The organism is Acidovorax sp. LjRoot194, from assembly GCF_964253015.1.
Lineage (GTDB): Bacteria > Pseudomonadota > Gammaproteobacteria > Burkholderiales > Burkholderiaceae_C > Acidovorax.
On the sequence record NZ_CAXUQB020000001.1, the window covers coordinates 3980275 to 4037945 of the forward strand.

At 66.8% G+C, this 57671-nt stretch carries 48 protein-coding genes and 5 tRNA genes (1 of these 53 running past the window's edge); 20 read left to right on the plus strand and 33 right to left on the minus strand.

Annotation, left to right across the window (positions count from 1 at the left end; genetic code table 11):
• The 4 genes from ACSQ3N_RS18020 to murI all read left to right on the plus strand — a co-directional run.
• Positions 1–1128, plus strand: partial view of a putative bifunctional diguanylate cyclase/phosphodiesterase gene (locus ACSQ3N_RS18020; RefSeq protein WP_056169740.1) — the 3' portion only. Its footprint begins 1035 nt before the window's first position; only the last 1128 of its 2163 coding nucleotides appear in the window; the start codon falls outside the window, past its left edge; it ends in the stop codon at positions 1126–1128.
• Between the two features lie 181 nt (positions 1129–1309).
• Positions 1310–1744, plus strand: coding sequence for a hypothetical protein (locus ACSQ3N_RS18025; protein WP_056169742.1), 435 nt, complete (start codon positions 1310–1312; stop codon positions 1742–1744).
• A 241-nt stretch (positions 1745–1985) separates the two neighbouring features.
• Positions 1986–3551, plus strand: a complete 1566-nt coding sequence (locus ACSQ3N_RS18030; protein WP_056169745.1) for a fumarate hydratase — start codon at positions 1986–1988, stop codon at positions 3549–3551.
• Between the two features lie 321 nt (positions 3552–3872).
• A complete protein-coding gene (gene murI / locus ACSQ3N_RS18035) occupies positions 3873–4814 on the plus strand; it encodes a glutamate racemase (protein ID WP_436147013.1) in 942 nt (313 codons plus the stop codon).
• 148 nt (positions 4815–4962) lie between these two features.
• Here murI and ACSQ3N_RS18040 read toward each other — a convergent pair whose 3' ends face one another.
• From ACSQ3N_RS18040 to ACSQ3N_RS18100, 13 genes are all read right to left on the minus strand, one after another.
• Positions 4963–5490: a M48 metallopeptidase family protein gene (locus tag ACSQ3N_RS18040; RefSeq protein ID WP_436147014.1), complete on the minus strand. Its 528-nt coding sequence runs from the start codon at positions 5488–5490 to the stop codon at positions 4963–4965.
• A 166-nt stretch (positions 5491–5656) separates the two neighbouring features.
• Positions 5657–6298, minus strand: a complete 642-nt coding sequence (locus tag ACSQ3N_RS18045; protein ID WP_056169751.1) for a DUF6806 family protein — start codon at positions 6296–6298, stop codon at positions 5657–5659.
• A gap of 224 nt (positions 6299–6522) precedes the next feature.
• Positions 6523–6615: transfer RNA gene (locus tag ACSQ3N_RS18050), tRNA-Leu, on the minus strand.
• Between the two features lie 150 nt (positions 6616–6765).
• Positions 6766–6841: transfer RNA gene (locus tag ACSQ3N_RS18055), tRNA-Gly, on the minus strand.
• A 186-nt stretch (positions 6842–7027) separates the two neighbouring features.
• Positions 7028–7101 (minus strand) — tRNA-Cys (locus tag ACSQ3N_RS18060).
• Between the two features lie 58 nt (positions 7102–7159).
• Positions 7160–7235, minus strand: a tRNA-Gly gene (locus ACSQ3N_RS18065).
• A gap of 85 nt (positions 7236–7320) precedes the next feature.
• Positions 7321–9753, minus strand: a complete 2433-nt coding sequence (gene lon / locus ACSQ3N_RS18070; protein WP_056169755.1) for an endopeptidase La — start codon at positions 9751–9753, stop codon at positions 7321–7323.
• Positions 9754–10063: 310 nt separating this feature from the next.
• On the minus strand, positions 10064–11329 hold the full coding sequence (gene clpX / locus ACSQ3N_RS18075) for an ATP-dependent Clp protease ATP-binding subunit ClpX (protein ID WP_056169758.1): 1266 nt from the start codon (positions 11327–11329) through the stop codon (positions 10064–10066).
• Positions 11330–11430: 101 nt separating this feature from the next.
• The gene (gene clpP / locus ACSQ3N_RS18080; protein WP_056169761.1) at positions 11431–12039 is read right to left on the minus strand and encodes an ATP-dependent Clp endopeptidase proteolytic subunit ClpP; all 609 of its coding nucleotides are present in this window, start codon (positions 12037–12039) and stop codon (positions 11431–11433) included.
• 132 nt (positions 12040–12171) lie between these two features.
• Positions 12172–13485, minus strand: a complete 1314-nt coding sequence (gene tig / locus ACSQ3N_RS18085) for a trigger factor (protein WP_056169764.1) — start codon at positions 13483–13485, stop codon at positions 12172–12174.
• Positions 13486–13560: 75 nt separating this feature from the next.
• Positions 13561–13647 (minus strand) — tRNA-Leu (locus ACSQ3N_RS18090).
• Positions 13648–13741: 94 nt separating this feature from the next.
• On the minus strand, positions 13742–16924 hold the full coding sequence (locus ACSQ3N_RS18095) for an efflux RND transporter permease subunit (protein ID WP_056169766.1): 3183 nt from the start codon (positions 16922–16924) through the stop codon (positions 13742–13744).
• Between the two features lie 11 nt (positions 16925–16935).
• Positions 16936–18165, minus strand: coding sequence for an efflux RND transporter periplasmic adaptor subunit (locus ACSQ3N_RS18100; protein WP_056170648.1), 1230 nt, complete (start codon positions 18163–18165; stop codon positions 16936–16938).
• Between the two features lie 174 nt (positions 18166–18339).
• On the opposite strand from ACSQ3N_RS18100, the gene hpnC reads away from it, so the two are divergent.
• A complete protein-coding gene (hpnC, locus tag ACSQ3N_RS18105; protein ID WP_369817167.1) occupies positions 18340–19266 on the plus strand; it encodes a squalene synthase HpnC in 927 nt (308 codons plus the stop codon).
• Between the two features lie 34 nt (positions 19267–19300).
• Here the strand turns inward: hpnC and ACSQ3N_RS18110 are convergent, their stop codons facing one another.
• Positions 19301–20278: a LysR substrate-binding domain-containing protein gene (locus tag ACSQ3N_RS18110; RefSeq protein ID WP_235507412.1), complete on the minus strand. Its 978-nt coding sequence runs from the start codon at positions 20276–20278 to the stop codon at positions 19301–19303.
• A gap of 263 nt (positions 20279–20541) precedes the next feature.
• Between ACSQ3N_RS18110 and ACSQ3N_RS18115 the strand changes: the two genes are divergently transcribed.
• The 10 genes from ACSQ3N_RS18115 to ACSQ3N_RS18160 all read left to right on the plus strand — a co-directional run bounded on the left by ACSQ3N_RS18115 (position 20542) and on the right by ACSQ3N_RS18160 (position 31795).
• Complete coding sequence (locus tag ACSQ3N_RS18115) at positions 20542–20943, plus strand: RidA family protein (RefSeq protein WP_156372116.1); 402 nt, start codon at positions 20542–20544, stop codon at positions 20941–20943.
• Positions 20944–21375: 432 nt separating this feature from the next.
• Positions 21376–22794, plus strand: coding sequence for an L-serine ammonia-lyase (locus tag ACSQ3N_RS18120; protein ID WP_436147015.1), 1419 nt, complete (start codon positions 21376–21378; stop codon positions 22792–22794).
• A gap of 147 nt (positions 22795–22941) precedes the next feature.
• Positions 22942–23844 (plus strand): amino acid ABC transporter substrate-binding protein, encoded by a 903-nt coding sequence (locus ACSQ3N_RS18125; RefSeq protein ID WP_235507413.1) that lies wholly within the window; start codon positions 22942–22944, stop codon positions 23842–23844.
• A 269-nt stretch (positions 23845–24113) separates the two neighbouring features.
• Positions 24114–24953, plus strand: a complete 840-nt coding sequence (gene hpnD / locus ACSQ3N_RS18130; RefSeq protein ID WP_056169778.1) for a presqualene diphosphate synthase HpnD — start codon at positions 24114–24116, stop codon at positions 24951–24953.
• Positions 24954–24990: 37 nt separating this feature from the next.
• Positions 24991–26307 carry a hydroxysqualene dehydroxylase HpnE gene (gene hpnE, locus ACSQ3N_RS18135; RefSeq protein ID WP_056169781.1) on the plus strand — a complete coding sequence of 439 codons (1317 nt, stop codon included), beginning with the start codon at positions 24991–24993 and terminating at the stop codon, positions 26305–26307.
• Between the two features lie 107 nt (positions 26308–26414).
• Entirely contained in the window at positions 26415–27428 is a 1014-nt protein-coding gene (locus ACSQ3N_RS18140) for a Bug family tripartite tricarboxylate transporter substrate binding protein (RefSeq protein WP_056169784.1), read from the plus strand.
• A 155-nt stretch (positions 27429–27583) separates the two neighbouring features.
• The gene (locus ACSQ3N_RS18145) at positions 27584–28264 is read left to right on the plus strand and encodes a response regulator (RefSeq protein ID WP_056169787.1); all 681 of its coding nucleotides are present in this window, start codon (positions 27584–27586) and stop codon (positions 28262–28264) included.
• A 138-nt stretch (positions 28265–28402) separates the two neighbouring features.
• Positions 28403–29827, plus strand: coding sequence for a sensor histidine kinase (locus ACSQ3N_RS18150; protein ID WP_056169791.1), 1425 nt, complete (start codon positions 28403–28405; stop codon positions 29825–29827).
• Positions 29824–30936: a tripartite tricarboxylate transporter substrate-binding protein gene (locus ACSQ3N_RS18155; RefSeq protein WP_235507414.1), complete on the plus strand. Its 1113-nt coding sequence runs from the start codon at positions 29824–29826 to the stop codon at positions 30934–30936. The genes ACSQ3N_RS18150 and ACSQ3N_RS18155 overlap by 4 nt, the downstream gene beginning before the upstream one ends.
• A gap of 157 nt (positions 30937–31093) precedes the next feature.
• A complete protein-coding gene (locus ACSQ3N_RS18160) occupies positions 31094–31795 on the plus strand; it encodes a DUF899 family protein (protein ID WP_056169794.1) in 702 nt (233 codons plus the stop codon).
• A gap of 486 nt (positions 31796–32281) precedes the next feature.
• On the opposite strand, the gene ACSQ3N_RS18165 is transcribed toward ACSQ3N_RS18160, so the two are convergent.
• From ACSQ3N_RS18165 to ACSQ3N_RS18215, 11 genes are all read right to left on the minus strand, one after another.
• A complete protein-coding gene (locus ACSQ3N_RS18165) occupies positions 32282–32494 on the minus strand; it encodes a DUF2788 domain-containing protein (protein ID WP_056169798.1) in 213 nt (70 codons plus the stop codon).
• Positions 32491–33348, minus strand: a complete 858-nt coding sequence (locus ACSQ3N_RS18170; RefSeq protein WP_056170662.1) for a DUF2189 domain-containing protein — start codon at positions 33346–33348, stop codon at positions 32491–32493. The genes ACSQ3N_RS18165 and ACSQ3N_RS18170 overlap by 4 nt, the downstream gene beginning before the upstream one ends.
• A gap of 129 nt (positions 33349–33477) precedes the next feature.
• The gene (locus ACSQ3N_RS18175; protein WP_156372117.1) at positions 33478–34182 is read right to left on the minus strand and encodes an HAD-IA family hydrolase; all 705 of its coding nucleotides are present in this window, start codon (positions 34180–34182) and stop codon (positions 33478–33480) included.
• A gap of 389 nt (positions 34183–34571) precedes the next feature.
• A complete protein-coding gene (locus ACSQ3N_RS18180) occupies positions 34572–35636 on the minus strand; it encodes a LacI family DNA-binding transcriptional regulator (RefSeq protein ID WP_436147016.1) in 1065 nt (354 codons plus the stop codon).
• Entirely contained in the window at positions 35633–36652 is a 1020-nt protein-coding gene (locus tag ACSQ3N_RS18185) for a 2-hydroxyacid dehydrogenase (RefSeq protein ID WP_235507415.1), read from the minus strand. The genes ACSQ3N_RS18180 and ACSQ3N_RS18185 overlap by 4 nt, the downstream gene beginning before the upstream one ends.
• Positions 36649–37620 (minus strand): sugar kinase, encoded by a 972-nt coding sequence (locus tag ACSQ3N_RS18190; RefSeq protein WP_056169807.1) that lies wholly within the window; start codon positions 37618–37620, stop codon positions 36649–36651. The genes ACSQ3N_RS18185 and ACSQ3N_RS18190 overlap by 4 nt, the downstream gene beginning before the upstream one ends.
• Positions 37617–38372, minus strand: coding sequence for a sugar phosphate isomerase/epimerase family protein (locus ACSQ3N_RS18195; protein ID WP_056169810.1), 756 nt, complete (start codon positions 38370–38372; stop codon positions 37617–37619). Before ACSQ3N_RS18195 ends, ACSQ3N_RS18190 begins: the two co-directional genes overlap by 4 nt.
• A gap of 92 nt (positions 38373–38464) precedes the next feature.
• Positions 38465–39250, minus strand: coding sequence for an amino acid ABC transporter ATP-binding protein (locus tag ACSQ3N_RS18200; protein WP_056169813.1), 786 nt, complete (start codon positions 39248–39250; stop codon positions 38465–38467).
• Positions 39251–39298: 48 nt separating this feature from the next.
• Entirely contained in the window at positions 39299–40105 is an 807-nt protein-coding gene (locus ACSQ3N_RS18205; protein ID WP_056169816.1) for a transporter substrate-binding domain-containing protein, read from the minus strand.
• 84 nt (positions 40106–40189) lie between these two features.
• A complete protein-coding gene (locus tag ACSQ3N_RS18210; RefSeq protein ID WP_436147017.1) occupies positions 40190–40843 on the minus strand; it encodes an amino acid ABC transporter permease in 654 nt (217 codons plus the stop codon).
• 9 nt (positions 40844–40852) lie between these two features.
• A complete protein-coding gene (locus ACSQ3N_RS18215; protein ID WP_436147018.1) occupies positions 40853–41524 on the minus strand; it encodes an amino acid ABC transporter permease in 672 nt (223 codons plus the stop codon).
• Positions 41525–41673: 149 nt separating this feature from the next.
• Between ACSQ3N_RS18215 and hemH the strand changes: the two genes are divergently transcribed.
• From hemH to ACSQ3N_RS18230, 3 genes are all read left to right on the plus strand, one after another.
• Positions 41674–42789 (plus strand): ferrochelatase, encoded by a 1116-nt coding sequence (hemH, locus tag ACSQ3N_RS18220; protein WP_056169823.1) that lies wholly within the window; start codon positions 41674–41676, stop codon positions 42787–42789.
• A gap of 179 nt (positions 42790–42968) precedes the next feature.
• Entirely contained in the window at positions 42969–45578 is a 2610-nt protein-coding gene (locus ACSQ3N_RS18225) for a Lon protease family protein (protein ID WP_436147019.1), read from the plus strand.
• A 52-nt stretch (positions 45579–45630) separates the two neighbouring features.
• Positions 45631–47472 (plus strand): putative bifunctional diguanylate cyclase/phosphodiesterase, encoded by a 1842-nt coding sequence (locus ACSQ3N_RS18230; RefSeq protein WP_436147020.1) that lies wholly within the window; start codon positions 45631–45633, stop codon positions 47470–47472.
• Positions 47473–47530: 58 nt separating this feature from the next.
• Here the strand turns inward: ACSQ3N_RS18230 and ACSQ3N_RS18235 are convergent, their stop codons facing one another.
• Together ACSQ3N_RS18235 and ACSQ3N_RS18240 are read right to left on the minus strand one after the other, a co-directional pair.
• On the minus strand, positions 47531–48016 hold the full coding sequence (locus ACSQ3N_RS18235) for a cupin domain-containing protein (protein WP_436147021.1): 486 nt from the start codon (positions 48014–48016) through the stop codon (positions 47531–47533).
• Between the two features lie 119 nt (positions 48017–48135).
• Positions 48136–48966, minus strand: coding sequence for an AraC family transcriptional regulator (locus ACSQ3N_RS18240; RefSeq protein WP_436147022.1), 831 nt, complete (start codon positions 48964–48966; stop codon positions 48136–48138).
• Between the two features lie 350 nt (positions 48967–49316).
• Here ACSQ3N_RS18240 and ACSQ3N_RS18245 point away from each other — a divergent pair, with 350 nt between their 5' ends.
• Both ACSQ3N_RS18245 and ACSQ3N_RS18250 read left to right on the plus strand, forming a co-directional pair.
• Positions 49317–49817, plus strand: coding sequence for a GreA/GreB family elongation factor (locus ACSQ3N_RS18245; protein ID WP_436147023.1), 501 nt, complete (start codon positions 49317–49319; stop codon positions 49815–49817).
• Positions 49818–50171: 354 nt separating this feature from the next.
• Positions 50172–50936, plus strand: a complete 765-nt coding sequence (locus tag ACSQ3N_RS18250; RefSeq protein WP_436147024.1) for a hypothetical protein — start codon at positions 50172–50174, stop codon at positions 50934–50936.
• Positions 50937–51065: 129 nt separating this feature from the next.
• Here the strand turns inward: ACSQ3N_RS18250 and ACSQ3N_RS18255 are convergent, their stop codons facing one another.
• From ACSQ3N_RS18255 to ACSQ3N_RS18280, 6 genes are all read right to left on the minus strand, one after another.
• Entirely contained in the window at positions 51066–51893 is an 828-nt protein-coding gene (locus tag ACSQ3N_RS18255; RefSeq protein WP_436147025.1) for an HNH endonuclease, read from the minus strand.
• Positions 51894–51992: 99 nt separating this feature from the next.
• Positions 51993–52430, minus strand: a complete 438-nt coding sequence (locus tag ACSQ3N_RS18260) for a transcriptional regulator (protein WP_436147026.1) — start codon at positions 52428–52430, stop codon at positions 51993–51995.
• Positions 52430–54517, minus strand: coding sequence for a GNAT family N-acetyltransferase (locus tag ACSQ3N_RS18265; protein WP_436147027.1), 2088 nt, complete (start codon positions 54515–54517; stop codon positions 52430–52432). Before ACSQ3N_RS18265 ends, ACSQ3N_RS18260 begins: the two co-directional genes overlap by 1 nt.
• 325 nt (positions 54518–54842) lie before the next feature.
• Complete coding sequence (locus ACSQ3N_RS18270) at positions 54843–55541, minus strand: SDR family NAD(P)-dependent oxidoreductase (RefSeq protein WP_436147028.1); 699 nt, start codon at positions 55539–55541, stop codon at positions 54843–54845.
• On the minus strand, positions 55538–55852 hold the full coding sequence (locus ACSQ3N_RS18275; protein WP_436147029.1) for a hypothetical protein: 315 nt from the start codon (positions 55850–55852) through the stop codon (positions 55538–55540). The genes ACSQ3N_RS18270 and ACSQ3N_RS18275 overlap by 4 nt, the downstream gene beginning before the upstream one ends.
• Before the next feature lie 50 nt (positions 55853–55902).
• Complete coding sequence (locus tag ACSQ3N_RS18280; RefSeq protein WP_436147030.1) at positions 55903–57453, minus strand: cryptochrome/photolyase family protein; 1551 nt, start codon at positions 57451–57453, stop codon at positions 55903–55905.
• Between the last annotated feature and the right edge of the window lie 218 nt (positions 57454–57671).

Consider the following 57671-nt stretch of genomic DNA (forward strand, 5'->3'; position numbering starts at 1 on the left):
CAGGCGCGCGAGTCCGATACCGTGGCCCGTGTGGGCGGCGACGAATTTTTGATCCTGCTCGAAGACGTGACCGACGTGGCCGCCTGCGTGACCATGGCCAACCGGGTGCTCGCGGCCCTGTCGGAGCCGTTCGAGGTCTCGGGCAAGAAGGTGCAGATCGCGTGCTCCATCGGCATCGTGGTGCATCCCGACCATGGCGAGCGCGGCAAGCTGGTCGCCAATGCCGACGCAGCCATGTACGCGGCCAAGCGTGCCGGGGGCGGCTGCTATGCGCTGTTCGAGCCGCACATGGGCTCGGACGCATCCGAACAATTGGAGCTGCAAAACGACCTGCGCCAGGCCATCGACCGCGGCCAGCTGGCCCTGCACTACCAGCCCAAAATCGACGGCACGCGTGGCCAGATCAGTGGGGTGGAAGCCCTGCTGCGCTGGAACCACCCCAAGCACGGCATGGTGAGCCCGCTGGTCTTCATCGCGCTGGCAGAGCGCTTCGGGCTGATCGGGCGGCTGGGCAACTGGGTGATCAACGAAGCCTGCCGCCAGACAGCCGAGTGGGCCGACAGCGGCCTGCGCATGCGGGTGGCCATCAACCTGTCGGTGCACCAGCTGCGCGAGGCCGGGCTGGCCGAGCGCATCGAGCAGGCCCTGCTGCGCCACGGGCTCGATGCCTCGCAGCTGCTGTGCGAGATCACCGAATCGGTGGCCATGGAGGACATCAAGGCCACGCAGCGCACCTTCGAGGGGCTGGCGCGCATCGGGGTGTTCCTGTCCATCGACGACTTCGGCACCGGGTATTCGAGCCTGAACTACCTGCGCCAGCTGCCGGCGCAGCAGCTCAAGATCGACCGGAGCTTCGTGAACGACCTGGAAAGCAGCGAAGACGCCCGCGCCGTGGTGGCTGCGGTGGTGAGCCTGGCGCATGCCCTGGGCCTGCGCGTTGTGGCCGAGGGGGTGGAGACCAGCGGCCAGCGCGACATTCTGCTGGGCATGGGCTGCGATGAACTGCAGGGCTTCTTCTACGCCCGCCCCATGCCGGCCAACATGCTGCTGGCATGGTCGCAGGGCGACAAGCCCGCAGGCAGCGCGGACTTCACGCCGTCCGTCATCGGGTCGCTGCCGGATCTCTGACCTGGCCCCTGCACTCTGATCTGCAGGGGGCTCCGGCGAAGATGGACGACGCCCATGTCAGCGCCGCCTGACATGGCGCAGCGCGTGGCGCGCAGACGATGGAGTGATTGCGGTTCTCCCGCCCCGCAGCGTGGCCCCTCCGGCCCGTAGCGCCTCATCCATCCATCGATCGGAGCACACCATGGCCACCAGCAGCCTTCTCGGCATCGACAGCGACAACCTTCCGCCCGCCCACAGCGCGACCGGCATCGACAGTCTGGGCCCCAGCGATGCGTCCGACTCGGGCAGCGACAGCGCAGGTGCCTACAGCGCCGACTCCGACAGCGACACCGACCGCTTCGGCACCGGTGAGCGCAGCAGCGTGAACCCCGGCACGGAGCCCACGGCCCGCGACATCCTGCCCGACCATGTGGAAACCATGGCCACCGGCGGCCCCGGCGAAGACGACGCAGATCCCGATGACGGCATGGTCGGCGACGACGAGGGCCAGGACGTGGACACCGAGCGCAGCAACCGCGAGGCCGATGCCCCCTTGAGCGCGGACGACTTGCCCGGCGGCAACGACACCGATGACGCGGTCGAGGCCGACGAGGACGAGGCGAACGGCACTGCATAAAGGCCCGTCCAACCCGGTGGCAAGGGCCACCGGTGGGCACCTGGGAGGGCCACTAAGGCCGAACACAGGTGCCGGCCTTTGGCCTCGCCTGGGACGCCTCGGGTGGGGGTCTGTCAAAATACGGTCCGCCTGCCTTCGGCAGTGCGGTCTGCGGCCCAGCGCTGGTTGCCAGGCGGCGCATGCGGGGGGTGGGAGAGGGACGCATCAGCGTCCTCCATAAAAGACTCCCCCACGAACCGCCATGACCACCTCCATCCGCCAGGACGATCTCATCGAATCTGTAGCTGCCGCGCTGCAGTACATCAGCTACTACCACCCTACCGACTACATCGCCCACCTGGCCCGCGCCTACGAGCGTGAGCAAAGCCCCGCGGCCAAGGACGCGATCGCACAGATCCTCACCAACAGCAAGATGAGCGCCACCGGCCAGCGCCCCATCTGCCAGGACACCGGCATCGTCAACGTGTTCCTGAAGGTGGGCATGGACGTGCGCTGGGAAGGCTTCACGGGCAGCCTGGATGACGCCATCAACGAAGGCGTGCGCCGCGGCTACAACCACCCCGACAACACGCTGCGCGCCAGCGTGGTGGCCGACCCGCAGTTCGACCGCAAGAACACCAAAGACAACACGCCCGCGGTGATCTTCACCGAGATCGTGCCCGGCAACACCGTGGACATTACCGTGGCGGCCAAAGGCGGCGGCTCGGAGAACAAGTCCAAGATGTACATGCTCAACCCCAGCGACAGCGTGGTGGACTGGGTGCTCAAGACCGTGCCCACCATGGGCGCCGGCTGGTGCCCGCCTGGCATGCTGGGCATCGGCATCGGCGGCACGGCAGAAAAGGCCGTGCTGATGGCCAAGGAAAGCCTGATGGACGACCTGGACATGTACGAGCTGCAAGCCAAGGCCGAAGCCGCCAAGACCGGCGGCCCCGCGCTCGACAAGGTCGAGGCGCTGCGCCTGGAGCTGTTCGAGAAAGTCAACGCGCTGGGCATTGGCGCCCAGGGCCTGGGCGGCCTGACCACCGTGCTGGACGTCAAGATCAAGATGTACCCCACGCACGCGGCCAGCAAGCCGATCGCGATGATCCCCAACTGCGCTGCCACGCGCCATGCGCACTTCGTGATGGACGGCTCGGGCCCCGTGTACCTCACGCCACCCAGCCTGGACCTGTGGCCCAACGTGAACTGGACGCCCGACTACAACAAGAGCAAGAAGGTTAACCTGGACACGCTGACCAAGCAAGAAGTGGCCAGCTGGAAGCCCGGCGACACCCTGCTGCTGAGCGGCAAGATGCTGACCGGCCGCGATGCCGCGCACAAGCGCATCCAGGACATGCTGGCCAAGGGCGAGAAGCTGCCCGTGGACTTCACCGACCGCGTCATCTACTACGTGGGCCCCGTGGACCCGGTGAAGGACGAGGCCGTGGGCCCTGCCGGCCCCACCACCGCCACGCGCATGGACAAGTTCACCGACATGATGCTGGAGCAGACCGGGCTGATCGCCATGATCGGCAAGGCCGAGCGCGGCCCGGTGGCCATCGAGTCCATCAAGAACCACAAAAGCGCCTACCTCATGGCCGTGGGCGGCGCCGCCTACCTGGTCAGCAAGGCCATCAAGACCGCCAAGGTCGTGGGCTTCGAGGACCTGGGCATGGAAGCCATCTACGAGTTCGACGTGGTGGACATGCCCGTGACCGTGGCCGTGGACTCCGGCGGCACCAGCGCCCACATCACCGGCCCGGCCGAATGGCAAAAGCGCATCGCCACCGGCGAGTTCAAGGGCATCGAAGTGGCTGGCGCCTGACGAATTGCCTGGCAGAGCCAGCGCGTTGCGCAACCTCGCAAAGACCGCCTTCGGGCGGTTTTCTGTTGATGGGGTGTGAAAAGGCAAGTGAGCCTCCGTGAGGTCCTTGCCGCAGAACGCACGGCCTACGCGGTCTGGTCGGCGTAGGCGGCGTGGTGCAAGGCGCGCGAGCCGATCCATATTCCAGCCTCAACCCGACTTCCCCATTGCCATGCCCTGGGTTCGCCAAGTGCCCGCCGCTAGGCCGCCATGGGCCTCGCGCTGCGTACCCACAGCTTCCTTTCTACAATCCAGGTCTTTGTCCAATCCATGGGCCGCTCAATGCCGCTGACTTCTTCTCCTATTGGTGTGTTCGACAGCGGCGTGGGTGGGCTGAGCGTGCTGCGTGCCCTGCGGGCCGCCCTGCCCAACGAGCGCTTCGTGTACCTGGCCGACAGTGCCAACGCGCCCTACGGAGAGCGTGGCGATGCCTACGTGAGCGCACGCACGCACGCCATCACCCGGTACCTGCGCGAGCAGCACCACATCAAGGCGCTGGTGGTGGCCTGCAACACCGCCACGGCGGCTGCCATTCATGAAGTGCGCAGCAGCTACCCCGATCTGCCGTTGGTGGGGCTGGAGCCGGCCATCAAGCCTGCGCTGGCGGTCACTCAAACAGGCAGGGTGGGCGTCATCGGCACCCGGGGCACGCTGACCAGCAGCAAGTTCGGCAAGCTGCTGGCGTCGCTGGACGGCCAAGCCCAATTTGTGGTGCAGCCGTGCGACGGTTTGGCCCATGCCATCGAGCGCAGCGTCGACCTGCCCGAGCCCGCCCCGGGCAGTGCGGTCGGCGCCACCGAGACCGGCGCGCTGTGCGAGCGCTACATCCACGCGATGGGCGAGTTCGGCACTGCACCCGGGCAGATAGACACGCTGGTGCTGGGCTGCACGCACTACATCTTCGTGGCGCACGAACTGCGGGCGCTGGTGGGGCCCGGCGTGCAATTCATCGAGACGGGAGAACCCGTGGCGCGGCAGACGCGGCGGCTGCTGGAGTCCGCGGGCCTGCTGCGCAACGCCCGCGCTGGCGCCCTGGCGCATGCGGCTGAGTATCCGGATGGTGGGGCTGCTGCTGATGCCGAAAATGAGGGCCCAGACGAAGCCCTGTCGGACGTGCCGAATACGCGCCTGCTGACGACCGGGTCCGTGGCCATGCTGCAAGCCGGGGCGCAACGCTGGCTGGGGCTGCCTGCGGATTGCTGTTCTACTGTTTCAGTACCCTGAGGCTTCAAGCCCGGCCCCGGGCGGCGGATCGCAGGTCGCACCGCCATCCGACTTCAGGCTTTTTAAGTACCTACCGCACGGTGGACGGTCGCTAGCAGCTATTAATTTTGTAGCAATGCGTTGGGCATAGCTTGCAGGCGCCCGTCGCTCACGCAGTCTCTGCCGCGCCCCACAGGCGTTCGCCCGACTGCTCCACGTGCGTGAGGTACAGCCGCAGGTCGAACTCGTACTGGTGGTAGTTCGGCTCCATGTGCGCACACAGCTGGTAGAAGGCCTTGCCGTGGTCCTTCTCGCGCAGGTGGGCCAGCTCGTGGACCACGATCATGCGCAGGAACTCGTCCGGCGCCTGCTTGAACATCGCCGCGATGCGGATCTCGTGCTTGGCCGCCAGCTTGTTGCCCTGCACGCGGGACACCGCCGTGTGCAGGCCCAGGGCGTGGCGCACCACGTGGATCTTGTTGTCGAACAGCACCTTGTTGATGGTGCCCGCGTTGCGCAGATAGCGCGCCTTGAGCTCCTGGGTGTAGTCGTACAGTCCCTTGTCGCTGCGCACCGCATGGGGCCGCGGGTACTTGCCCAGCAGCACGGCGCCCAGCCGGCCCTGCACCAGCAGCGCCCGGGCCTGGTCCTGCAGGGATTCGGGGTAACAGCGCAGGTAAGGAAGGTCGGTGGTCATCGGAAACAAGGCCTCGGGCGGTTCAGAGCCATCAGGCGTCATCGCCGACGGTGGCCCCGGTACTCCATCGAATCATCGCAAGGGGCGTCATGCGGCCCCAGAAAGCACAATGGCGCTGCCTTTCGCAACGCCATCGCTCGGTTGCCCGCGTTGTTCGACGGGCAGATCAGTGCAAATGCCGCGGACGACGGCCACCGCCGCCATGGCCGCCGCTGCCGCCCGCACCGCCATTGCCAGGGCCCCGCGGGGGCTTGCCGATCTCCAGCGAATTAACGAGCGCATCGAAACGCTGGCTGAAGAGCTTGTCGATCTCGGCCACCACGCCGCCGAGCTCGGCGCCATCGAAGTGGCGCTCCATCATGTTCACGACATCCTGCACCAGCAGGTCACGTTGCACCTGCATGATGGCGGCAGGCGTGGGCCCCACGAACAGCATCACGAAGTCGTCGCGCGACTCGGCGCCCTCGCCTTCCTCTTCCTCGTCGAAGTCAGCGTCGTAGAACGTGACTTCGATGGCTGCACCCAGCTCGGCCAGCTCATTGAGGTTCATGCACATTTCGTCCAGCGACTGGCGAAAGTCTTCGTCGCCGCGCACCGTCCAGCAGACCTGCAGCAAATGCTCCTGCGCGTCGAACCGGATGCCCGGCTCTTCTTCATAAGCGCTGGCTGCACCGTCGGCCAGCGAACGGGCTCCGGCGTACTTCCACAAGGGCTTGAGCGCCTCCTGCAGTTGCTCGAAATTGGTATCGGCACGCAACTGGACCTGCCCGTGGACATGGATCTCGAAGGGAACGTTGTAACTTGACATGGGATGGGCCTAGAAACGGCAGTGGGATGCGCGAGCCGATGCGGCTGTCGGGGTGCAGGCGAGGCGGCGCGATACAGAGCGGCCGCACCCGCTACAACGGACGCAACCGCTGGCGCTGTGTGCTTCACGGATGAAGGCGTAGGAAACAGGCGAAGTGAGCATCCATGCGGCCTATGAGAGGTGAGCAAGCAAGCGGTCCATTGCCATTTTCAGGTTCATCGTCGTGGTGCCCCGAGCCGGGGTCGAACCGGCACGCCCCTTTTCAGGAAAGCGGCGGATTTTAAGTCCGCAGTGTCTACCAATTTCACCATCGGGGCGCCGGTTGCCCAACGCACACCTGCGTTGCAGCGTAACCCGGGCGACGCATGCGCGCAATGCCCTGTTTCTTGGAGTTGCGGGTCTGTAGCAACATGCCAGGACCTGCACCGACCAAGAAAAAAGGGAAGCCGAAGCTTCCCTTTGGAATATGGAGCGGGAAAAGAGTCTCGAACTCTCGACCTCAACCTTGGCAAGGTTGCGCTCTACCAACTGAGCTATTCCCGCATTTGCTGTGATTCTTGACGCTTCCGTCAGTGCGAATCAGCAAGCCTCAAATTATATCGCCATTTTTCAGCACTGCAAATTTGCAAGCCGAAAAATTTACCAATTTCTTCACCCTGACAGGCCCTGCCAGAAGCAAGGACCACTTCCGGGCTTGGGCAGTCAGAAAACTGCAGAGCCCGGAATATCTGGAGGCGCGGTCCGGAGTCGAACCGGACTAACCGGATTTGCAATCCGGGGCATAACCGCTTTGCTACCGCGCCAGGAATTCACATTCCTCTGACAAAAAAGGGAAGCAAAAGCTTCCCTTTTTGTGGAAATTGGAGCGGGAAAAGAGTCTCGAACTCTCGACCTCAACCTTGGCAAGGTTGCGCTCTACCAACTGAGCTATTCCCGCATTTACCGAAGCCTAACATTCTACAACGTTTGCTGCGATGGAGTGAATTGTAGCGCATTTTTTGGGGCTCTCCAAAAAATTTGCATCAATGTTTGAGGCCATCTCCCGACGGCGCCGGAGCACGGGCTTTTTCGGCCGCAGCCGCAGCCACTTCGGCCACCTCTTCATCCGTCAGCGGCTCGGGCTTGCGCTCCAAGGCCACTTCCAGCACCTTGTCAATCCAGCGCACCGGCACGATCTCGAGGCCGCTTTTCACGTTGTCCGGAATCTCCTGAAGATCCTTCACGTTTTCTTCGGGGATCAGCACGGTCTTGATACCGCCGCGCAGTGCGGCCAGCAGCTTTTCCTTGAGGCCACCGATGGCGGTGACTTCACCGCGCAGCGTGATCTCGCCGGTCATCGCCACATCGCCACGCACCGGGATGCCGGTGAGTGCAGAGACGAACGCTGTGGTCATCGCAGCACCCGCGCTCGGGCCGTCCTTGGGCGTGGCGCCGTCAGGCACGTGGATGTGGATGTCGCGCTTCTCGAACATGTCGTCCTTGATGCCGAGCAGGCGGGACCGGCTGCGCACCACCGTGCGAGCGGCCTCCACCGACTCCTTCATCACGTCGCCCAGCGAGCCCGTGCGGGTGATCACGCCCTTGCCGGGCATGGTGGCGGCTTCGATGGTCAGCAGATCGCCGCCCACTTCAGTCCATGCCAGGCCCACGACCTGACCCACCTGGTTTTGCAGCTCGGCACGGCCATAGGTGTACTTGCGCACACCCAGGAAGTCGGGCAGGTTGTCAGCAGTCACCACCACCTGGGGTTCCAGCTTCTTGAGCTGCAGTCCCTTGACGACCTTGCGGCAGATCTTGGACAGCTCGCGCTCCAGCGACCGCACACCGGCTTCGCGGGTGTAGTAGCGCACCATGTCGCGCACGGCGGGCTCGGTGATCAGCAGCTCTTCGTCCTTCACGCCATTGTTCTTGAGCTGCTTGGGCAGCAGGTACTTCATGGCGATGTTGGTCTTCTCGTCCTCGGTGTAACCCGACAGGCGGATCACTTCCATGCGGTCGAGCAGGGCCGGCGGGATGTTCATCGAGTTCGACGTGGCGACGAACATCACGTCGGACAGGTCGAAGTCAACCTCGACGTAGTGGTCGCCGAAGGTGTGGTTCTGCTCGGGGTCCAGCACCTCCAGCAGCGCGCTCGACGGGTCGCCCCGGAAGTCCGTGCCCAGCTTGTCGATCTCGTCCAGCAGGAACAGCGGGTTGCGCGTGCCCACCTTCGACAGGCTCTGCAGCACCTTGCCCGGCAGTGCGCCGATGTAGGTGCGGCGGTGCCCGCGGATCTCGGCCTCGTCACGCATGCCGCCCAGGGCCATGCGCACGTACTTGCGGCCGGTGGCCTTGGCGATCGACTGGCCCAGCGAGGTCTTGCCCACGCCAGGAGGGCCCACCAGGCAGAGGATGGGCGCCTTCACCTTGTCCACGCGCTGCTGCACTGCAAGATATTCAAGGATGCGGTCCTTGACCTTGTCGAGGCCGTAATGGTCTTCGTTCAGCACGTCTTCGGCGTTGACCAGGTCGTGCTTGATCTTGGTCTTCTTGGCCCACGGCAAAGCCGTGAGCACTTCGATGTAGTTGCGCACCACCGTCGCTTCGGCAGACATGGGCGACATGAGCTTGAGCTTTTTGAGTTCGCCATCGGCCTTCTTGCGCGCCTCGGCAGACATCTTGGCGAGCTTGATCTTTTTCTCGATCTCCTCGATGTCGGCGCCTTCGTCGCCCTCGCCCAGTTCCTTCTGGATGGCCTTGACCTGCTCGTTCAGGTAAAAGTCGCGCTGGTTCTTCTCCATCTGGCGCTTCACGCGGCCGCGGATCTTCTTGTCGACGTTGAGGATGTCGACTTCGCGATCGAGCTGTTCGAACAGGTTTTCCAGGCGCGCCTTCACGTCGGCCAAATCCAGCACCACCTGCTTGTTCTCGAGCTTGAGCGGCAGATGGGCGGCAATCGTGTCGGCCAGGCGGCCCGGGTCGTCGATGCTGGAGATGGAGGTGAGGATCTCGGGCGGGATCTTCTTGTTCAGTTTGACGTACTGGTCGAACTGCTGCATCACCGCGCGGCGCAGGGCCTCGATCTCGCTCGGCTTGTTGGCATCGGGCGTGGCCTCGACCGGCGTCACCGTGGCAGTGAAGTGGGTCTCGCCGTCTTCGATGGATGTCACCACCGCGCGCTGCTGGCCTTCGACCAGCACCTTGACGGTGCCATCGGGCAGCTTGAGCATCTGCAGGATGGTGGAGACGCAGCCCACATCGAACATGTCCGAGACCGAAGGCTCGTCCTTGGCGGCGGCCTTCTGGGCCACCAGCATGATGCGGCGATCGGCCTCCATGGCCATCTCAAGCGCCTTGATGCTCTTGGGACGGCCCACGAACAGCGGGATCACCATGTGGGGGAACACCACCACGTCGCGCAGTGGCAACAGCGGCAGATCGAGCGGGGTGGCAGGTAGGGGGGTATGTCCGGACATGGAAATCCTCAGTTAACTCAGTGGAATATGGTCCACCCGTGGGGATTTTCAACCCCTTCTGCCATCCGTACCGGAAGAAGGGTTGAAGGGCAGCGCCAGCGGCCGCCCTGTGCAGTGCATGCCTTCAATGGCGTGCACCGCGGAGACATCTCACATGCAGGCCGCCCAGCGTCATTCAAAACGCTTAAGACGCGTGAACCTGTCGCGTCGCAGGCCAGCAGCGGCCGCCGCGATAGGGCCGCCCTGCCGCGCTGGCGGTGTTCCCTGGTGGGGAACGCCGCTGAGCGACTCAGGGCGGGCGCCATGTCTTTCAGGCCTTCTTGGCCGCCTCGCGGTACACGAGCAGCGGCGGCTTGTTTTCTTCGATGGTGGACTCGTCCACCACCACCTTTTCGACGTTGCTCGTATTGGGCAGGTCGAACATCGTGCCGATCAGCGACTGCTCCAGGATCGAGCGCAGACCACGGGCACCGGTCTTGCGGGCCAGTGCCTTGCGGGCGATGGCCTTGAGCGCCGCAGGACGGATCTCCAGGTCCACGCCTTCCATGGACAAGAGCTTGCTGTACTGCTTGACCAGCGCGTTCTTGGGCTCGGTCAGGATCTCGACCAGCGCGTCCTCGCTGAGCTCGGCCAGCGCCGTCACCACGGGCATGCGGCCCACCAATTCGGGGATCAGGCCGAACTTGATCAAGTCCTCGGGCTCGATCTCGGTGAACACTTCGGTCAGCGAGCGCTGCTTCTTGCTCTTGACCGATGCGCCAAAGCCGATGCCCGATGCCTCGGTGCGGTTCTCGATGACCTTCTCCAGGCCCGCGAAAGCGCCGCCGCAAATGAACAGGATGTTGGTCGTGTCGATCTGCAGGAAGTCCTGGTTCGGATGCTTGCGCCCACCCTGGGGCGGCACGCTGGCCATGGTGCCTTCGATGAGTTTGAGCAGCGCCTGCTGCACGCCCTCGCCCGACACGTCGCGGGTGATGCTGGGGTTGTCCGACTTGCGCGAGATCTTGTCGATTTCGTCGATGTAGACGATGCCGCGCTGCGCGCGCTCGACTTCGTAGTTGCAGCTTTGCAGCAGCTTCTGGACGATGTTCTCCACGTCCTCGCCCACATAGCCGGCTTCGGTCAGGGTGGTGGCGTCGGCCATCACGAAAGGCACGTCCAGCATGCGCGCCAGCGTCTGGGCCAGCAGCGTCTTGCCCGAGCCCGTGGGCCCGATCAGCAGGATGTTGCTCTTGGACAGCTCCACATCGTCTTTGTGGGCCTTGTCCTTGTGGCGCAGGCGCTTGTAGTGGTTGTACACCGCCACTGCCAGCGTGCGCTTGGCGACGTCCTGGCCGATCACGTAGTTGTCCAGGTTGGTCTTGATCTCCACCGGCGTGGGCAGATCGCTGCGGCCTTCACGCGCCACGTCACCGGCCGGCAGCTCATCGCGAATGATTTCGTTGCACAGGTCAATGCACTCGTCGCAGATAAAGACGGACGGACCGGCGATCAGCTTCTTCACTTCATGCTGGCTTTTGCCGCAGAAAGAGCAGTAGAGGGTTTTTTCGCTGGAAGAGCCTTTTTTCTCGGCCATGGGGGCAATGCCTTGTTACGTACGGAAAGTTGTCGGGATGATAACCAAATAAAAAACGGCGTCTTCCCCGGGGGAAAACGCCGCCGCGCCGCCTGGGCGAATCAGGAACGCTTGTTGATCACCTGGTCGACCAGGCCGTATTCCTTGGACTCCTCGGCCGACAGGAAGTAGTCGCGCTCGGTGTCGCGCTGGATCTTTTCCAGCGGCTGGCCGGTGCGCTCGGCCAGGATCTTGTTGAGCTGCTCGCGGGTCTTCAGGATCTCGCGCGCATGGATCTCGATCTCGGTCGCCTGGCCCTGCATGCCGCCCAGGGGCTGGTGGATCATGACCTTGGAGTTGGGCAGCGCGAAACGCTTGCCCTTGGCGCCTGCGGCCAGCAGGAACGCGCCCATGCTGGCGGCCATGCCGGTGCACAGCGTCGACACGTCGGGCTTGATGAAGTTCATGGTGTCGTAGATCGCCATGCCCGCGCTCACCGAGCCACCGGGGGAGTTGATGTAGAACGACACGTCCTTGTCGGGGTTCTCGCTTTCGAGGAACAGCAGCTGCGCCACGACGAGGTTGGCGGTCTGGTCATTGACCGGGCCCACCAGGAAGATCACGCGCTCCTTGAGCAGGCGCGAGTAGATGTCGTAGGACCGTTCGCCACGGCCCGACTGCTCGATGACCATCGGGACCATGCCCAGGCCTTGTAATTCCAATGCGCTCATTTTTTCTCCAGTCAAGCAGGTACTGTACCCAGAAATGAATTGGGGCTTGTGCCCGAAAGCACAAGCCCCTGGTGTGTCGCCCACCACCGGAAACTCCGACAAGGAGACACCGGCGGGGTGTGGCACAGGCTATCAGCCTTGTTGAGCCATCAGTTCGTCGAAGGATACGGCCTTTTCCACCACCTTGGCCTTGCCCAGCACGAAATCGGTCACGTTGTTTTCGATGACAACGGCTTCGACTTCAGCAAGGCGCTGACGGTCGCCGAAGTACCAGCGCACGACGTCTTCGGGCTTCTCGTAGCTGGCAGCCAGCTCGTCGATGTGGGCCTTGAGCTGCTCGGGCTTGGCCTGCAGGTTGTTGGCGCGCACCAGTTCGGCCACCACCAGGCCCAGGCGCACGCGGCGCTCGGCTTGGGGACGGAACACGTCTTCAGGGATCTCGGCCTTGTCGGCGTCCTTGATGCCGCGCTGCTTGAGCTCGGCACGGGCGCCTTCCAGCAGGCGGGCGATTTCAGCCTGCACGCTGGCGTTGGGCAGATCGAGCTCGGCCTTGCCGACCAGGGCGTCCATCACGGCTTGCTTGTTGCGGGCCAGCAGGCGGAACTTGACTTCGCGCTCCAGGTTCTTCTTGATGTCGGCGCGCAGGCCGTCCACGGAACCGTCGGCGATGCCCAGCGACTTGGCCAGGGCGTCGTTCACTTCGGGCAGGTGGGCGGCTTCGATCTTCTTGACGGTGACGAGGAAGTCGGCGGTCTTGCCGGCGACGTCCTTGCCGTGGTACTCAGCGGGGAAGGCCAGGGGGAAGGTCTTGCTTTCGCCGGACTTCATGCCACGCACTGCGTCTTCGAATTCCTTGAGCATCTGGCCTTCGCCGACCAGGAACTGGAAGTCTTCAGCCTTGCCGCCGTCGAAGGGTTCGCCGTCGATCTTGCCTTCGAAGTCCACGGTCACGCGGTCGCCGTCTTGCGCAGCGGCGTCGATGGCGCGCTGCGCGAAGCTGCGGCGCTGCTTGCGCAGGATGTCGATGGTCTTGTCGATGGCGGAATCGGTCACTTCGGCCGACAGCTTTTCGACTTCGGCGTCCGACAGGTCGGCGATCTGGACTTCAGGGAACACTTCGAAGATGGCGTCGAACGTGACCTGGCCTTCAGGCGCGCCTTCCTTTTCGGTGATGCGGGGCTGGCCGGCCACACGCAGGGCGGCTTCGTTGGCAGCCACGGCAAAGGCTTCGCCGACCTTGTCGTTGAGCACTTCGTACTGCACCGAGTAGCCGTAGCGCTGGGCCACCACATTCATGGGCACTTTGCCGGGACGAAAGCCATCCATCTTGACCGTGCGGGCCAGGCGCTTGAGGCGCGTGTCGACTTCGGACTGGATCAGGGTGACGGGCACGCTCAGCGTAATCTTGCGCTCGAGCTTCTCAAGGGTTTCAACAGTAACGGCCATGGCTATTCCTCTTATGGATGTGGATCGTGCTGGCTGCAGCGCAGCAGCGCCGTGTTCCGCAAAGTCTCACAGGGGTGGTGCGCGGGGGGGGACTCGAACCCCCACACCATTGCTGGCGTCAGGACCTAAACCTGGTGCGTCTACCAATTTCGCCACCCGCGCGGTTCTACAACAAACAAACAGGCGGCAACCGGAGCTGCCGCCTGTGTGAAATCGGTCAACCTTCTATTTTACCCTGATGCGGGCAGGCTGGGAATCATCTCCCTCCAAGAAGCTCCGGCGCAGGTCGTTTGACACGGAACCACGCAGCGTACATCGCAGGCAGCGCCAGCAGGGTGAGCACGGTGGCCACCACCAGCCCGCCCATGATGGCCACGGCCATCGGGCCCCAGAACACGCTGCGCGACAGCGGGATCATGGCCAGCACCGCGGCGGCCGCCGTCAGCACGATGGGGCGCAGGCGGCGCACGGCCGACTCGACGATGGCGTCCCACGCGGGGATGCCCTTGGCGCGGTCCTGCTCGATCTGGTCGATCAGGATCACCGAGTTGCGCTGGATCATGCCCATGAGCGCGATCACGCCCAGCAGCGCCACGAAGCCGAACGGGCGGTTGAGCAGCAGCAGTGCGGCCGAGACCCCCGCGATGCCCAGGAAGCCGGTGATGTACACCAGGAACGCACGGCTGAAGCTGTGCAGCTGCAGCATCAGCAAGGTGAACACCAGGAACAGCATGACAGGCACTCCCGCCATGATGGAGCTGGTGCCCTTGGAGCTTTCCTCCACCGCGCCGGCCACTTCGATGCGGTAGGCGCCCTGCCCTGCAGCGTGCCATTTGTCCTCGATGGCCTTGAGTGCCGGCTGCAGCGCCGCCGTCACGGTGGCGCCCTGCAGGCCTTCGGTCACGTCGCCCTGCACGGTGATGGCGTAGTCGCGGTTCTCGCGCCACATCACGCCTGGCTCCCAGGTGAACACGGGCTTGGCGATCTGCGTGAGCGGGATCGACTTGCCCGAGGCCGTGGGCAGGTAGGCGTTGGCGATGTCGGTGATCGCGTTGCGCTCGTCCAGCGGCTGGCGCAGCACGATGTCGATCAGCTTGTCGCCCTCGCGGAACTGGCCCACCTGCGTGCCCGACAGGATCGTCTTGCTGGCCTGCGCGATGGACTGGCTCGTCACGCCCAGAGCGCGCGCCTTGGCCTGGTCGACCTCCAGACGCAGCACCTTCACGGATTCGTTCCAGTTGTCGTTCACGCCACGCATGTCGGCGTTCTGGCGCAGCACGGCCTTGACCTCGTCGGCGCGCTCGCGCAGCACCAGCGGCTCGGGGCCCACCACGCGGAACTGCACGGGGTATGGCACTGGCGGCCCGTTGGGCAGCAGCTTCACGCGGCCGCGCACTTCGGGGAACTCCTCGGCCAGCAGGGCCGGCAGCTTGACGCGCAGCGATTCGCGCAGCGCCAGGTCCTTGGGCAGCACGATGAACTGCGACACGTTGCTTTGCGGGAACACCTGGTCCAGCGGCAGGTAAAAGCGCGGCACGCCCGAGCCCACCCAGGTGCTGACCGACGTCACGCCGGCCTCGGCCATCAGGCGCTGCTCCACGCGCTCGGTGACCTCTTCATTGCCCGCGAACGACGTGCCTTCCGGGAACCAGATGTCCACCAGAATTTCGGGCCGGCTCGAATCCGGGAAGAACTGCTGTTGCACCTTGCCCATGCCGACGATGCCCAGCACGAAGATCAGGATGGTGATGCCGATGGTGATCCAGCGGTGCAGCACGCACCAGTTCACCAGGCGGCGGAAGGCGCGGTAGAACGGGCTGTCGAAGACCTCGTGCGCGCCTTCGGCGGTGCCGTGGTGCTCCTGCGCATGCAGCACGTGCTCAGGCACCTTCAGCAGCAGCGTCCCCAGGTAGGGCACGAAGTACACCGACACGATCCAGCTCAGGACCAGCGCGATCACGGTCACGGCGAAGATGGCGAAGGTGTATTCACCGGTCGTCGACTTGGCAAGGCCGATGGGCAAAAAGCCCGCGGCGGTGATCAGCGTGCCGGTGAGCATGGGCATGGCGGTGATCTCGTACGCGAAGGTGGCGGCGCGCACCTTGTCGTAGCCCTCTTCGAGCTTGAGCACCATCATCTCCACCGCAATGATGGCGTCGTCCACCAGCAGTCCCAGCGCGATGATGAGCGAGCCCAGCGAGATCTTGTGCAGGCCGATGCCCCAGTACCACATGGCCAGGAAGGTCACGGCCAGCACCAGCGGAATGGTGATGCCCACCACCATGCCCGGGCGCGGGTCGATGTACCAGCGCTTCCACAGCGGCTGCTTGCCCGGGCGCCGGTGAAAGCCCAACGCGATGAAGCTCACGGCCAACACGATGACCACGGCCTCGATCAACACCTTCACAAACTCATTGACCGACGTGGACACCGCCGTGGGCTGGTCCTGCACGTTCACCAGCTTGACCCCGGCGGGCAGCGATGCGGCGATGCGGTCGGTGGCCTGGTGCAGCGCCTTGCCCAGCGCGATGATGTCGCCGCCCTTGGTCATGGAGACACCCAGCGCCACGACTTCCTTGCCCTGGTGGCGCACCTTCACGGTGGCCGGGTCCACATAGCCGCGCTTGATCTCGGCGATGTCCGACAGGCGCAGTTGCGCGCCCGAGGGGCCGCGGATGGGCATGGCGGCCAGGTCTTCCACCGCATTGAACTGGCCTTCAACCCGCACCTGCACCTGGTCCTGCGGCGTCTGGATGGCGCCGGCGCTTTCCACCGCGTTCTGCTGGCCCAGCTGCGCCAGCACCTGGTTCATGTCCAGGCCCAGCTGCGCCAGGCGCTTTTGCGAGATCTCGATGAAGAGCTTCTCGTCCTGCACGCCGAACTGCTCCACCTTGGCCACGTCGGGCACGCGCAGCAGCTGCTGGCGGGCGTCGTCGGCAAATTGCTTGAGTTCGGCGTAGCTGAAGCCCTCGGACTCCAGCGCGTAGATCACGCCGTACACATCGCCGAAATCGTCGTTGAAGAACGGGCCCTGGATGCCCTGCGGCAGGGTGTAGCGCATGTCGCCCACCTTCTTGCGCACGCTGTACCAGACATTGGCCACGTCGCCCGGCTTGGAGGAGTCCTTGATCTGGAAAATGATCTGCGACTCGCCGGGCTTGGAATAGCTGCGGATCTTGTCCGCATACGGCACCTCTTGCAGAGTGCGCTCGATCTTGTCGGTGACCTGCTCGGCCACCTGCTGCGCCGTGGCGCCCGGCCAGTAGGTGCGCACCACCATCGCGCGGAAGGTGAACGGAGGGTCTTCGTCCTGCCCCAGCTGGAAGTAGGCCATGAAGCCCAGCAGCATCAGCACCAGCATCAGGTAGCGCGTGAGCGCGGGGTGGTCGAGCGCCCACTTGGAGAGGTTGAACCCCTCCTTCGGTTGTACTTGCGTCATGGCAGCGGCCCTTACTTGGCGTTCGCGCTGGCAGCGGGCGCAGTGGCGGGAGCCGCGGCCGAGGCCGGCACGGCGGCCGGCGCAGGGGCTGCTACGGTATTGGTAGCTGTTTGCGCTTTACTGGCGGGCGCTGCAGCCGTTTTTGGCTGGTACACCACCACCTTCTGCCCGGGCGACAGCACATGCACGCCCGTCGCCACCACCTGCATGCCGGGCGTAAGGCCCCCGGCCACCACCGCCTCGTTGCCATCGGCCGTGGCGATCTGCACCACCTGCGACTTGACGGTACTACTGGCGGCGTCGTAGACCCACACCGCCGTCGTCTGGCCTTCCTGGCGCAAGGCGCTCGTGGGCAGCTTGATGGCGGGAATGCCCACATGGCTCAGCGCCTTGGGCTTCACATACACGGTGGAGCCCAGCGGCGGCACGTCGGCGCCGTCGATGGCGACCTTGACCTGGTAGGTGCGGGTGGCAGCGTCGGCACTGGCAGCCACTTCGCGCACACGGCCCACCAGCTCGGCCCCGGTGGACCAACCGCGCACCGTCACCTCGGAGTCCGGCGCGATCACGCCGACCTTGTCCTCGGGCACCGCAAACACCACATCCCGCGGCCCGTCCTGCGCAATGCGCACCACCGGCGTGCCGGCCGTCACCACTTGGCCCGGCTCGGCGTCGATGCCGGTGACCACGCCCGACACATCGGCCACCAGCGTCGTGTAAGCGGCCTGGTTGCCCTGCGACGACAGCTGCGCGCGCGCCTGGTCCAGCGTGGACTGCGCGGCCTTCAACGTGGCATCACGGCGCTCCAGCTCGGCGCCGCTGATGAAGTTCTGGTCCTTGAGCGCCTGGTAACGCTTGTAGTCGGCGGCGGCCAGGTCGCGCTGCGTGGTGGCCGATGCCAGTTGCGCCCGCGCGGCATCGGTGGCCAGTTGGTAGTCCTTGGGGTCCAGCTGCGCCAGCACCGCGCCCGCGCGCACCCGCTGGCCCAGCTCGGCCTGGCGCTTGACGATCTTGCCCGCCACCCGGAACCCCAGGCGCGACTCCACGCGCGCGCGCACTTCGCCCGAATACTCGAGGCTCGATTGCAGCGCCCCCACACCCACCGTCAACAGCTTGACGGAGCGCACAGGCTCCTCAGGAGGGGCCGGGCGTGAGCAAGCGGCCAGCAAGGCCGCGGTGGCCAGCACCAGCAGCGACCTGCGGGGCCATGGGGAAGACCGCTTGGCGGAGGGAGTGCGCATGGGAGATCCGTTGAAATTGATGAAAGCAGCCAGGAATTGCACGCACAGCGCAAAGCAGACAGCCCGCGCCGAAGGGCGGACGAACGATCCGCTCAGGATGTGTTTTTGTTTAATGACTGACCGGTTAGTAATCTATGAGAACCGCCCCCGTCTTGTCAAGCGACAATTCGGGGTGTGAACGACCGCCCCAGCCCTCCCCCCTCGCCCGCCCAGGCCCCAGCCACGATTGCGGCCTCGCCATCTGCGGCCAACGCTGCCGACGCCGTGGCAGCCCCCGTCACGCACTACGAGAACTTCCCCGTCGCCTCGGTGCTGTGCCCGCCCCACCTGCGCCAGCCGATTGCCGCCATCTACGGTTTTGCCCGCACGGCCGACGACATCGCCGATGAAGGCGACGCCCCCGCCGCCGACCGCCTGGCCGACCTGGCCGCTTTTCACGCAGACCTGATGGCGATTGCACAGGGCCAGCCGCCATCGCCGCGCTGGGCCAGCGTCTTCCTGCCGCTGCAGGCCGTGCTGCGCAGCCACCAGCTGCCGGTGCCGCTGTTGGCCGACCTGCTCAGCGCCTTTGCGCAGGATGTGGAAAAAACGCGCGACGCCGAGGGCTACGCCGACCGTGCAGAGCTGCTGGACTACTGCCGCCGCTCCGCCAACCCGGTGGGCCGGCTGCTGCTGCACCTGTACGGCGTGCACGGCGACGAGGCGCTGCGCGAGAGCGACGCCATCTGCACCGCCCTGCAGCTCATCAACTTCTGGCAGGACCTGTCGGTGGACATCCCCCGGGGCCGCCACTACCTGCCGCGCGCCGACTGCGTGACCCACAATGCCAGCCAGGCCGACCTGCTGGCACTGCACAGCACGCCCGACACCGCCCGCCTGATCGCCAACTGCGCCCAGTGGGCCCGCGCCAGCATGCACAGCGGCGCGCCGCTGGTGCACCGGCTGCCAGGCCGCGCGGGCTGGGAGCTGCGGCTGGTGGTGCAAGGCGGCCTGCGCATTCTCGACAAGGTGGATGCACTGCAGGGCGGCAGCCTGCACACCCGCCCGCGCCTTAATGCGTGGGACTGGTGCGTGATGCTGGCGCGCGCCGTGGTGATGTGAGGCGCGAGCCCGGCGCAAGGCAGCGCCCGCAGCCTCAGGCTGCCGACAGCCAGTCGCAGAACGCCACCGACGCTGGGTCCTGCGCGGCGCGTGCAGGCCGCAGCCAATAGAACGTCTTGTCGCCCGACAACACATCGGCAAACGGCATCACCAGCAGCCCGCTGGCCAGCGCGTCGCCCAGGAACCGTGGGTTGCCCAGCGCCACGCCCAGGCCCTGGATGGCGGCCTGCACACTCAGGTGGACATGGTCGAACACCAGGTCGCCCGCGGGCTGCAGGTCGGGCGCACCCGCCTCGCCCAGCCACTGCTGCCACACCAGCGGCGTAGACCGGCTGTGCAGCAGCGTGAAACGCGCCAGCCCCTGGGGCGACGCCACGGCCCGGCCGTCCGCCAGCAGCGCGGGGCTGCACACGGGCGTGAGCTTGTCGGGAATGAAGGCGCCCAGGCTCACGTCCCGCCACCCGCTGCGCTCGGGCAGCGCCGCCAGGTCGGCATCGGCAAAGCAGCGGATCGACACGTCGTACTGCGCCGGCTCGAAATCCATGAACCCCGCCGTCGTGACCAGCTGCACATCCAGCCCCGGCATCTGCGCGCAAAAGCCCGCCAGGCGTGGAATGAGCCACTGCGACGCCAGCGTGGCCGTGGCATTCACCACCAGCGTGTTGCGGCGGGTAAGCCGCTCAATGCCCGCGGTGGATTGCGCCATCAGGTCGAGCGCGCTGGTGATCCCCGGCAGCAGCGCGGCGCCCGGCGTGGTTAGCGCCAGGCGCCGGCCGTCGCGCCCGACCAGGGCCACGCCCAGCCACTCTTCCAGCGCCTTGATCTGGTGGCTGACGGCGCTTTGCGTCACGCTCAACTCGCGGGCGGCATGGGTCACGCTGAGCAGCCGGCCGGCCGCCTCGAAGGCGCGCAGCATGTTCAGGGGCGGCAGGCGGCGTGCTGCGCTGCCTGCGACCGGGGCGAATGCAGACCCAGCGGCCAGCCAAGCATCGCTTACATGAGATGAATTCATGATTGGCAGAAATATTGTCGATAGTCGTGCACTGCACTGCTTCGTACGATAAGCGTCATGCATGGAAACACGCCGACCGACTGGATAGATTTACTCATTATGTGCCGTGCCTGCACGGGCCCGTTGCGGCCCGCCCGCAGGCAGGCCAAGCCGGGCCCCGCTCAGCGTGCTGCGGGCCCTGTCCAGCGCACACTGACTCTCCGTTGGACGGTGTGGGCGGAGGCGATCCGCAGGCCGGCAGCCACGCCCCCGGCGCCTGCCGCATGACGCCCATCGCAAACCCCTGGCCCCCGAGCGCGGCCCGCCTGCCACTGTGCGTCGGAGTACGGCACAGGCCCGGCGCGCTGTCCGTGCGCGTGGCGTACATCGCAGGGGCCGCACCGGCCGGGGCAGACACGCAAGATACCCAGCGCCAGTTCGCCCAGGTGCTGGCCACCACCGAGCGCCTGGTGCACGAGGCCGGAGCCAGCCTGGATGGAATTGTGTCATGCGAGGTCTTCGTGCGCGAGCCTGCAGCTTGCCCGGGGGTCGAGGCTTTGCTGCACACCTGGGCCGCACGCCGCTCTGGCTGCGCGCGCCTGGTGCGGCAACCACCCTGCGCCACGCCGCACGCCGACCTGGGAATGGCCCTGGTGGTCGCCCGGCCCGCCACCCCGGCGGACTGACCGGCTGAACTACCGATCAGCACGCCCGCCGACCGACTGTAAGAAACATTCATGGGTGGCAAGCGCGGCCATTCAGCGGCCGATTCATGCTGCAGAAAATGATCAAAAACAGCCGCTACCGCGCTCCTGGAGCGCGCTAACCGCTATCATTTTTGATATTTTGATGGGATGCCACAACAGCGTCCGGAGGGGCGCCTCCGCGGTACTCAGGGTTTGCGCGTGTGCCGCCCAGCCCCGGCGCAGTTAGCCTCGCGCCCACTCCAGCACCAAGAGCGCTGGCGGTAAGAAGGATGTTGTTTCAGACCCTGTTCTCAAAGACAGACAGACAGACCGGCGGTGGCGCCACCCGCGCCACCGCTGCTTTCCATGCCCGGCATGGCATCCACGCAGCCTCGGCCCTACCCGGACCTACCCGGACACCCGTACACCACCATGTCTGTCAGCGTTTTCGACCTCTTCAAGATCGGCATCGGCCCGTCCAGCTCCCACACCGTGGGGCCCATGATCGCGGCGCGGCAGTTTGCCTGCCACCTGCAGGCCGGCCCGGGCCTGGCCGCGGTGCAGGGCATTGCGGTCGAACTGTTCGGCTCGCTGTCAGCCACCGGCGTGGGCCACGGCACCGACAAGGCCGTGCTGCTGGGCCTGGCGGGCTTTGAGCCCGACACCATCGACCCCGACCAGATCGACCCGGGCATCGCCGCCATCCGGGCCAGCCAGACGCTGAACCTGCTGGGCGAGCGCACCGTGCCCTTCGTCGAGAAGGAGCACCTGCTCTTTCGCCGCAAGAGCCTGCCCCTGCACCCCAACGGCATGTGCTTTCACGCGTTCGATGCGCAGGGCACGGAGATCGCCCAGCGCGAGTACTACTCGGTGGGCGGAGGCTTCGTCATCGATGCCGCCGGGGAGCGCGTGCTGAACCAGGTCGGCAGCGCACAGCCCGGCAGCGCCGGCCACGCGCAGGGCCTGCCGCACCCCTTTCGCACCGGCGCCGAACTGCTGGCCCAGTGCCAGGCCACCGGCCTCAGCCCGGCGCAACTCATGGCAGCCAACGAGGCGCACTGGCGCAGCGCCGCCGAAGTGCGCCGCCAGCTGCTGGCCATCTGGCGCACCATGGCCGGCGCCGTGCAGCGCGGCTGCGCCAGCACCGGCCACCTGCCCGGGCCGATGCGGGTACGCCGCCGCGCGGCCGAACTGCACCGCAACCTGAAGGCCCACCCCGAGGCCGCGCTGCGCGACCCGCTGTCCATGCTGGACTGGGTGAACCTCTACGCCATGGCCGTGAATGAAGAAAACGCTGCCGGCGGCCGCGTGGTGACCGCTCCCACCAACGGCGCCGCGGGCGTGATCCCGGCGGTGCTGCACTACTACGTCAACTTTCTGCAAGGCGCCCGGGAAGGCAGCGCCGCCAACGAGGATGGCATCGCCACCTTTTTGCTCACCGCAGGCGCCATTGGCATCATCTACAAGGAAAACGCGTCTCTGTCGGGTGCCGAGGTGGGCTGCCAGGGCGAGGTGGGCGTGGCCTGCTCGATGGCCGCGGGCGCCCTGGCCGCCGTGATGGGCGGCACGCCCGAGCAGATCGAGAACGCCGCCGAGATCGGCATGGAGCACAACCTGGGCATGACCTGCGACCCCGTGGGCGGCCTGGTGCAGATCCCCTGCATCGAGCGCAACGCCATGGGCGCCATCAAGGCCATCAACGCGGCCCGCATGGCGCTGCGGGGCGACGGCCAGCACGTGGTGTCGCTGGACAAGGTCATCAAGACCATGATGCAGACCGGCGCGGACATGAAGGTCAAGTACAAGGAAACCTCGCGCGGCGGCCTGGCGGTGAATGTTGTGGAATGCTGACGCACACCACCAAGTCCGCTTACCACTGACGCGGCGCCAGTACACAATCCGCGCTCAGCACACCGTGCGGTTTCGGCCCGGGTGTCCCGGCCAGCGCCCCGCGGCGCCGGTCACAGCCTCGCTTTTTTCCTTTCCTTCGTCTTTCTCATGAAAATCTCCTCGATGCTGCGCCCCTGGGCGCTGATGGCAGCCCTGGCGTTTGCCGCCAACGCCCCCGCCTGGGCCGAAGACACCCTGGGCCGGATTGCCAGCTCGGGCGAGCTGCGCCTGGGCCACCGCGAAAAGTCCCTGCCGTTCTCGTACAAGGACGCCAGCTCCGGCAAGGTGCAGGGCTACACGGTGGACATCTGCCTGCAAATCTATGAAGAAATCAAGAAAGAGCTCAAGCGGCCCGACCTGAAGCTGACCTACCTGCTGGTCGACGGCAAGAACCGCATCACCGACGTGAAAAACAACGTGGTGGACCTGGAGTGCGGCGGCACGGCCAACACCGCCGCGCGCCAGAAGGAAATCGCCTTCAGCCACCACATCTTCGTGGCGTCGTCCGCGTTTTTGGTGAAAAAGACCTCCGGCATCAAGACGCTGGACGACCTGCAGGGCAAGAAGATCGCCGTGCAGGGCAAGACCACCAACGAAAACCTGCTCAAGGCCAACGAACGCACCTTTGCGCGCAAGTTCAACTACGTGCCGGTCGACAGCACGCTGGATGCCGTGAACGCCCTGGCCAAGGGCGACGCCGACGCCGCGTTCGCTGACGACGCGGGCATCTGGATTCCGCTCACCCGCCTGGGCAAGTCCATGGACGAGTACCAGTTCCTGGAAAAGCGCCTCTCGGTCGAGCCCTACAGCATCGGCCTGCGCCGCGAAGACCCCAAGTTCAAGGAACTCGTGGACCGCGTCACCCGCCGCATGATCCAGAACGGCGAATTGGCCGCCTTGTACAAGAAGTGGTTCAGCTCCGAACAGGGCACGCTGCTGCCCATGAGCGTCTTCATGAAGGAAGCCCTGCGCCGGCCGAGCGACATCGGGGTGGAGCAGATCGCGTTTTAACGCTCCCCCTGAGTCGCTTCGCGCCCTCCCCCGGAGGGGGACGCACCCGGTGGCCTGGCGAAGCCAGTTCCACGGGTGCCCTCGCTTGGAGCGTGCCAGTTGCGTAGGCTGCGCGCTGAACCAAGAAAGGTCGTACACCTTCACCAAGCCTCCGCCACAGAGCGGAACGCATCCTGTCTCTGGCACCGCCCCCCTTTCCCACGAGAACACGGGCTGCCGGCAATTTGGCTCGCCAGCCGCCGCGCCGGCCCATGGGAGAATCTCACCCCATGACCCCACAGCAATACGTACAGCAAAAAGCCGTGGCCTCGGGCAGCAGCTTCTACTACGCTTTTTTGTTCCTGCCGGCGCCGCGCCGCGCCGCGATCACGGCGTTTTACGCGTTCTGCCGCGAAGTGGATGATGTGGTGGACGAAGTCTCCGACCCGGGCGTGGCCCGCACCAAACTCGCCTGGTGGCAGGCCGAAGTGGCCAAGTCCTATACAGGCCAGCCCACCCACCCCGTGATGCAGGCCCTGATGCCGCACACGGCCGAATACGGCATCGAACAACGCCACCTGCAGGCCGTCATCGACGGCTGCCAGATGGACCTGGAGCAGACGCGCTACCTCGACTTTGCAGGCCTCAAGGGCTACTGCCACCTGGTGGCGGGCATCGTGGGCGAAGTCACGGCGCGCATCTTCGGCCAGACCGACGAGCGCACCACCCAGTACGCCCACACCCTGGGCCTGGCCTTCCAGCTCACCAACATCATCCGCGACGTGGGCGAAGACGCCATGATGGGCCGCATCTACCTGCCGGTCAGCGAGCTGCAGCAGTTCGACGTGAAAGCGCACGAGATCTTGAAGCGCACGTACTCTGACCGCTTCACCGCGCTGATGCGCTTTCAGGCCGAGCGTGCCCACCGCCTCTACGACGAGGCCCTGGCCCTGCTGCCCGCTGCGGACCGCCGCGCGCAAAAGCCCGGCCTCATGATGGCCAGCATCTACCGCACGCTGCTGCGCGAGATCGAGCACGAAAACTTCCAGGTGCTGCACCAGCGCATCCGCCTCACCCCCCTGCGCAAGTTCTGGCTGGCGTGGAAGGTGCAGGCCCTGGGCAGGATGTGAGCGCGTCCCCTCCATCTGAACGACTGGAAGTACTGAGATGAAAGTCGCCGTCATCGGCGCCGGCTGGGCCGGCATGGCTGCGGCCATCGCGCACGCGCAGGCGCGGCGCGATGTCACGGTGTTCGAAGCCGCCCGCACCGTGGGCGGCCGGGCGCGTGCTGTGCCCGCCACCCTGCCAGGGGGCAAGGCTGCCACGCTCGACAACGGCCAGCACATCCTCATCGGCGCCTACGCTGAAAGCCTGCGCCTGATGCGCCTGGTGGGGGTGGACGCGGGCACCGCGCTGCTGCGCCTGCCGCTCACGCTGCATTTCCCAGACGGCCAGGGGCTGCAGCTGCCCGACCTGCCACCACCGCTGGACGCGCTGCTGGGCATCGTGCGCGCCAAGGGCTGGAGTCTTGGCGACAAGCTGGCGCTGCTGCGCACGGCCACCGCGTGGCAGCTCAAGGGCTTCCGCTGCGCGCCCGCGACCTCGGTGGCCGACCTGTGCGCGCCGCTCACGCCCCGGTTGATGGCCGAGTTCATCGACCCGCTGTGTGTGTCGGCGCTGAACACCCCCGCGCACGAGGCCAGCGGCCAGGTGTTTTTGCGCGTGCTGCAAGACAGCCTGTTCAGCGGGCGCGGCGGCTCCAACCTGCTGCTGCCACGCGTTGACCTGGGCGCGCTGTTCCCCGAGCCTGCAGTGCGCTGGCTGAAGGCCCAGGGCCGCCACCAGGTCATCACCGGCCAGCGCGTGCAGCGACTGCAGCCGCAGCCTGGGGGACGCTGGCAAGTGGTCGGTGCGACCGGGCCGTTTGGCACCGCTGAAGATTCGCCGGTGTTCGACCACGTGACCCTCGCATGTCCGTCGTGGGAGGCCAGCCGGCTTGTGGGCGGCTTGGCCGGCGAGGCCGGTTTGGCGAGTGCCGGCCCGTGGAGCGCGTTGGCAGGCGCCCTGCGCTTCGAGGCCATCACCACCGTCTATGCCTACGCCCAAGGCGCGCGCCTGCCCCAGCCCATGCTGGCACTGCGCAGCGCGCCGCACAGCCCCGCGCAGTTTGTGTTCGACCGCGGCCAGCTGGACGGCCAGCACGGGCTGCTGGCCTTCGTGGTGAGCGCCAGCGACGGCGAGCGCTCCCAGATCGAGCAACAGGTGCTGCAGCAAGCGGCCGCGCAGCTGGGCATCAGCGCCTTGCAGCCCGTGCAGACCGTGGTGGAAAAACGAGCCACCTTCGCCTGCACCCCCGGCCTCGCGCGCCCCGGCCTGCAGGTGCTGCCCGGCCTGACGGCCTGCGGCGACTATGTGGACGGCCCCTACCCCGCCACGCTGGAAGGCGCGGTGCTCAGCGGCACTGCGGTGGCGGCCAGCGTCTGACGGCCGCGCCCCCCGGGAAAACCCCAGGCCGACTCACAGCATTCCGAAAGCCCGCAGCGCGCACCATCGCGTTCTGTCATGCCTACCTGGCTTTCTCGGAGACACACATGCCCATCGACCCACAATTCCCCCACCACCTGCACCCCACCCGGCGCCACCTGCTGGGCGCTGGCGGCGCCCTCGCGCTCGGCGGCATGCTGCCCACGCTGGCGTCGGCCCAGGCCGCCTGGCCCGCCAAGTCGATCCGCTTCGTCGTGCCATTTGCACCGGGCGGCAGCTCCGAGATCGTTGCGCGCTCCACCGCGGCCGAGCTGACCAAGACGCTGGGCCAGAGCGTGTTCGTGGACAACAAGCCCGGCGCCGCCGGCAACATCGCCATGTCGGAGGTGGCGCGCGCCGACGACCAGCACACTGTCATCCTGGGCCACATCGGCACGCTGGCCGTCAACCCCTACATCTTCGACAAGCTGCCCTACGACGCCAACAAGGACTTCAAGCCCGTGAGCCTGCTGGCCAAGGTGCCCAGCCTGTACGTGGTGCACCCCGACGTGCCGGCCAAGAACCTCAAGGAGTTCATCGCCTACGCCAAGAAGAACCCCGCCAAGCTCAGCTACGGCTCGGCAGGCAACGGCAGCGCGGGCCACCTCGCGTTCGAATACCTCAAGATGACGGCCGAGATCTTCATGCTGCACGTGCCCTACCGCGGCACCGGCCCCATGATGACCGACCTGCTCTCGGGCCGCCTCGACGCCGCCGCCGTGGGCGCCGCGGCCCTGCTGCCTTTCATCAAGTCGGGCAAGGTGCGCTGCATCGCCACCGGCTCGGCCCAGCGCCTGCCCCAGCTGCCCGACGTGCCCACCGTGGCCGAGCAGGGCTTCCCGGGCTTTGAGATGACCCAGTGGTACGGCATGCTGGCCCCGGCCACCCTGCCCAAGGAGCACCTGGACAAGCTGGCCATCGAAACCGCCAAGGCCGTCAAAGCGCCCGATTCATTGAAGCGCCTGAACGGCGACGCCGCCGAGGCCATCGGCGGCACGCCCGCGCAGTTCGCGCAGTTCATCGCGGCCGAGCAGGCCCGTTGGCAAAAGGTGCTCAAGCGCGCGCAGGTCAAGCCGGACTAGAGAAGCCCCCCTGAGCCGCTTGGCGTCTTCCCCCCAGGGGGACGCCACCCGTGGCCGGGCAAAGCCCGCTCCACGGTGGCGCTGGCTGCGGGCGCGCCAGTGCCAACGGCTTGCGCGCGGGCTGGACCACGCACAACGGCATTAGCATCCCACCCATGCGCATCCTCCTGGCCGAAGACGAACACAGCCTGGGCACCTGGCTCAGCCGGGCGCTGGAGCATGCGGGCATTCAGGTGGAATGGGTGAGCGACGGCCGCGTGGCCGACAAGTCGCTGCAGCAGCACGACGACTACGACGCACTGGTGCTGGACCTGGGCCTGCCGGGCATGGACGGGCATGCGGTGCTGCAGCGCCTGCGCGACCGGGACCAGCGGCTGCCCACGCTGATCCTCACCGCACGCGATTCGCTGGACGAGCGCGTGCGGCTGCTCAACGCGGGGGCCGACGACTTTCTGGCCAAGCCGTTCGAGCTGGCCGAGCTGGAGGCCCGGCTGCACGCCCTGGTGCGTCGCGCACGCGGCACTGACCCACCACGCCTGGCCTGCGGCCCGCTGGCCTACGACACCGCCCGCAAGCAGTTCGTGCTGCACGGCGAGCCGCTGGCCCTGTCGCCGCGCGAGCAGGGTGTGCTGCGGGTGCTGGTGCAGCGCAGCGGTGAGCCGTTTTCCAAGCAGCAGATCCTGGACCGCGTGTTCGTGGGCGATGAAGACGTGCACCCCGAGGCGGTGGAAGTGTTCGTGCACCGCCTGCGCAAGCGGCTCGACGGCAGCGGCGTGCGCATCGTCACGCTGCGGGGCCTGGGCTATGCGCTGGAGGCTGGTGATGTTCCCCCCTGAGCCGCTGCGCGTCTTCACCCCTGCGGGGGGACGCCACCGGTGGACTGGCGGAGCCAGATCCACGGTGGCGCTCGCTTGCGCCGCGCCTGCATCGACGGCCCGGCGCCATGACCGGCATGGGGCGCCGCTGTGGCCCTGATGCAGCGGCTTCGCCGTGCCAGCCTCTGGCGCCTTCTCGCCTGCCTGCTGCTGCCGCTGCTGGCGGTGGTGACCGGCGTGGAGCTGTGGATGACGCGGCACGACGCGCTGGAGGCCGCCAACGCGGCGTACGACCGGTCGCTGCTGGGGGCGCTCAAATCCATCGATGCCAACATCTCCACCGCGTCCGGCGGCCTGTCGGCCGAGCTGCCCTACACCATGCTCGAATTCTTTGAGCTGACCGCCAGCGGGCGCGTGTACTTTCGTGTGGCATCGTCCGATGGGCTGGTGGAGCTGGGCAACGCCGACCTGCCCCTGCCGCCGGGCGCGCTGGAGACCGGCGTGCCGCGCTTTTACGACGCCACCTACTTCGGCGAGTCGGTGCGGCTGGCCGCGTACCGCCGCGCGGTGGACGGGCCTGCCGCAGCCACGGGCTCGAACCCCAGTGCGACCACAGGCTCGCCCCCTGAGTCCGCCAGCGTGCTGGTGCAGGTGGCCGAAAGCACGCAGTCGCGGCAGGACTTCACCCGCCGCTTCGTGCGACGCGCGGCGCTGCGCGACGGCCTGGTGCTGGCGCTGATGGTGCTGGGCACAGGGGCCACGCTGGCTCTGGCGCTGCGTCCCCTGGCCCGCCTGGCCCGCGAGGTCCAGGCCCGCAGCCCCGACGACATGACGCCCATCGCTGGCGATGACCTGCCCGCCGACATCCGCCCGCTGGTCACCGCCGTCAACGCGCAGATGGGCCGCACGCAAGGCCTGGTGGCGCAGCAGCGGCAGTTTCTGGACGACGCATCGCACCAGTTGCGCACGCACCTGACCACGCTGCAGATGCAGATCGACTACGCCCGCCGCGAGCCCGACGCGGCCCGGGTGCAAGACACGCTGGCGGCCCTGGGCAACGAGATCGCGCGGGCCACGCGCAGCACCCAGCAACTGCTGGCCCTGGGCCGCAGCGACACCGCCGCCGTGGACCTGGCCCCGTGCGACCTGGCCGCGCTGCTGCGCACCGTGGCGCTGGAGCTGCTGCCCCAGGCCCGCGCCAAGCAGATCGACTTCGGCATCCACACCGCCACGGCCGACATCGCCGCGGTGGCCGACAGCGGCCTGCTGCGCGAGGCGCTGACCAACCTGGCCGCCAACGCGATCGCCTACACCCCGCAGCGCGGCACCATCACGGTGTCGGCCGCCGGCGACAGCCTGGGCTGGAGCCTGAGCGTGGAAGACAACGGCCCCGGCCTGTCGCCCGAAGAGCGCGACGCGCTGGGCCACCGCTACCGGCGCGGCTCGCAGGCCGTGGCCGGCGGATCGGGCCTGGGGCTGGCCATCGCCCGCTCCATCGCCGAGCGCCACCGCGGCCGCCTGCGACTGGAGGCACGCAGCGACGGCCCAGGCCTTCTGGCCATACTCTGGTGGCCACGTTCATGAAACATATGGCCCCCACGCTCCCTACCCTGTCGGATTCGGTGCCCGCGAGGACGCCGTTTTCATCCTGGGGCGGGCCGAACCCGGGCGATACCACCGCGCTGCCGAGCCGCCGGCAAGTGCTGGTCGCAGCGCTGGCTGCGGGCGCAGGCGCCGTCGGCCCCGTGCCGGCCCTGGCGGCGGTGGCCGACGCCTCCACCGAGCCCGCCGAATGCATCGCCCCGTCACGCCCCGGCGGAGGGTTCGACCTGACCTGCGGCCTGGCCGGGCAGGCGCTGCAGGCCGTGCGGCCCACGCGCACGCCGCTGCGCACCCGCTACCTGCCCGGCGGCATCGGCGCGCTGGCGTTCGACCAGGTGGCCACCGGGCGGCTGGGCGGGCCCGGCACGCTGGTGGCTTTCTCCAGCGGGTCGCTGCTCAACATCGCGCAGGGCCGGTTCGGCCCGCACCCCGTCAGCGCCGTGCGCTGGATCGCCACGCTGGGCACCGACTACGGCGTGGTGGCGGTGCACCGCGATGCGCCCTACCAGCGCCTGCAGGACGTGGCCGCTGCGCTGCGCCGCGACACCAATCGCGTCGTGTTCGGGGCGGGCGGCACGCTGGGCAGCCAGGACTGGATCAAGGCCGCCCAGCTGGTGCGGTCTGCGGGGCAGGACCACAAGCGCATGCGCTTCGTGTCGTTCGAGGGCGGCGGCGAGGCGCTCAAGGCCCTGCGCGGCGGGCACATCGACGTCTTCACCGGCGACGCGGCCGAGGCCATGCAGGCCGCGGCACAGGGCGCACCGCTGCGCGTGCTGGCCGTGTTGTCGAAAGAGCGGCTGGCGGGCAACCTGTCGGGCCTGCCCACGGCCCGCGAGCAGGGCGTGGACCTGATCTGGCCCACCGTCCGGGGCGTGTACATGGCCGCCAGCGCGCCAGACGCCGCGGTGCGCGCCTGGACGGCGGCACTGCACGACGCCCTGGCCGCCCCGGGCTATGCCGCCCTGTGCGCCCAGTACGGGCTGTACCCCTTTGCACTCACGGGCGCAGACCTCGAGGCCTTCGTGCAGCGCAGCCTGGCGGACTACCGACGCCTGGCGCAGGACCTCGGCCTGCGGACCTGGGTGCGCTGACGCCGTGTAGCTGCGGCGGCGTGGCGGTGCGCAGCCGCAGCCCTGAAGGACTGCGCCTGCACGGCACTACAGGCTTTTCCTACCTGCCGCCTGGGCGCACCGGGCGAGGCTGCAAGCACAGACAGCCCCACGCACACGCCGACCACCGGAGACGCCCATGTCCGACCATCTGACGCCGGCCACCGAACTGGCCCGCCACGCCCACACCCCCTTCCCCGGCGCATCGCCGCAGTACGAGTCAGCGCGCCGCGCCCTGCTGGCCGACGAAATCGAATTGCGCCGGCACATGACGCGCGTGGCCGAGCAGCGGCGCGCCCTGCCACCCGGCCCGGTGATCCGCAAGGACTACCGCTTTAAGAACGAGCATGGGGCCGATCAGGGCCTGGCCGACCTGTTCGGCGACAAGACCACCCTGATCACCTACTTCTGGATGTACGGACCGCAGCGCGAAAGACCCTGCCCCATGTGCACCAACTGGCTGGGCGCGGTCAACGGCAATGCCGCCGACGTGCAGCAGAAGGCGGCCCTGAAGGTGCTGGGCCGCTCACCGGTGGAGCGCCAGCTGGCGTTTGCGCAGGAGCGCGGCTGGCGGGACCTGCGCTTTGTACAGACCGTGGGAGACGACTACGCCCAGGACCTGGGCATCTTGCTGCCGGACGGCAGCGAGTACCCGGCGCTCATCGTGTTCCAGCGCACAGGCAGCGAGGTGCGCCTGTTCTGGGCCAGCGAAATGACGCGTGAGATGGCAGACCCCGGCCAGGACCCGCGCGACGCGCCGGACATCGCTGCGCTGTGGTCGCTGCTGGACCTGACGCCCGAAGGGCGCGGCACGGACTGGTACCCCAAGCTCAGCTACTAGCCGGCCCGCACAGCCCCTCTTTGATCTGCCGTCCACCGGCTTTCACTTGCCACACCACCCTATTACCGGCGCCCCATCATGCCGCCGGAGCACGCACCCGCCATGCCAAGAATTCGCTATTTGCCCCCTACCCTGGCAAGGCTCCATGGCCCTCCCAGCCGCCGCCGCGGCCCGCCCCGCAGCCACGTACCGCAGTCGCACCTGGGCGCTGGCTGGTGGGCGCCCCGCACCAGCCAGCTGGCACGGCACGCAGTGCATGCCGACGGCCTGCCCGCCAGTGCCTACTGGCCTGCGCCGCAGGGATGGCGGGGTCCCGCCCAACCGCGCGTCGCTGCATCGGCAGGGTTGTTGCGCCAGGCCGCACGCCAGGCACAGCACCGGCGCACCGCCACGCGCAGCCCATCATCCAGCCGACCCGTGCGCTCTACATTGCGCAAGCCCAAGGCTGGTTGAGCGCAACGCCTCGGTGGCACTGCTGCTGTCGGTTTACTTTTCAAGCCACCACTGGATGACCACCTTGGCCAGGAAGCCGATGAAGCCCACGCCCAGCCCCAGGAACAGCACGAAGGTGCCGAACCGGCCGGCCTTGGACTCCCACGCCAGCTGGCCGATGATGAACAGCATGTACGCGATGAACGCTCCCACGCCGTAGGTCAGAAAGAAGCCCGAGATCTGCGCCTCAGTGAAGCCGAAGATCACGGCGCCACCCCGCTATCGCGTGGTGCACTCGCGGCGGCATCCCGCTCGGGCAGGCTCGACGCATCGACCAGGTCCCGGTACGCATGCCAGCTGGCGTGACCCAGCATGGGCATCACCGCCACCAGGCCGAGCAGCAGCGAGCCCAGCCCCAGCAGCGTGAAGCCCAGGATCAGCGCCGCCCAGAACGCCATGGGCAGCGGGTTGCACAGCACGGCCTGCCAGCTGGTCAGCACCGCCTGCCGCAGCGTGGCGCGCCGGTCCAGCAGCAGCGGCATGGCCACCACGCTGGAGGCAAAAATCGGCGCCGCCATCAGGCTACCCAGCGCCAGCCAGATCTCGAACAGCCAGCCCTCACGTGCCAGCACCACGTGGCGCAGGAAGTCGAGCGGCGTGGCGATGGGCACGGGCGCCAGCAACGTGATGAGCGCGGCCGACGTCATCACCCAGCCCGTGGCCGCAAAGGCCAGCAAGGCGCCGAACTGCAGCATGCACCAGTAGTCGCTGCCCCATTTGTGGACGTGGTGGTTCTGCCAATTGAGCCAGGTCTTGAGCACCACGCGCAAGTTGGCGGGCTCGCCCCGCTCCAGCGCGCGGCTCAGCGCATACAGGCTGGTGGCCAGCACCGGCGCCACCACCAGAAAGCCCGACAGCGCCCCGGCCAGCAGCCAGAACCGGTGGTGGCCCACCGCCAAGATCGCGGCGCCGAACAGCGCCAGTACCAGCCCGTGCGCAAAGCTCACCCAGCCCGCGCGGGCCATGTCGCGCCAGGCCAACACCAGCCAGGTCATGGGCTGCATGAGCCCGATGGTGCGCACGGCAGGCAAGGCAGGCAGGTCAGGGGGGTTTCGCGGCATGGCCTGCAGTGTGGCCGGGCCGCTGGCCGCGATCAAGGCGGCGGAGGCGGCGTCTGGCGTGTTCTTGACCTGGGACAAGAAAATGCCCCGTCGGGCGGGGCATGGTGCATTGACGGCGCAGCTACAGCGTCAGGCCAGCAGCCGGCACAGTTCGGTCAGGTTGCTCACCGTAGCGTGCGGCGGCGTGTCGTACGGCCAGGCGGCTTCGGCAGGGTTGAGCCACACGGCCTGCATGCCGGCATCCATGGCGCCGCATGCATCCAGCGTGGCGTCGTCGCCCACGTGCAGTACCTCGTGCGGCTGCACCTGCACGGCCTGCGCAGCCGCCTGGAAGATGCGTGCATCGGGCTTGGCCACACCGAGCACCGACGCGCTCAGGCTGTCCTTGAAGTAATGGCCGATGCCCACCTTGTGGATGTCGGCATTGCCGTTGGACACTGCCACCACCGGGTAGCGCGACGACAGGAAGGCCAGCGTATCGTGCGCATCGTCGAACAGCGTCACGCGCTGGCGCTCGGCAAAGAACAGATCGAACGCAGGCTCGGCCAGTGCGCCATCGTCGCCCGCCTGGGTCAGTGCCAGGCGGATGGATTCGCGGCGCAGCGCGCTCAGGTCGTGCTGCAGGTCGGGCCGCAGGTTCACCATCTGGTTGCGGATGGCGCGCAGCGCCTCGGTGCTCTGGAACAGGCGCGCCGTGGCGGGCGCATGCTCGGTCATCCACTGCAGCAGCACGGCTTCGGCCCGCTCGATGGTGGGCCAGATGGGCCACAGCGTGTCGTCCAGGTCGATGGTGATGGCGCGGATGCGGGGGATGTCCAGGGAGGGAGTCAGCACGGGGGCGCACCTGCAGAAAATCAGCGTGGGTGGAGGGCCCGGCGGAGGGCCGGACTGCGATGGCACAGCATAACGCAGCGATTTGCTGCGGCGGATTGACTGCGCTGTGCAAGGCTTCGACAAGCTCAGCCCGAACGGTGTGGTGGGTTGGTAGGGCGCACCCGCCGCCATTCACTCTGAACACTCCACCCTTCACGCTCAACAACCGCCACTGCCGTTCACGCTCAACAAACCCCAAAAACCGTTCACGCTGAGCCTGTCGAAGCGCTGCGCGAGGCTTCGACAAGCTCAGCCCGAACGGTATGGGGCGAACGGTATGGGGCGGATGGTACGGGCAGGCTGGTACCGGGTAGGCGGTATGCGATCGAATAATGGACCGCCAATCCCGATCACACACCCAGTGACGACCCACGCACGATCAGCGTGCCCGGCAGAAGGTTCTCACGCACGGCCCCCTGCAGCCCGCCAATGCGCTCCAGCAGGCACTGGGCGGCGCGCTGGCCGATGGCGTCGGTCGGCTGGGCCACGGTGCTCAACCCCGGGCGAATCAGCGGCGCCCATTCGGGGTCGTCAAAACCCACAAAGCCCAGCTCCTGCCCAAAGGTCCACTGCAGCCGCGCCACCGCCGCCGCCACGCGTAGCGTGACGACCGAGTTGCCGGCCACTACGGCGCAGCGCACCTTTGAACCCTCGCGTTCGCGGAATTCTGCGAGCGCCCGGGCCAGGGCGTCCTCGCCCTGCTGCGCATCGATCTCCAGCACCTCGCCGCGCACCTTTGGGCCCTGCGCCGCGATGCACGCCCGAAACGCTGCGGTGCGCTCCAGCCGCGAGCTCACGCCCTGCAAGGGCTGGGTGACATACAGCAGGCTCTGCCAGCCCTGCTCCACCAGGTGCGCGCAGGTTTCGCGCATAGCGGCTTCGTTGTCCAGCGCCACAAAATCTGCGGCGAGGCCCGCGTGCCGGCGGTCCACCAGCACCGCGGGCTTGCCGTGCAGCGTGTTCACGTCGGCCAGGCCCTCGCCCTGCCCCAGCGTGTTGAGGATGAATCCGTCCACCTGGTAGCTCGCCAGCGCATCGATGGCCGCGCGCTCGCGTTCGCGGTCGTTGCCCAGGTTGAACAGCATCACCAGGTAGCCCGCCTCCTGGCACGCCTTTTCGGCGCCGCGCAGCACGGCCACCGAGTACGGGTTGGTGATGTCGGCCACCACCAGGCCGATGAGGCGCGAGCGGCCGTGGCTGAGCGCCTGGGCCATGGGGCTGGGTACATAGGCCAGCTTGGCGATGGCGGCCTCGACACGCGCGGCGATGTCGGGGCTGAGCAGGCGCTCGCGGTGGTTGAAGTAGCGCGACACCGTGGCCTTGGACACGCCGGCCTCGGCCGCGACATCGGCGATGGTGGGGCGGGCGCGGGGCGTGCCGGGTGTCGCGGATGGTGCGGGTGTCGGTGAGGTCATGCTTGCGCGGCGTTATACACGGCGGCAGGCCGCTCACCGGCCAGCGCCTGCAGCAAGTTGGTGGTGGCCAGCACGGCCATGGCGTGGCGCGTGCCATGCGTGGCCGAGCCGATGTGCGGCAGCGGCGTCACGCGCGGGTGGGTGCGCAGGGGCGAGTCGAGCGGCAGCGGCTCGGTGGCAAACACATCCAGGCCCGCTGCGCGCAGCGTGCCGTGGTCCAGCGCGTGCAGCAGGTCCTGCTCCACCACCGTGGCGCCGCGCCCGCCGTTGATGAAGATGGCGCCGGGCTTCATGGCTGCAAAGACGTCGGCATTGACCAGGCCCCGCGTGCTGCCAGACAGCGGCAGCATGGCCACCACAAAGTCGGACTGCGCCAGCAGCTCGGCCAGCGGCACGTGCGCAGCCTTGCCCACCAGTTCAGGCGCCGTGGCGGCCAGGTCCACCGGCCGGCGCGCGTGGTAGACCACGGGCATGCCAAAGCCCAGCGCCGCACGGCGCGCGATGGCCTGGCCGATGCGGCCAAAGCCCAGCAGCCCCAGCGTCTTGCCATGCACATCGCTGCCGAACAGGTCTTCGCCGATGTTCTTCGTCCAGCAGCCCTTTCGCACCAGTTGCGCCAGCTCCACCACGCGGCGGCTGGTGGCCATGAGCAGGGCGAATACGGTGTCGGCCACGGTTTCGTCCAGTACGCCGGGCGTGTGGCACAGCACGATGCCGCGCGCCTGCAGTGCGTCGAGGGCGTAGTTGTCCACGCCCACCGACACGCTGGAGACCACCTCCAGCCGGGGCGCCCGCGCGAGCAGCGCGGCATCGACGGGGTAGCTCGACCCGATGAGCCCCTGCGCCTGGCCGAGCGCTGCGTCGAACAGTGCACGCGCTTCGGGCTTGCGCGGGTTGGCCACCGTCACGTCGTGCAGGGCCTGAAGGCGCGCCAGTTGGTCGGGCGGCAGTTCACGAAAGACCAGCACCTTCTTGCGCTCGGGCTTGCCCTGCACCGCCGATGCGGACACGTTCACAGGCCTGCCTCCTGCAGCTGCACCCGCGTGGGCAGGCCTTCGGTGTCGCCCAGCACCTGCACTGCCCGCGCGCCAATCCAGGCGCCGCGGCGCACGGCGGCGGGCACGGGCAAGCCTTCGAGCAGTGCGCTGATGACGCCCACCGCAAAGCCATCACCCGCGCCCACGGTGTCCACCACCTGGGCCACGGGCACGCCGGGCACGCGGCCGGTGCCGGCCACGTCGCTGTCGTAGTAGGCGCCCTCGCGGCCCAGCTTCACAACCACCAGCTTGGCGCCCCGATCGCGGTAGAAGCGCGCCACGCCTTCGGGCGTGGTTTCGCCGGTCAGGAACACGCCCTCTTCCATGCCCGGCAGCACCCAGTCGGCATATCCGGCCAAGGTGTTGATCCAGTGGCGCATGGCCTCGGGCGATGCCCAGAGCGTGGGGCGCAGGTTGGGGTCGAACGAAATGGTGCGGCCTGCGGCGCGCGCCACCTCCAGCGTGCGGATGGCGGCCTGCAGGCTGGTGTCCGAGATGGCCGCGAACACGCCCGTGGCGTGCAGGTGGCGCGCAGACCGCAGCCAGGGCTCGTCCACATCGGCTGGGCCCATCTGGCTGGCGGCCGAGCCTTTGCGGTGGTATTCGACCTGCGGGTCGCGCCCGTCGGTCACGCGCTCCTTGAACTGAAAGCCCGTGCGCTGGGTGGCGTCGCACACCACGTGCGAGCAGTCGATGCCTTCGCCGCGCATGGCGGCCAGCAGCGCGCGGCCCATGGAGTCGGTGCCCAGGCGGCTGGCCCAGCCCACCTTCAGGCCCAGGCGTGCCAGGCCAATGGCCACATTGGTCTCGGCCCCGGCGGTGCGCTTGTGAAAACCCGTGGCGTTCTCCAGCGGTCCGGGCTCGTTGGCCACCAGCAGCAGCATGGCCTCGCCGAACAGCGCCACGTCGAAAGCGGTGTCGTTGGATTTGGAAATAGCGCCGCTCATGCAGCACCTCGCACGGCACGGATGAAGTCCACCTGCTCGCGCGTGACGGCCACCAGGTCGTCGCCCACCAGCGGGTATTCGATGGCATGCGGCGCATCGGCCGGCAGCGCGCGCAGCACGGCGCGCCAGGGCGCCACTGACTCGGCCAGTGGTACCGCAATCCACTTGGCCGGCAGGCGCTGCACGCCCTTGCAGTGCACGTAGCGCACATGGGGCGCGAGGGCCTGCGCGGCCTGCAGCGGGCATTCGCCCTGCCAGTGCCAGTTGCCCATGTCGAAGGTCATGCCCAGGTCGAGCCCGGCCTGCGCCTGCGCGGCAAAGAACGCCTGCAGGACGGCCAGCGTGCCGGCGGTGGCGGTCTGGTCGTTCTCGATGACCAGCTCCACCTGCGGGGCCGCCGCCAGCAGCGCCTTCAGCTGCTGCAGCGATGCCTGCGATGACGGCAAGCCAGCATCAAAGCCGCCTATGGACATCTTCAGCCGCGGTGCGTGCAGCACCTTCGATGCGTGAATGCCGCGCTGCAGGGCAGCTTCGTCGAGCAGACCGTCGTGGGTCCACAGCCCTTCGGGGCTGGAGTACACCGCGGCCCGGCCGGCCAGCGCAGGCAGCTCAGAGGCGGCATCGCGCAGCAGCTCGCCGCGCACCTCCACGCCGTCGGCGCCCGCCTGGCGGGCCAGGCCGGTGCACCACAGCTGGCCGTGGCGCCCGGTTTCGGCCGCGCCGAAGGAGGACAGGGAAATCAATACCTTCATGGGTGTTCTTTCAAGCCCGTGGGTAGGACTTTCACAGGGCTTTCACAGGGCTTGGTGTCTGTCGGGACTTGCGCCGCCAACGCTCAGCCCATTCAGTGGGCGTTGTGCGAGCTCAATATCTGGCCCAGGAACTGGCGCGTCTTCTCATGCTGCGGCTGGCCGAAGAACTGCGCCGGCGGGGCCTGCTCCAGAATTTTTCCTTCGGCCATGAAGATCACGCGGTCGGCCACGCTGCGCGCAAAGCCCATCTCGTGCGTCACACACAGCATGGTCATGCCGTCCTCGGCCAGGCCGATCATGGTGTCCAGCACTTCCTTGACCATCTCCGGGTCCAGCGCCGACGTGGGCTCGTCGAACAGCATCACCTTGGGGGCCATGCACAGCGCGCGCGCGATGGCCACGCGCTGCTGCTGCCCGCCCGACAACTGGCTGGGGTGTTTGTGCGCCTGCTCCGGGATGCGCACCCGCGTGAGGTACTTCATGGCGACCTCTTCCGCTTCCGCCTTGCCCATGCCGCGCGAGCGCATGGGCGCCAGCGTGCAGTTCTCGAGGATGGTGAGGTGCGGGAACAGGTTGAACTGCTGGAACACCATGCCCACCTCGGCACGCACCGCGTCCACGTTCTTGCCGCCAGCGGTCAGCTCGATGCCGTCGACCACGATGCGGCCCTTTTGCACCGTCTCCAGCCGGTTGATGCAGCGGATAAGCGTGGACTTGCCCGAGCCCGACGGCCCGCAGATCACGATGCGCTCGCCGGCGCGCACCGACAGGTCGATGTCGGTCAGCACCTGAAAGCTGTCGTACCACTTGTTGACACCCTCCATCGTGATGATGGGGGGTGCACCGGCGGTGGTCGTCGTCGTGGCTGCGTCCGTCATTGTCAAAGGCTCCTGGGGTGGCTGGGGCTCACGCTCAAGCGATATGGATTACTGAAGCTTGGGCAGATCCGCGCCCAGCCACTTCTGATACAGCTTGTTCAGCTCGCCATTGGCCGTGTTGCGCGCCACGAAGTCGTTCACGGCCTTGGTCAGTTCGTCCGGGCCGGGGCGCAGGGCGATGCCCATGGCCTGCTGCAGCAGGTTGAACTTGTTCTCGAAGGTGTTGGCGGGCACGCGCTTGGCGATCTGTGCTGCCACGGTGACCGAGCAGCCGATGGCATCGACCTGGCCGGAGATCAGCGCCTGCATGGCCGATGCGTCGTCGTCGAAGCGGCGGATCTCGGTGCCCTCGGGCGCGGCCTTGGTCACGGCCACATCCTGCGTGCTGGCACGCGCCACGCCCACGCGCACGCCCTTCAGGTCCGCCGCGCTCTTGATGGCGCTGCCGGTCTTGCCGTACAGCACGATGGTGGCGGCCGCATACGGCTGCGAGAACTGCACCTGCTTGGCGCGCTCGGGCGTGATGGCGAGCGACGCCACCAGCACGTCGACCTTGTTGGTCAGCAAAAACGGAATGCGGTTGGGGCCGGTGACGGGCACGATATTGGCTTTGACACCCAGCTCCTTGGCCAGCAGCTTGGCCACGTCGGCGTCGTAGCCGTCGGGCTGGTTCTGCGCGTTGGTGGTGCCGTAGGGCGGAAAGTCCACCAGCATGCCGATGGTGAGCTCGCCCTTTTTCTTGATGTCGGCCACGGACTGTGCCGAGGCCAGCGGCGCAAACGCCGTGAGCGCGGCGCCCAGGCCCAGTGCGGCCAAGGCGGTGGTGACGGTGCGGCGGTGCAGAGAAAAAGTCATGGCATGTCTCCTGGTAGTGGTTATGAACGAGAGATAAAACTGAATGAATGAACGAAGGCGCTGTTGGTGCTGGCGGCGCTGCCGTCAGCGCGCCAGCGCCCGGGCCCGCTTGCGTTCCATGCGCGCCGCCAGCAGCGACAGCGGCCAGCAGATCACGAAGTACAGCGCCGCCACGGTCGTGAACACATGCAGCGGCTGGAAGGTGGCGTTGTTGATGATCTGCCCGGCCCGCGTGATCTCGGTAAAACCGATGATGGCGGCCAGCGACGTGCCCTTGATGATCTGCACCGTGTAGCCCACCGTGGGCGGCAGCGCGATCTTGAAAGCCTGGGGCAGCACCACGAAGCGCATGCGGTTGAGGTAGCTCAGGTTCAGGGCCTGCGCGGCCTCCCACTGGCCGCGCGGCACCGCCTCGATGCAGCCACGCCATATCTCTGCCAGAAACGCCGCGCTGTTGAGCACCAGCGCCACGCCCGCCGCCACCCAGGGGTTGATGTCCAGCCCCAGCACCGGCGCGCCGAAGAAGATCAAAAACAGCTGCAACAGCAGCGGCGTGCCCTGAAACACCTGGATGAACACGCGCGACGCATTGCGCGCCACGGCGCTCTCGGACGTGCGCGACAGCGCCACCACCAGGCCCAGCAGCGCGCCGCCCACGAACGCGATGGCCGACAGCGCCAGCGTCCACTGAGCGGCCTGCACGATAAAAAGAAACTCGGAGAGTCCGAAGGTACGCATGGTCGAGCCTTAGCGACGGTCAGGGTAGTTGAGCGCGCGCTGGTAGATCAGCTTGAACAGCGCCGAGAACGACAGCGCCAGCGCCAGGTAGATCACCGCCACCACGATGTAGATCTCGAAGCTGCGAAACGTCTGCGACTGCAGGTTGGCCGCCACCGACGTCAGGTCGTCCGCCGAGATCACCGACACCACGGCCGAGCTGAGCATCAGCAAGATGAACTGGCTGGTGAGCGCGGGGTAGATGGCCTTGAGCGCGGGCTTCAAGATGACGAAACGGAAGATCTCCCAGGGCTTCAGGTTGAGCGCCTTGCCCGCCTCGATCTGCCCCTTGGGGATGGACTCGATGCCCGCCCGCACGATCTCTGCCGCGTACGCCCCCAGGTTGACCACCATCGCGGTCAGCGCCGCCGTGTAGGGCGACCAGCGCAGGCCGATGGAGGGCAGCGCAAAGAAAAAGAAAAACAGCTGCACGATGAACGGCGTGTTGCGGATGACCTCGATGTACGCGTTGATCAAGAACCGCAGCCACTCGGGCCCGCCCGTCTTGCCCCAGGCGCAGAACACGGCCACCACCAGCCCCAGCACCGTGGCGGTGAGCGACAGCTGCACGGTGATCCACGTGCCTTTGAGCAGCAGCGGCCATGCGGCAAAAACGGCGTCGAACTGGAACTGGTAATTCACGGCGTGGGTGGTTCGGATGGGATGCGCAGAGTTTATGAAACCGGTTTCATAGCCGCATCGGGGATTACCCGACTGCCGTCAAAACGGCCCCTGCGATGACGCCGAAGCCCTGTTCGACACCAGGCACCACGCGTGGGCGAAAATGCCGCATGCCCTCCTTCCGCCCCGAACCCCCTTACACCCACGGCCAGGCCGAGCGAACCGCAGTGCTGCTGTGCAACCTGGGCACGCCCGACGCAGCCACCGCGCCCGCCGTGCGGCGCTACCTGGCGCAGTTCCTGGGCGACCACCGCGTGGTGGAGATCCCCAGGCTGGCGTGGCTGCCCATCCTGCACGGCATCATCCTGCGCACCCGCCCTGCCAAGTCGGCCGCCAAATACGCCAGCGTCTGGACGGCCGAGGGCTCGCCCCTGGCGGTGTGGACGGCCAGGCAGGCCACCCTGCTGCGCGGCTGGCTGGGCGAGGCCGGGCACGCGGTGCTGGTGCGCCACGCCATGCGCTACGGCAACCCCTCCATCGACAGCCAGCTCGACGCCTTGAAGGCCGAAGGCGCCACGCGCATCCTCATCCTGCCGCTGTACCCGCAGTACTCCGGCACCACCACCGCCAGCCTGTTCGACGCGGTGTACGCCTGGGCCGCACGCACCCGCCACGTGCCCGAGCTGCGCTTCGTGAACCGCTACCACGATGCCCCCGGCTACATCGACGCGCTGGCACGCACCATCGAAACCCACTGGAAGCACCACGGCCAGCCCGACCAGCTGGTGATGAGCTTTCATGGCGTGCCCGAGCGCACCCTGCACCTGGGCGACCCCTACCACTGCGAGGCGCGCAAGACCGGCCGCCTGCTGGCCGAGCGCCTGGGCCTGCGCGAAGAGCGCTACCGCATCACCTTCCAGTCGCGCTTTGGCAAGGCCAAGTGGCTGGAGCCCTACACCCAGCCCACCATCGAGGCGTTGGGCAAGGCCGGCACGCGGCGGGTGGACGTGGTGTGCCCCGGCTTTACCAGCGACTGCCTGGAGACGCTGGAAGAAATCAACATGGAAGTGCGCGAGGCTTTCCTGCACGCGGGCGGCCAGGAGTTTCACTACATCCCGTGCCTGAACGACAACAACCACTGGATCACCGCGTTGTCGCGCATCGCCCAGCAGCACCTGGCCGGCTGGCCCACCGAGATGCCCGGCGCCGCAGCCCTTGCCGACGCCAAAAGCCGTGCGCTGGCCGGCGGCGCCCCTGCAGGGCAGTGCCCGGTGGCGCGCGGCTGAGGCCCAGGCCCGCACGCGGTCTGACCGTGGCCCGCTCAGACCAGTGCCCAGCGCGCCCTTCGGATTACTATCATTTTGATAGCTTCCACCGCCCTACCATCCAGCGGTAGGCAGCTATTTGACTTCATAACCCCAAGCAGGCACCGTGTGACGCACCCGCCTGCCGCCCGCCCGCCCCCATGCCCGCCTTGCCCCTTGCTCCCCACCAGCTGCGGCTGACCATCGACCCCGCCACCCTCGGCTTTGCCAGCACCGCCGAGCTGCAGGACCTGCCCCTGCCCTGGATCGGCCAGGAGCGCGCCCACGCCGCCGCGCAGTTCGGCCTGAACATGCTGCAGCCCGACTACCACCTGTTCGTGCTGGGCGAAGTGGGCAGCGGCCGCGCGTCGCTGCTGCGCCAGGCCATGCAGACGGCCGCTGCAGCACGGCCCGTGCCGCCCGACCTGTGCTACCTGCACAACTTCGACCAGCCCGACCGCCCCCGCGCCCTGCGCCTGCCGCCCGGCCAGGGCCGCGTGCTGCGCCAACGCATGGCCGACATGGGCAAGAACCTGCAGGCCGACATCCCGCGCCGCCTGGCCAGCCCCGACTTCAAGGCCGACGCCGAACGCATCGAGCAGGCCTGGCAAGAGCAGGAGCGCAGCGCGTTCGCCACGCTCGACGCCTTTGCCGAAGCCCGCCAGGTGCGCCTGTCGCGCGAGAACGGGCAGATGGTGTTCACCCTCATCGGCCCCGGCGGCCTGCCGCTGTCCGAAGCCGAAGCCCGCACCCTGCCCCGCGAGCGCCGCGCCGAGATCGACACCGCCGAACACGCGCTGCGCGCCGAGATCACCCGCTTCATCGAGACCACCCGCCCGCTGGAGCGCGCCCGCGACGAGGCCCTGGCCCGGCTGCGCCGCCAGACCGTGCAGCCGCTGGTGCAACACGCCCTGCATGACATCCACCAGGGCCTGAGCGAGCCCGTCATCAAGGACGCCGTGAAGCTCGGCCAGTGGCTGGACCAGGTGGAACACGCTGTGCTGCAGAACATCGACCTCTTCGAGAGCGGCGACGACAGCGATGCTGGCGACGATCGCAATGACCGGAACGGCAACGACGGCAGCAGCAGCAACAACAGCAACAGCGAAGACGCCGAGCAGGACCGCCAGGACGCGCTCGACGACCTGCTGGCGCGCTGCAGCGTGAACCTGGTGGTGGACCACCACGGCCAGACCACCGCCCCCGTGCTGGTGGAAGACCACCCGACCCTGCGCAGCCTGTTCGGCGGCATCGAGCACGGCAGCGAGTCCGACACCGTGCAGGCCGACCATGCCGCCATCCACGCGGGCAGCCTGCTCAAGGCCCACGGCGGCTTCATCCTGCTGCACCTGTACGACCTGGCCGCCGAAGAAGGCCTGTGGGCGCGCCTGCGTCGCTTTCTGCGCTGCGGCCGGCTGCAGATCGACGAAGGCAATGCCGGATCACATGCAAGCGGTGGTGGCGGCGGCGGTAGCGGTGGTGCTGCCGCGGCCCTGCAGCCCGAGCCCGTGGATGTGGACGTCAAGATCGTGCTCATCGGGTCGGTGGACGAGTACTACGCCATGCAGGAGTCCGACCCCGACGCCGCACGCCGCTTTCGCGCCAAGGTGGACTTTGCCGAGCGCTTTGCCGCCACGCCTGGCACGCGCCACGCCACCGCGATCTTCGTGGCCCACAGCTGCCAGCGGCGCGGCCTGCCCCACTTTGCGGCCGGCGCCGTGGCCCTGCTGCTGGAGCAGACCCACCGCGACGCCGACGACCAGGGCCGCCAGAGCGCGCTGTTCGCCCACACCGAGGCCCTGCTCATGGAAAGCGCCGCGCTGTGCCGCGCCCGCGGCGGCGCGCTGGTGGAGGCGCCCGACGTCGCTGCCGCGCTGGCCGCCCAGCGCCTGCGCCACAACTACCCCGAAGAGCAGCTGCACGAATCCATCACCGAAGGCGAGCGCCTGATCACCCTGCAGGGCGCCGTCACCGGCCAGATCAACGCCATGACGCAGATCGACCTGGGCGACTACCGGTTCGGCTTTCCGGTGCGCATCACCGCGCGCACCTTTGCCGGGCAAGAGGGCCTGCTCAACATCGAGCGCGAGGTCGACATGTCCGGCCCCATCCACGACAAGGGCGTGCTCATCCTGCACAGCTACCTGACCGCGCTGTTCAGCCACGTGGCGCCGCTGGCGCTCAATGCGTCCATCGTGTTCGAGCAGGAATACAGCGGCGTGGAGGGCGACTCCGCATCGTGCGCCGAGCTGTACGCCCTGCTGTCCAGCCTGTCGGGCCTGCCCCTGCACCAGGGCATCGCCGTGACCGGTGCGCTCAACCAGCACGGCGAGGTGCTGCCCGTGGGCGGCATCAACGAAAAGATCGAAGGCTGGTTCCAGGCCTGCGTGGCCGCCGGCCTGGACGGCACCCAGGGCGTGCTGATCCCCAGCCGCAACCGCCGCCACCTGATGCTGGACCGCAGCGTGCTCGACGCCGTGGAGCGCGGCCTGTTCAGCGTGTACACCATGGGGCATGTGAGCGAGGGCATTGCGTTGCTGACCGGCGAGGCATCGGGGATGAGCCCGGCGGAGTTGCTGAGCCCCGTGGCCGATGCCCGTGAGAATGCCGCCCATGCGCCCCATGCTGCGGGCGCTGCGGGCGTTGCGGATGTGCAGGCGACGGCCGTGGAAGCCACGGTGCTGCAGCGGGCCGAGCAGACGCTGCGGGCGTACCGGCGGGCGTGCCAGACTGCGGGGTACACCCGGCGGGCAAGGGGCCAGGGACGGTGAATGGATGCCCGGCGTGTGCGATAAAGTCGTCACTCGACCTTCCCGATACGCCATGAGACCCACACCCCTCGACGCCCCAGCGCGGGACACCGCGCGTGAGCAGGAGCGCATCTACGTCCTCGAGTGCACGCAGCTTCTGGACACGGAAGACAGCGAGACATTCGATCGCATCACCCGGCTGGCAACGCATGTGTTCGACGCGCCCATCGCCCTGGTGTCCCTGGTGCATCAAGACCGCCAGTGGTTCAAGTCACGCTGCGGGTTCGACCTGAGAGAGACGGACCGAGACTCCGCGTTCTGCGACCGCACCATCGAGCTGGGCAGCGTGCTGGTGGTGGAGGACACGACCCAGGACGCGCGCTTTCACGACAACCCCCTCGTCGTGGGCCGCCACGCCATCCGCTTTTACGCCGGGGCGCCCCTGGTGCTGAACTCCGGCCACGCCCTGGGCAGCCTGTGCATTCTCGACCGGCGGCCCCGCACCTTGGACCGTGCGCAGCGCCAGCGGTTGGCAGAGATGGCCGCCATGGTCGTCACGCAGATCGAGCTGCACCAGCGCGCGGGCCGCGTCAACGAAGTCACCCGGCTGCCCAACCGCGCACAGCTGGTGGACGACCTGGAGCACCTGTGCCGGGACTACCCCGGGCAGCAGCGCGTGCTGATGCTGGTGGACGTGATTGGGCAGGCAGCACTGCACGCCGCCGTGCGGGCCATGGGCATCGAGCCCCTGGAGCATGCCCTGCGCAACATCGCGGCACGCCTGGCCGCTGCGCTGCCGCCCGGCACCATGCTCCACCACGTCAGCGAAACCCGGTTCTCGATCCTGCTCGGCGCCGGGCCGCGCGAGTCCAGCGAGCGCGCCGCCATCGACCTGCTCAACCACATGCGGGAGCGGTTTGACAGCGGGGGCGTGTCCATCGAGCTGCGCGTGCAGGCGGGCCTGGTCGAGTTCGACCTCAACGCCGCCAGCGCAGCCGACGCCCTGCGCAAAGCCAGCTCGGCCATGCACGAGGCCGCGTCCAGCGAGCAAAGCCACATGTGGCACGACCCGTGTTTCGACACCGCACACCGGCGTGCCTTCAATCTGGCCCGGGGCGTCTCGGCCGGGTTGGTGCGCGGCGAATTCCGGCTGGTCTACCAGCCCAAGCTCAACCTCTCCCTGGGCGCCTTTTCTGGCGTGGAAGCCTTGGCGCGCTGGACCCACCCCCGGTACGGTGTCGTGCCCCCGGGCGACTTCGTGCCGCTGGTCGAAGAAACCGCCCTGATCCACGAGTTCACCGAATGGGTCTTGAACACCGCCCTGGCGCAGCTGGCCCTGTGGGAGCGCAGCGGCATCTCGCTGACGATGGCAGTGAACGTCTCGTCGAAGAACCTGGAGCGGCCCGGTTTCGTGGACTTTGTCCGCGAGGCCTGCGCACGCCACGGAGTCTCGCCGACGCATCTGCACATCGAATGCACCGAGAACGCGATCATGACCAGCCAGGCGACGCTGGACGCCCTGGGGCACCTGAAGGCCCTGGGAATCCAGATTTCGCTGGACGACTTCGGCACGGGCTACTCCAACCTGGCGTGCCTGTTCGATTTGCCCGTGGGCATGTTGAAGCTCGACCAGTCGCTGGTCATGCCGATCGAGACCAGCCCGAGGGCGCTGAAGCTGGTGCGATCGCTCATAGACCTGGGCCACTCGATGGGCTACCGCATGCTGGCGGAGGGCGTCGAGACGCAAGGCGTCCTCGACCTGCTGGTGGCGGCCGGGTGCGACGCCATCCAGGGCTACTTCCTGTCCAAGCCATTGGAGGCAGACAGCATCCCCACGTTTCTCGGCACCCACCGGGTGGGCGACCTGCTCCAAGCCGCCGACGGCTCTCCCCGATCTCCGCTCCCCAACACCTGATCGCCCAGGGCCGGCGTAGCCCGGCCGCCTGCGCAAGGGCTTCGGCAAGGCGTCCGGTTCAGACCCACTGATCGTTGGCCACGGTGCGTGCCCCCGGCGCGCCGTCGCCCGTGTTCACCACGCCCCGCGGCTCGATCAGCAGCATCTTCACTTCGGCATCTGCGCAGGGCTGGTGCTCCACGCCCCTGGGCACCACCGCCATCTGCCCCGCGCGCAGCACGATGACCCCTTCGCCACCCGCACACTCGCCGTCGCCAGCGCGATCGCCATCGCCATCGCCATCGCCATCGCCAGCGTCAGCGCGACCGCGGGTCGCGATCTTCAGCTCGCCTTCCAGCACGACGAATGTCTCGTCGGTGTCGGCATGCACATGCCACGGAAACTCTCCCTGCACCTTCACCACCTTGAACTGGTAGTCGTTCATCTCTGCAACAACGCGCGGCTGCCAGTGGCCATCGATGCCGTCGATCTTCCGGACCAGGTCAATGGCCTGGCTTTGACCGCGCCCGGCCGGAGCCGCCGTGGGGTTGAGGGGCATGGACATGGGTCGCTCCTTCCTTGGAAAAAGAAGCCGAATCTACGCAGCGTTGTTCACCCTGTATTGAACGTTCGTGGCTCGCCCCTTCATCCATCCATCCGTTCATTCATCCATTCATCCACCCATCACTGCGCAACCCGCCCGCCGGAGGCCATGCGCAGCCACCGACCCGGTGTCAGCCCGAAGGTCTTGGTGAAGTGGCGGGTCATGTGGCTCTGGTCGGCAAACCCGGCGGTCGCGGCAGCGTCGGCCAGCGACGCATCGCCCATCAACATGCGACGCACCACATCGAGCCGCCGCATGGTCTGAAAGCGATACGGGCTCGTGCCGAAGAAGATGCGAAAGTCGCTCGACAGACTCCACCGGTCCCGCCCCGTGGCTGCCTCCAGCTCGTCCAGCGCAATGACCCGGGCCTGGTGGGCGTGCAGGTAGTCGTAGGCACGCTGCGCGGCCAGAAAGTCGCCCTGGGGCAGCCGCGCAGGGGCGCCCGCCACGGCTTGCAGCGCATGCGCCAGCTCGGCCACGGCATGGCTGTGTTCCAGCGGCTCCGGCACCGTGTCGATGTGCCGCAGCAGGTGGTGGGTGGCCATCGCCAGGCGCGGGTCGGTGGTCACGCCCCCTTCGATGAACGGCAACGCGCGCCCCTGGAGCACCGCCTGGATGAGCGCGGGCTCCACATAGACCATGCGGTACTGGAAGCCCTCGTCGGTACCGGCCTGACCATCGTGGACCTCATCGGGGTGCAACACCATCGTGTGGCCCGGCAGGCTGTCGCGCCGGCTGTGGCGGTAGTTGAAGCTTTGGACACCTGCCAGCGTGCTGCCGATCGCGTAGGTGTCGTGGCGGTGCATCGCATAGGCCTTGCCATGAAAGCGCGCCTCGATGCGCTTCATGCCGTCGATGGGTTCGGCGTGCCTGACCCACTCGAGGGGTGCGGGTGCTGGGAGCCGGCTCATCAGGGCATTGTAGGCAGGGGATGGCGGCAGCGATGTCGATAAGCCAACGCGTACCGAGCAAGGTGAAGGGCGACACCCGCGCACAGTCGTGCATGCACGCATGCAGAGTCGCCCACCCAGCTTGAACCGGTAGATCGGTAGCGCCACGCCACAGGCCGGTTCACCCCTGGCATTCGACACGAGGCGGCTGCGAGCGCTGCACGACGAACCCCACCCTGCACCCGCTGTGCTTTCTGCTCTGCTCGGCTGGGGCCGCATGTGGCCGCGTGTGAAGCCCCGAAGACCGGTGGCGCACTTCATAATCCAGCGCCGCCCCCGCCCGTTAGAGATGCCGACTTTTGATGATCATCATGGATAAATTCTTGCTGCAGCAGCAGGTACTGGAACGCCTCGCCGAAGACCTGCTGCAGGCCGAGGAGGCCGTGCGGGCGGCCCATGAAACCGCGACCCACGAAGAGAACATCGCCGAAAACAAGTACGACACACTGGGCCTGGAAGCCGCCTACCTGGCCACCGGCCAGGCCCGCCGCGCCGAAGCCATCCGCCAGGCGATGGCCCATTGGCGCCAGTTCCGCCCGCACCCCTATGACGCCAGCAAAGGCATACAGCTGGGTGCGCTGGTCTGCCTGGTCGATGCTGATGACCAGCAGCAGCAGCAGCAGCAGCAGTTGCTGCTCTTTCTCGGGCCGGAGGGAGGCAGCATGAAGCTGGCCTTCGGCGGTCACACCGTGCAGGTGATCAGCAGCGATGCCCCGTTGGGCAGGGCCGTGCTGGGCAAGTGCGAGGGGGATGAAGTGTGGGTACAGGTTGCGCTCGTTCGGCAGGAGTTTGAGGTGCTGCGGGTTGATTGAGCGGATGGCAAGTTCACGCCTAGTTCTTCAGCAACTGCTTACCTTGGTCGGGATGGGAGCGTGAATTCGGCCACCTCTAGAACAAGCAGCAACCCTTGGTCGGACTGAAACGCACGGACTGAACATCGACCGCGACGACGTCTGCAATGCAGCGTTTGCGGCCAGTGGCCGCGCGCACGCGTGCTCGCCCTGTCCAGCATCAAGCAGTCGTTCTCTACGGCTACAGGGCGATGGCCCGACGGGCCACTCTACGAGGCAATGCAATCGAGAATGACTCAAAGATATTACCTATATCTGCGACACTGACTGATCGTCAATAAATCAAGGCCTGCGGCAGGGCCTTCAAACGCGCGGATGAATGTTCCCACGCTTCAATGGCACGAGCGCCTCTACCATCGCGATGCGCTGCGTGCCGGCCGTTACGCTGCGCTGGCAGATGCCGAGGGCTTTGATGCGATCTGTTTTGCGCTCGAGGCACTAGGCCTACGGCTTTTCGGCCGCAAGAAAAACCTGGGCCAGTATGAGCAAGCGCTTGCTGAATTGGCCAATGCGTCAGTCGTACTTTCTCGACTATCAGAGACGCATCCTGGACGTTTCTGCACCTTCTCGGCGCTTTTTGCGGTGGTTAAAAAAGCGAGGAACGACGCGATGCATACCGGTGTCTTCGCACGGCATGCGACGGCAGCAGCCATCGAACTCTGTATCGGCCTAGAAGAGGCACTCATGAAAGAACAGCAACTCCCTCGCCAGGCCGTCAAGGACTTCATGGTTAAGTCACCCGTCGTGCTGGAAGCTTGGCAGCCGGTCGCGTACGCACGGCAGCTGATGCTCACGCACTCCTTCTCGTTTCTGCCTGTCTTCAAGGATGGGTGGAAGCTGCTTTCTGAGAACGGTCTCGCCAGGTACATGCTGGCTAGCAAGGACTGGGCGGGGGCGCTCGCGCGCACGATTGATGAAGCTGCCCAAGAGCTCGACTTGCTGGAGGCTACCGTTGTTGGCCCCACGGATGAGGTCCAGAAGCTCCTCGCGGATGACCTGGGAAAGGAAACGCGGCTTTGGCTTGTCGAAGAAAAGCAGGGTAGGCTCTGCGGCGTTCTTTCTCCTTTCGAACTGATGTAGCTGTCAAACCTTGTAGGCTCGTGGCTAGAAGGACGAGCTGCGAGGCACGCAGCTAATGGTCCTGGAACGCCGTAAGGGCCAGCTTCGCAGCGATTGGACAATCACTTTACAGCCCCCGGTCGCCCAACGCTAGGCCAGTACCCCACCAGATGCCTCTTCCGTCTCAAGAACGTAACGGCGCAGCTTGTCCGTCAACTCCCGCCGGCGAGCCTCGCCCGCGTGGTGAAGCTCCCTATGGCAGTTCGGGCAAACCGACGCGGCGTTGTCAGGGGTATCGGGGCCGCCGTTGGCTAGGTGCACGATATGATGGGACTCAAGGTAAGGCAACTCGTCCTTGTCTGTGAAGGGCGCTTTCTGGCGGCAGCACTCGCATAGTCCCTTCGAGCGCCGAAGTGTCCAGGCCTTAACGGCTGGATCGCGGTCGAAGACCATGCCAGGAGCCGGCCGCTGCAACGGCTTCCGCGCCCCCGCTGGGCGCTTCAGCGGGCCGGTCCTTTGGACCAGGGCGGCCGAGCGCCTCAATTCCGTTCGATCCGACTGTGGCTTGGCCGCCCGGCCAGCTAGGAGCTGAAGGAACCCCTGGTACGCACTGCTCAACTTGACCTGGCTGACGGCGTTCTGTCCGAATATGCGGAGGTCTCGAAGGGCGGGAATGGTGATGGGCGCCTCCCTTAGGTCGTACTGCCAGACCACGGCGCGGTGGTACTCCTCCGACTCCTTCGGATTGACGAGGTCATCCCCGTGAACCTCCACAACGACGTCATCGACTGCGCGCCCAACCGCCGCAATGCCACGCCCATTGACGTATAGCGCCAGCAGGTCGCCTTCGCGAGGGCGCTTCAGGCCGTTGCGGTATCGCTGACCACCGCTTGTGACGGCGATGCCCCTGTCAAACCAGCGATGCTCGGCGTCAACCGCATCGTCTTTGAGGTCAGTGTTGATGACGAAGAGATTCATGTTGGAGTTTTGCCTGTGGGGATCAGACGCACACGGTGCCGCCCCTCACCGCCTCTGCCTGGATGTGAATCGACCAGCTTTTCCTAGATAGCGGCAACCCTAGGCGGTCACTGCTAAAAGGCGCTGCCTGACCGGTGAATTGGCCTCAAGTCGACAGTAGAACTGCGGCGGATGGAACCCCGGAATGGCTGTCCGAAGGGCTTCAAGCGTGATGGGCTTCTTCAATTTCTTGGCGCCAGACAGCGCCATCGCCGACGCCACAGCCACCCCGTCAAAGTAGCTCATGAACTCGGACTTGCCGAGGCCTGAGACGGAGCTGTATTTACGCCAGACGGTGCTCGGCGCGGCCGAGTAGATCGTGCCCACGGTCGCAAAACCAACGACTGCACCTACAGGTTTCTTCACGTAGAACCAAATCGTCGAGCCTGGCTCAACGTGCATGGTTCTGCGCCTTAGCTCCACTTGCTTAGTACCAGCGAGGATGTTGTTTGCATGGCGCTCGTCAAGTGATATGAGCACATGCTGGTTCGGTTGCATCAAAGGCCTTTTTCTAGGATCGCCTGAACCTGCTCGGAAGACAGTCGTTGGCAAGTAATCAGTTGGTAGGCCTCGCCGCAGTTCAAAGCCTTGAGCTCATGCAGCGGTACAGGCCTGGGCAGGCGCAACACATTGTCGAACACCGTGATGGTCTTGGTCTTCGCGACCCCGATGCTGGAAAGTTGGGTGCTATCCAGCACCGATGGCGCCAAGTCGTCGGCCTGCATGGCAGACTCATCGCGAAGGTAGGCACGTAGTACGCGACCAACCGCAATGACAGCGCCGGAACCTCCGTTCTTCACGGGCTCGTAGAAGAACATCAAATCACCGCGCGAATAGTTCTTAAGTGTCTTCTTGTCGCTCAGGTAGTGGCGCAACGGTGCAAGCTGGGCCTTTCCTTGGGGTAGGAAGGAGTCCTGCGGTGAGTCCGCCAAGAGATGCTCCTCAAATTGCTTTCTCAGGGGGACCATCACACCCTCTCTACCTGGCAAGCACATGAGCATCGGCGCCAGCAGGGACTCCAACTTGAAAAGCGGGACCAAGACTTTCTGCCCGTCCGGTCGAATCACTGAAATCTGCTGATCGACGTGCCGGAACAGTGGGGGCGTGTCTGGCAAACCTAGTTTGCCCACTGCCGCCAACGATTTGCGTCCGACATCCCAGTTACGTTTAGTCATACGCCCTTTGGCGACGATCTTCTGAAGGTCGTCCGACGTCGATGAGGACGCCACATAGCCAAAGGTTGCCGCGACTTCGCGAAGCGTGGCTTGACGCGGAGGACAGCTCAACCGCACCCGGCCGACATCCCCTGGTTTTACGATGCTCAGAACGTGTCGGAGCAAGGTTTGGGCAATCTCATATGCGTCTCTCTGGTCCTCGGCAACCGCCGCAAAAGCTCGAATCTCCTGTCCTCGAACGCTCGTCGGCATTACTAAGTAGCCAGCGACGACACCATTGCATCGCGCCACGTGGCGCAAGCACGCCGAATTATCGGCCTCAGTGGCGGCCCATTCGTTAACCTGGGTCGCAGTGTCGAGGCCAAGGTTCGTCAACAGACTCCGAACGGCCGTTGCATCGCTTGCCGATGCAGGTTGCACTTCGATGATGTCCGTACTATGGGCCTTGTGCACTACAGGACTCGCGGTGTGGTCGGGCTCGACCTGAAACAGCTCAGGCGAAATTGCGTCCACTCCAAACTGCCTTCTGAGCTCAGGTGCCCGCTCAAGAATTCGTCCATCGCTGGTTATGAGCCCTGGCAGGCCGTGGTGAATAGCCGTTGCGAGGTGTTGCAGGTCAGACTTGTCATTCTCCGACAGCGAGCCCGACGCATGGCGCTGGGGAAACACGATTGCCGCAAGCATCGGCGAAAGGCGCCCCCACTCGTTGTCTGGTGGCGTCGAGAACTTCGCAAGTGTTCCTACGAACGAGAGCATCGGATCCGTCTTTCCGTCGTGGGCCGTGCGGCGCAGCTCCGTCTCAATCTCGCTGCTAATCGCCAGTGAACATGTCCGCATCCGCTCGGCCCTGAAGACACTCATGGCTAGTTCGTACCGAGGCCGGCGAGGCCCGAGGTCGAAAAGCACATTCAAGTCCAGAAGGTAGAGCGGTTTGCCCCCACCCTCCAAGGCACCTAGGCCGAGTGGGTCAACGGCGTTGATTCCGCTGGGCGCAAAGAGCTGAGGGGTGTCGAGTTCATGGGCGCGAACCACGATCATGCGATTGCGACTAGCCCCTCCTGGTTCAACTCGTTGGGCGTAGAACCCCTGCGCTTCCCAGAACAAGTTGGCGTCTTTGAGGTCTTCAGCTACCCGGGCATGAATCGAAATGAACTGTGCCTCCGTCGACATGTTCTTCAAGGCATCGAGCAGCATCCGACCGATGTTTCGACTGCGACTGGTCTTAGGAACATAGATCTGCCGCACGTGCGCTTTGGGGAAGCGGAGATCAAACAACAGATGACCGACATACGTCTCGCCGCGACCGTCACTCTCGACCGCTACAAACAATTGCCCTTTGCGACAGAAGGCCGCATAGACGCTGCGCGAGAAAAATCCGAGCGCGTCTCGGTCGCTGTCTGCTGCCTGCACGACCTCTCCCAAGAGCGCCGTAGCAGCACTTGGCTCCGTAACGATCCGGACCACACCTCCGCTCTTTGTCATAGCTCCCCTTTTGGTGTTTTGGGGTAACTGTAACGGAGACGAAAGCAAGCCTGCATTGAACGGAAGCTGGCGAGCTTGGCTCGATTTGAGCGGCAGACTGCTCTCCGACTGTGAGATTGAAATCTGGATGACCGCAACGGGTTGATTGCTGGCGGGAACGAACGACGGCTCGCCCGCGCCACCTTCGGGGCCCTTGGTGCTCCGGGCTGCGTAAGAGATGAACGACGGCTCTCAGCCTAAAGCCGCCCTCCCCTCACCAAGGCAGCAGCTCACCGCCATAGCCATAAAAACCGCCCGTCTCCCCCGCCTCCAACCCATCCAACACCCGCAACATATCGCCCGCCGCATCGCTGGCCCGGCGGCCGATTTCCGCACCATTGAACGGTGCCGACAGCGCCGAGTCGACGGTGCCCGGGTGCAGCGCCACCAGCACGGCCTGCGGGTGGGTGCGGGCCACTTCGATGGACGCCGTCTTGAGCAGCATGTTCAGCGCGGCCTTCGAGGCGCGGTAGCTGTACCAGCCGCCCAGGCGGTTGTCGCCAATGCTGCCCACCTTGGCCGAGAGCACGGCCAGCAGGCCGCGCTCTTGCTTGGGCAGCAGCGGCGCAAAGTGGGCCAGCACCAGCGCAGGGCCGAAGGTGTTGGTGCGGAAGGTGGCCTCCATCTGCGCGTAGTTCATCTGGCCCAGGCGCTTTTCAGGCAGGCCGTGGGGGCCATGCAGCATGCCGGCGGCGTGGATGATGCAGTGCCACGGGCCCTGGGCCTTGAGGTGCTGGGCGGCGTTGGCGATGGTGGCCTCGTCGTCCAGGTCGATCGCCGGGCTGGTGTGGCGACCCAGGCCCACGGCCAAGGCGCAGCGCGGGTCGGCCCGCAGGTGCGCCAGAAAGGCGCTGCCGATGGCGCCGGTGGCACCGATGACGATGGCGCGGTAGCCGTGGGGGAGTGAGTTCATGGGGATGACCAGTCGCCTGGCTGTGTGTCTTGCGCATAGAGCAGGATGCCATTGCAGAGCACTTTGGCCTGATGGTGCGGAAACACATGGTGGCCGCAGTGCTCGGTGAAAACGGCGACGGTGCGGCGGGCTTCGCTCACCAGTGCGAACGCGTAATTGAATTCCACGGCGGATCCATCCATGAGTTCGATGCGAAGGGTTTGGGAGGGGAAAAAGATCAAATGGCCGGGCTTGGCCATGAACGTTTCCACGGTGCAGCCATAGCGGACTGCAAGCTCTTCAGCCCACTCCTGAATGATCTGGGCAGACATACGCGGCACAGGGTACTGATGGAGTTGCATGGCTGGTACATGGGGCGAAATCAAAGCGCACCCAGTCTAGTGCGCAAGCCAGCCGCATGCTCGCGCAGCGCATCCAGCTGCGGCCCTTGCATCTTCTCCACCTGCCGATAAACCATCACCAGCCGCGGGTTCTTGCCCAGCACTGCTTCGTTGCGCGCAAAGAAATCCCAGTACAGCGCGTTGTACGGGCACGCACGCTCGCCCACCTTCAGCTTCGTGTCGTAGTGGCACCCGGTGCAGTAGTCGCTCATGCGGTCGATGTAAGCGGCGCTGCTCACGTACGGCTTGGTGGCCAGCAGGCCGCCGTCGGCGAACTGGCTCATGCCGACGGTGTTGGGCACCTCCACCCATTCGAACGCGTCGATGTACACGCCCAGGTACCAGCGGTGCACGGCGGCGGGGCTCAGGCCCGCCATCAGCGCGAAGTTGCCGATGACCATGAGGCGCTGGATGTGGTGGGCGTACGCGTGCTCCAGCGACTGGCCCACGGCGTGCTGCATGCAGCGCATGCGGGTGTGGCCGGTCCAGAACCAGTCGGGCAGCGGCGCGGTGTGGCCCAGGGCGTTGCGCTCGTCGTACCCGGGCATGTGGGCCCAGTAGATGCCGCGCACGTATTCGCGCCAGCCCAGGATCTGGCGGATGAAGCCCTCCACCGCCGGCAGCGGGGCGGTGCCTGCGCGGTAGGCAGCCTCGGCGCGCTGCACGACCTCGCGCGGGTTCAGCATCTTGGTGTTGAGCGCAAACGACAGCAGCGAGTGGAACAGCCGCGCGCTGCGCGTGCTCATGGCGTCTTCGTACGCGCCAAAGTGCGGCAGCGTGGTGGTGATGAAGTGGTCCAGCCACGCCAGCGCTTGTGCCCTGTTGAGGGGCCAGCGCAGTTGCGCGGCCTGGGGGTTGCCGAAGCTTTGCACGCCCGCGGCTTGGATGGTGGCCCACAGCGCGCTGTGGTCGTGCGTGGGGCGTGCATCGGGCGGGGTGGCGGGCGTGCCGGGCCAGGGCTTGCGGTTGTCGTGGTCGTAGTTCCAGTGGCCGCCTTCGGGCTCGCCCACCTCGTCCATCAGCACGCGGTGGCGCTGGCGCATGCGGCGGTAGAAGTGCTCCATGAGCCACTGCGGGCGTCCTCGGAACGTGTCGGCCACCTCGGTGCGGGATGTGTAGAAGTGCTCGCTGCCCACGGCCTCGACGGCAAAGGTTTGCTCCGCCCCCCAGGTGCGCAGTTGCTCGTCCAGCCGCCATTCGTCGGGGTGCTGGTACTGAAGGCGCTGCGCGCCGTAGTGCGCCATGAGCGCGGCCAGGTTGCCGGGCAGGGACTGGCGGTTGCTCGCGTCGTCGATGGCGACGTAGCGTACTCGGTGGCCGGCCGCGCGCAGCTGGCGCGCCAGGTCGCGCATGGCGGCGAAGATGGCCAGGATTTTTTGCGCGTGGTGCAGCACATAGTCGGTCTCTTGCCGCACTTCCATCAGCACGTAGACCACGCCGGCATCGTGCTCGGCAAACCAGCTGTGCAGGGGGTTGAGCTGGTCGCCCAGCACCAAGCGCAGGGTGTGGGCGCGGGGCGGGGGTGGGGTCATGGGGGTGGTCAAAGGGATGTGGTGTGGCGCTGCCGCTGGATTATGTTCGGGCAGCGCCGAGCGGCACGATGGGTGGGCCCAGTTGCGCAGGCGTGGGTAGCCACGACGCGGGCCGGGGCCAGTCTCCAAGGTGACGCGCGGGGGGGGGCAGCCAGTGTTTTCCCCGACCGGTGCGGGCCGGGCCGCGCTGGATACTGGCCGCGCCGCCAGCGGCGGGT

What these genes read in the sequence shown, in the direction of transcription:
- ACSQ3N_RS18030 (WP_056169745.1), top strand. Translation starts at nt 1,986, where the DNA reads ATGACCACCTCCATCCGCCAGGACGATCTCATCGAATCTGTAGCTGCC.
- ACSQ3N_RS18145 (WP_056169787.1), top strand. Translation starts at nt 27,584, where the DNA reads ATGCGCATCCTCCTGGCCGAAGACGAACACAGCCTGGGCACCTGGCTC.
- ACSQ3N_RS18140 (WP_056169784.1), top strand. Translation starts at nt 26,415, where the DNA reads ATGCCCATCGACCCACAATTCCCCCACCACCTGCACCCCACCCGGCGC.
- ACSQ3N_RS18225 (WP_436147019.1), top strand. Translation starts at nt 42,969, where the DNA reads ATGCCCGCCTTGCCCCTTGCTCCCCACCAGCTGCGGCTGACCATCGAC.
- ACSQ3N_RS18200 (WP_056169813.1), bottom strand. Translation starts at nt 39,250, where the DNA reads ATGACGGACGCAGCCACGACGACGACCACCGCCGGTGCACCCCCCATC.
- ACSQ3N_RS18040 (WP_436147014.1), bottom strand. Translation starts at nt 5,490, where the DNA reads ATGACCACCGACCTTCCTTACCTGCGCTGTTACCCCGAATCCCTGCAG.
- clpP (WP_056169761.1), bottom strand. Translation starts at nt 12,039, where the DNA reads ATGAGCGCATTGGAATTACAAGGCCTGGGCATGGTCCCGATGGTCATC.
- murI (WP_436147013.1), top strand. Translation starts at nt 3,873, where the DNA reads ATGCCGCTGACTTCTTCTCCTATTGGTGTGTTCGACAGCGGCGTGGGT.
- ACSQ3N_RS18150 (WP_056169791.1), top strand. Translation starts at nt 28,403, where the DNA reads ATGCAGCGGCTTCGCCGTGCCAGCCTCTGGCGCCTTCTCGCCTGCCTG.
- ACSQ3N_RS18260 (WP_436147026.1), bottom strand. Translation starts at nt 52,430, where the DNA reads ATGCAACCGAACCAGCATGTGCTCATATCACTTGACGAGCGCCATGCA.
- ACSQ3N_RS18155 (WP_235507414.1), top strand. Translation starts at nt 29,824, where the DNA reads ATGAAACATATGGCCCCCACGCTCCCTACCCTGTCGGATTCGGTGCCC.
- lon (WP_056169755.1), bottom strand. Translation starts at nt 9,753, where the DNA reads ATGTCCGGACATACCCCCCTACCTGCCACCCCGCTCGATCTGCCGCTG.
- ACSQ3N_RS18230 (WP_436147020.1), top strand. Translation starts at nt 45,631, where the DNA reads ATGAGACCCACACCCCTCGACGCCCCAGCGCGGGACACCGCGCGTGAG.
- ACSQ3N_RS18170 (WP_056170662.1), bottom strand. Translation starts at nt 33,348, where the DNA reads ATGCCGCGAAACCCCCCTGACCTGCCTGCCTTGCCTGCCGTGCGCACC.
- ACSQ3N_RS18160 (WP_056169794.1), top strand. Translation starts at nt 31,094, where the DNA reads ATGTCCGACCATCTGACGCCGGCCACCGAACTGGCCCGCCACGCCCAC.
- clpX (WP_056169758.1), bottom strand. Translation starts at nt 11,329, where the DNA reads ATGGCCGAGAAAAAAGGCTCTTCCAGCGAAAAAACCCTCTACTGCTCT.
- ACSQ3N_RS18245 (WP_436147023.1), top strand. Translation starts at nt 49,317, where the DNA reads ATGGATAAATTCTTGCTGCAGCAGCAGGTACTGGAACGCCTCGCCGAA.
- hpnD (WP_056169778.1), top strand. Translation starts at nt 24,114, where the DNA reads ATGACCCCACAGCAATACGTACAGCAAAAAGCCGTGGCCTCGGGCAGC.
- tig (WP_056169764.1), bottom strand. Translation starts at nt 13,485, where the DNA reads ATGGCCGTTACTGTTGAAACCCTTGAGAAGCTCGAGCGCAAGATTACG.
- ACSQ3N_RS18045 (WP_056169751.1), bottom strand. Translation starts at nt 6,298, where the DNA reads ATGTCAAGTTACAACGTTCCCTTCGAGATCCATGTCCACGGGCAGGTC.
- ACSQ3N_RS18180 (WP_436147016.1), bottom strand. Translation starts at nt 35,636, where the DNA reads ATGACCTCACCGACACCCGCACCATCCGCGACACCCGGCACGCCCCGC.
- ACSQ3N_RS18095 (WP_056169766.1), bottom strand. Translation starts at nt 16,924, where the DNA reads ATGACGCAAGTACAACCGAAGGAGGGGTTCAACCTCTCCAAGTGGGCG.
- hemH (WP_056169823.1), top strand. Translation starts at nt 41,674, where the DNA reads ATGCCCTCCTTCCGCCCCGAACCCCCTTACACCCACGGCCAGGCCGAG.
- ACSQ3N_RS18195 (WP_056169810.1), bottom strand. Translation starts at nt 38,372, where the DNA reads ATGAAGGTATTGATTTCCCTGTCCTCCTTCGGCGCGGCCGAAACCGGG.
- ACSQ3N_RS18125 (WP_235507413.1), top strand. Translation starts at nt 22,942, where the DNA reads ATGAAAATCTCCTCGATGCTGCGCCCCTGGGCGCTGATGGCAGCCCTG.
- hpnE (WP_056169781.1), top strand. Translation starts at nt 24,991, where the DNA reads ATGAAAGTCGCCGTCATCGGCGCCGGCTGGGCCGGCATGGCTGCGGCC.
- ACSQ3N_RS18205 (WP_056169816.1), bottom strand. Translation starts at nt 40,105, where the DNA reads ATGACTTTTTCTCTGCACCGCCGCACCGTCACCACCGCCTTGGCCGCA.
- ACSQ3N_RS18120 (WP_436147015.1), top strand. Translation starts at nt 21,376, where the DNA reads ATGTCTGTCAGCGTTTTCGACCTCTTCAAGATCGGCATCGGCCCGTCC.
- ACSQ3N_RS18235 (WP_436147021.1), bottom strand. Translation starts at nt 48,016, where the DNA reads ATGTCCATGCCCCTCAACCCCACGGCGGCTCCGGCCGGGCGCGGTCAA.
- ACSQ3N_RS18115 (WP_156372116.1), top strand. Translation starts at nt 20,542, where the DNA reads ATGACGCCCATCGCAAACCCCTGGCCCCCGAGCGCGGCCCGCCTGCCA.
- ACSQ3N_RS18280 (WP_436147030.1), bottom strand. Translation starts at nt 57,453, where the DNA reads ATGACCCCACCCCCGCCCCGCGCCCACACCCTGCGCTTGGTGCTGGGC.
- ACSQ3N_RS18270 (WP_436147028.1), bottom strand. Translation starts at nt 55,541, where the DNA reads ATGAACTCACTCCCCCACGGCTACCGCGCCATCGTCATCGGTGCCACC.
- ACSQ3N_RS18210 (WP_436147017.1), bottom strand. Translation starts at nt 40,843, where the DNA reads ATGCGTACCTTCGGACTCTCCGAGTTTCTTTTTATCGTGCAGGCCGCT.
- ACSQ3N_RS18240 (WP_436147022.1), bottom strand. Translation starts at nt 48,966, where the DNA reads ATGAGCCGGCTCCCAGCACCCGCACCCCTCGAGTGGGTCAGGCACGCC.
- ACSQ3N_RS18100 (WP_056170648.1), bottom strand. Translation starts at nt 18,165, where the DNA reads ATGCGCACTCCCTCCGCCAAGCGGTCTTCCCCATGGCCCCGCAGGTCG.
- ACSQ3N_RS18190 (WP_056169807.1), bottom strand. Translation starts at nt 37,620, where the DNA reads ATGAGCGGCGCTATTTCCAAATCCAACGACACCGCTTTCGACGTGGCG.
- ACSQ3N_RS18255 (WP_436147025.1), bottom strand. Translation starts at nt 51,893, where the DNA reads ATGAATCTCTTCGTCATCAACACTGACCTCAAAGACGATGCGGTTGAC.
- ACSQ3N_RS18110 (WP_235507412.1), bottom strand. Translation starts at nt 20,278, where the DNA reads ATGAATTCATCTCATGTAAGCGATGCTTGGCTGGCCGCTGGGTCTGCA.
- ACSQ3N_RS18250 (WP_436147024.1), top strand. Translation starts at nt 50,172, where the DNA reads ATGAATGTTCCCACGCTTCAATGGCACGAGCGCCTCTACCATCGCGAT.
- ACSQ3N_RS18025 (WP_056169742.1), top strand. Translation starts at nt 1,310, where the DNA reads ATGGCCACCAGCAGCCTTCTCGGCATCGACAGCGACAACCTTCCGCCC.
- ACSQ3N_RS18275 (WP_436147029.1), bottom strand. Translation starts at nt 55,852, where the DNA reads ATGTCTGCCCAGATCATTCAGGAGTGGGCTGAAGAGCTTGCAGTCCGC.